This is a genomic window from Peribacillus alkalitolerans (assembly GCF_010882125.1).
In the GTDB taxonomy this organism is placed as follows: Bacteria; Bacillota; Bacilli; order Bacillales; family DSM-1321; genus Bacillus_BN; species Bacillus_BN alkalitolerans.
Genome location: NZ_JAAGVZ010000005.1, coordinates 1 through 57,671, shown reverse-complemented (window position 1 = coordinate 57,671; position 57,671 = coordinate 1). Strand labels below are relative to the sequence as shown.

General features: G+C 36.2%; 61 protein-coding genes (1 of these 61 running past the window's edge). 52 read left to right on the top strand and 9 right to left on the bottom strand.

Annotated features, from left to right (window positions below; genetic code table 11):
- From G3O09_RS07710 to G3O09_RS07670, 9 genes are all read left to right on the top strand, one after another.
- Positions 1–1,702, top strand: the 3' portion of a protein-coding gene (locus tag G3O09_RS07710) for an ABC-F family ATP-binding cassette domain-containing protein (RefSeq protein ID WP_163100923.1). The gene continues 188 nt to the left of window position 1, outside the view; only the last 1,702 of its 1,890 coding nucleotides appear in the window; the start codon falls outside the window, past its left edge; the stop codon is at positions 1,700–1,702.
- A 13-nt stretch (positions 1,703–1,715) separates the two neighbouring features.
- A complete protein-coding gene (locus tag G3O09_RS07705; RefSeq protein ID WP_163100922.1) occupies positions 1,716–2,849 on the top strand; it encodes a conserved virulence factor C family protein in 1,134 nt (377 codons plus the stop codon).
- Positions 2,850–3,176: 327 nt separating this feature from the next.
- On the top strand, positions 3,177–4,892 hold the full coding sequence (ilvD, locus tag G3O09_RS07700; RefSeq protein ID WP_163100921.1) for a dihydroxy-acid dehydratase: 1,716 nt from the start codon (positions 3,177–3,179) through the stop codon (positions 4,890–4,892).
- A gap of 375 nt (positions 4,893–5,267) precedes the next feature.
- The gene (locus G3O09_RS07695) at positions 5,268–5,702 is read left to right on the top strand and encodes a BrxA/BrxB family bacilliredoxin (protein ID WP_163100920.1); all 435 of its coding nucleotides are present in this window, start codon (positions 5,268–5,270) and stop codon (positions 5,700–5,702) included.
- A 72-nt stretch (positions 5,703–5,774) separates the two neighbouring features.
- Positions 5,775–6,560 (top strand): class I SAM-dependent methyltransferase, encoded by a 786-nt coding sequence (locus G3O09_RS07690; RefSeq protein WP_163100919.1) that lies wholly within the window; start codon positions 5,775–5,777, stop codon positions 6,558–6,560.
- A gap of 279 nt (positions 6,561–6,839) precedes the next feature.
- Positions 6,840–7,454: a YpjP family protein gene (locus tag G3O09_RS07685; protein WP_163100918.1), complete on the top strand. Its 615-nt coding sequence runs from the start codon at positions 6,840–6,842 to the stop codon at positions 7,452–7,454.
- A 744-nt stretch (positions 7,455–8,198) separates the two neighbouring features.
- Positions 8,199–8,945: an anthrax toxin lethal factor-related metalloendopeptidase gene (locus G3O09_RS07680; RefSeq protein WP_240338375.1), complete on the top strand. Its 747-nt coding sequence runs from the start codon at positions 8,199–8,201 to the stop codon at positions 8,943–8,945.
- Between the two features lie 57 nt (positions 8,946–9,002).
- The gene (locus G3O09_RS07675; RefSeq protein ID WP_163100917.1) at positions 9,003–9,797 is read left to right on the top strand and encodes a thymidylate synthase; all 795 of its coding nucleotides are present in this window, start codon (positions 9,003–9,005) and stop codon (positions 9,795–9,797) included.
- On the top strand, positions 9,794–10,279 hold the full coding sequence (locus G3O09_RS07670; RefSeq protein WP_163100916.1) for a dihydrofolate reductase: 486 nt from the start codon (positions 9,794–9,796) through the stop codon (positions 10,277–10,279). Before G3O09_RS07675 ends, G3O09_RS07670 begins: the two co-directional genes overlap by 4 nt.
- Before the next feature lie 51 nt (positions 10,280–10,330).
- On the opposite strand, the gene G3O09_RS07665 is transcribed toward G3O09_RS07670, so the two are convergent.
- Positions 10,331–10,564 (bottom strand): hypothetical protein, encoded by a 234-nt coding sequence (locus G3O09_RS07665; protein ID WP_163100915.1) that lies wholly within the window; start codon positions 10,562–10,564, stop codon positions 10,331–10,333.
- A 161-nt stretch (positions 10,565–10,725) separates the two neighbouring features.
- Between G3O09_RS07665 and ilvA the strand changes: the two genes are divergently transcribed.
- The 4 genes from ilvA to G3O09_RS07645 all read left to right on the top strand — a co-directional run bounded on the left by ilvA (position 10,726) and on the right by G3O09_RS07645 (position 13,855).
- Positions 10,726–11,994: a threonine ammonia-lyase IlvA gene (gene ilvA / locus G3O09_RS07660; protein WP_163100914.1), complete on the top strand. Its 1,269-nt coding sequence runs from the start codon at positions 10,726–10,728 to the stop codon at positions 11,992–11,994.
- A gap of 175 nt (positions 11,995–12,169) precedes the next feature.
- On the top strand, positions 12,170–12,364 hold the full coding sequence (locus G3O09_RS07655) for a twin-arginine translocase TatA/TatE family subunit (protein WP_163100913.1): 195 nt from the start codon (positions 12,170–12,172) through the stop codon (positions 12,362–12,364).
- Positions 12,365–12,468: 104 nt separating this feature from the next.
- A complete protein-coding gene (gene tatC, locus G3O09_RS07650) occupies positions 12,469–13,221 on the top strand; it encodes a twin-arginine translocase subunit TatC (RefSeq protein WP_163100912.1) in 753 nt (250 codons plus the stop codon).
- 382 nt (positions 13,222–13,603) lie between these two features.
- Positions 13,604–13,855, top strand: coding sequence for a DUF2535 family protein (locus G3O09_RS07645; protein ID WP_163100911.1), 252 nt, complete (start codon positions 13,604–13,606; stop codon positions 13,853–13,855).
- Between the two features lie 36 nt (positions 13,856–13,891).
- Here the strand turns inward: G3O09_RS07645 and G3O09_RS07640 are convergent, their stop codons facing one another.
- The gene (locus G3O09_RS07640) at positions 13,892–14,413 is read right to left on the bottom strand and encodes a PCYCGC motif-containing (lipo)protein (RefSeq protein WP_163100910.1); all 522 of its coding nucleotides are present in this window, start codon (positions 14,411–14,413) and stop codon (positions 13,892–13,894) included.
- 168 nt (positions 14,414–14,581) lie between these two features.
- Between G3O09_RS07640 and G3O09_RS07635 the strand changes: the two genes are divergently transcribed.
- From G3O09_RS07635 to G3O09_RS07620, 4 genes are all read left to right on the top strand, one after another.
- A complete protein-coding gene (locus G3O09_RS07635; protein WP_163100909.1) occupies positions 14,582–15,541 on the top strand; it encodes a nucleoside hydrolase in 960 nt (319 codons plus the stop codon).
- A 154-nt stretch (positions 15,542–15,695) separates the two neighbouring features.
- Positions 15,696–16,280: an SCO family protein gene (locus G3O09_RS07630; RefSeq protein ID WP_163100908.1), complete on the top strand. Its 585-nt coding sequence runs from the start codon at positions 15,696–15,698 to the stop codon at positions 16,278–16,280.
- Positions 16,281–16,400: 120 nt separating this feature from the next.
- Positions 16,401–17,225 carry an SGNH/GDSL hydrolase family protein gene (locus G3O09_RS07625; protein WP_163100907.1) on the top strand — a complete coding sequence of 275 codons (825 nt, stop codon included), beginning with the start codon at positions 16,401–16,403 and terminating at the stop codon, positions 17,223–17,225.
- Between the two features lie 24 nt (positions 17,226–17,249).
- Complete coding sequence (locus tag G3O09_RS07620; protein ID WP_240338374.1) at positions 17,250–17,834, top strand: YpmS family protein; 585 nt, start codon at positions 17,250–17,252, stop codon at positions 17,832–17,834.
- A 40-nt stretch (positions 17,835–17,874) separates the two neighbouring features.
- Here the strand turns inward: G3O09_RS07620 and G3O09_RS07615 are convergent, their stop codons facing one another.
- Entirely contained in the window at positions 17,875–18,636 is a 762-nt protein-coding gene (locus tag G3O09_RS07615; protein WP_163100906.1) for a DUF4397 domain-containing protein, read from the bottom strand.
- Between the two features lie 185 nt (positions 18,637–18,821).
- Here G3O09_RS07615 and msrA point away from each other — a divergent pair, with 185 nt between their 5' ends.
- The 3 genes from msrA to G3O09_RS07600 are packed head-to-tail and all read left to right on the top strand — an operon-like array spanning position 18,822 to position 20,320.
- Positions 18,822–19,358 carry a peptide-methionine (S)-S-oxide reductase MsrA gene (gene msrA / locus G3O09_RS07610; protein ID WP_163100905.1) on the top strand — a complete coding sequence of 179 codons (537 nt, stop codon included), beginning with the start codon at positions 18,822–18,824 and terminating at the stop codon, positions 19,356–19,358.
- Positions 19,351–19,776, top strand: coding sequence for a peptide-methionine (R)-S-oxide reductase MsrB (gene msrB / locus G3O09_RS07605; protein ID WP_205439633.1), 426 nt, complete (start codon positions 19,351–19,353; stop codon positions 19,774–19,776). The genes msrA and msrB overlap by 8 nt, the downstream gene beginning before the upstream one ends.
- Before the next feature lie 43 nt (positions 19,777–19,819).
- On the top strand, positions 19,820–20,320 hold the full coding sequence (locus G3O09_RS07600) for a PTS sugar transporter subunit IIA (protein ID WP_163100904.1): 501 nt from the start codon (positions 19,820–19,822) through the stop codon (positions 20,318–20,320).
- 33 nt (positions 20,321–20,353) lie between these two features.
- Here the strand turns inward: G3O09_RS07600 and G3O09_RS07595 are convergent, their stop codons facing one another.
- Together G3O09_RS07595 and G3O09_RS07590 are read right to left on the bottom strand one after the other, a co-directional pair.
- Entirely contained in the window at positions 20,354–20,926 is a 573-nt protein-coding gene (locus G3O09_RS07595) for a DUF502 domain-containing protein (RefSeq protein WP_163100903.1), read from the bottom strand.
- Positions 20,927–20,934: 8 nt separating this feature from the next.
- The gene (locus G3O09_RS07590) at positions 20,935–22,032 is read right to left on the bottom strand and encodes an SGNH/GDSL hydrolase family protein (protein WP_163100902.1); all 1,098 of its coding nucleotides are present in this window, start codon (positions 22,030–22,032) and stop codon (positions 20,935–20,937) included.
- A gap of 203 nt (positions 22,033–22,235) precedes the next feature.
- On the opposite strand from G3O09_RS07590, the gene G3O09_RS07585 reads away from it, so the two are divergent.
- The 14 genes from G3O09_RS07585 (at position 22,236) to G3O09_RS07525 (ending at position 37,283) form a co-directional block, all read left to right on the top strand.
- Entirely contained in the window at positions 22,236–22,388 is a 153-nt protein-coding gene (locus G3O09_RS07585; protein ID WP_163100901.1) for a YjcZ family sporulation protein, read from the top strand.
- A gap of 1,106 nt (positions 22,389–23,494) precedes the next feature.
- Positions 23,495–27,712 carry a tetratricopeptide repeat protein gene (locus tag G3O09_RS07580; protein ID WP_163100900.1) on the top strand — a complete coding sequence of 1,406 codons (4,218 nt, stop codon included), beginning with the start codon at positions 23,495–23,497 and terminating at the stop codon, positions 27,710–27,712.
- 145 nt (positions 27,713–27,857) lie between these two features.
- The gene (locus G3O09_RS07575; protein WP_163100899.1) at positions 27,858–29,276 is read left to right on the top strand and encodes an aldehyde dehydrogenase family protein; all 1,419 of its coding nucleotides are present in this window, start codon (positions 27,858–27,860) and stop codon (positions 29,274–29,276) included.
- A gap of 295 nt (positions 29,277–29,571) precedes the next feature.
- Positions 29,572–30,963 (top strand): sigma-54 interaction domain-containing protein, encoded by a 1,392-nt coding sequence (locus G3O09_RS07570; RefSeq protein ID WP_275898305.1) that lies wholly within the window; start codon positions 29,572–29,574, stop codon positions 30,961–30,963.
- 104 nt (positions 30,964–31,067) lie between these two features.
- The gene (kamA, locus tag G3O09_RS07565; RefSeq protein ID WP_163100897.1) at positions 31,068–32,498 is read left to right on the top strand and encodes a lysine 2,3-aminomutase; all 1,431 of its coding nucleotides are present in this window, start codon (positions 31,068–31,070) and stop codon (positions 32,496–32,498) included.
- A complete protein-coding gene (locus G3O09_RS07560) occupies positions 32,491–32,775 on the top strand; it encodes a YokU family protein (protein WP_163100896.1) in 285 nt (94 codons plus the stop codon). The genes kamA and G3O09_RS07560 overlap by 8 nt, the downstream gene beginning before the upstream one ends.
- 95 nt (positions 32,776–32,870) lie before the next feature.
- On the top strand, positions 32,871–33,002 hold the full coding sequence (locus G3O09_RS22740) for a hypothetical protein (protein ID WP_275898304.1): 132 nt from the start codon (positions 32,871–32,873) through the stop codon (positions 33,000–33,002).
- A 178-nt stretch (positions 33,003–33,180) separates the two neighbouring features.
- Positions 33,181–33,372, top strand: a complete 192-nt coding sequence (locus G3O09_RS07555; RefSeq protein ID WP_163100895.1) for a hypothetical protein — start codon at positions 33,181–33,183, stop codon at positions 33,370–33,372.
- Positions 33,373–33,450: 78 nt separating this feature from the next.
- On the top strand, positions 33,451–33,672 hold the full coding sequence (locus G3O09_RS07550; protein WP_163100894.1) for a YozE family protein: 222 nt from the start codon (positions 33,451–33,453) through the stop codon (positions 33,670–33,672).
- Positions 33,673–33,889: 217 nt separating this feature from the next.
- Positions 33,890–34,606 carry a hypothetical protein gene (locus G3O09_RS07545; protein WP_163100893.1) on the top strand — a complete coding sequence of 239 codons (717 nt, stop codon included), beginning with the start codon at positions 33,890–33,892 and terminating at the stop codon, positions 34,604–34,606.
- Between the two features lie 80 nt (positions 34,607–34,686).
- Entirely contained in the window at positions 34,687–34,857 is a 171-nt protein-coding gene (locus G3O09_RS07540) for a YozD family protein (protein WP_163100892.1), read from the top strand.
- Between the two features lie 331 nt (positions 34,858–35,188).
- Positions 35,189–35,986 carry a protein kinase domain-containing protein gene (locus tag G3O09_RS07535; protein ID WP_163100891.1) on the top strand — a complete coding sequence of 266 codons (798 nt, stop codon included), beginning with the start codon at positions 35,189–35,191 and terminating at the stop codon, positions 35,984–35,986.
- Positions 35,973–36,743, top strand: coding sequence for a sporulation protein (locus tag G3O09_RS07530; RefSeq protein WP_163100890.1), 771 nt, complete (start codon positions 35,973–35,975; stop codon positions 36,741–36,743). Before G3O09_RS07535 ends, G3O09_RS07530 begins: the two co-directional genes overlap by 14 nt.
- A gap of 219 nt (positions 36,744–36,962) precedes the next feature.
- Entirely contained in the window at positions 36,963–37,283 is a 321-nt protein-coding gene (locus tag G3O09_RS07525) for a YodL domain-containing protein (RefSeq protein ID WP_240338373.1), read from the top strand.
- Between the two features lie 71 nt (positions 37,284–37,354).
- Here G3O09_RS07525 and G3O09_RS22175 read toward each other — a convergent pair whose 3' ends face one another.
- A complete protein-coding gene (locus G3O09_RS22175) occupies positions 37,355–37,507 on the bottom strand; it encodes a hypothetical protein (protein WP_205439632.1) in 153 nt (50 codons plus the stop codon).
- A gap of 173 nt (positions 37,508–37,680) precedes the next feature.
- On the opposite strand from G3O09_RS22175, the gene deoD reads away from it, so the two are divergent.
- The 4 genes from deoD (at position 37,681) to G3O09_RS07505 (ending at position 43,101) form a co-directional block, all read left to right on the top strand.
- The gene (deoD, locus tag G3O09_RS07520; RefSeq protein ID WP_163100889.1) at positions 37,681–38,385 is read left to right on the top strand and encodes a purine-nucleoside phosphorylase; all 705 of its coding nucleotides are present in this window, start codon (positions 37,681–37,683) and stop codon (positions 38,383–38,385) included.
- 162 nt (positions 38,386–38,547) lie between these two features.
- Positions 38,548–39,396 (top strand): M15 family metallopeptidase, encoded by an 849-nt coding sequence (locus G3O09_RS07515; protein ID WP_163100888.1) that lies wholly within the window; start codon positions 38,548–38,550, stop codon positions 39,394–39,396.
- A 72-nt stretch (positions 39,397–39,468) separates the two neighbouring features.
- On the top strand, positions 39,469–40,926 hold the full coding sequence (locus G3O09_RS07510) for a lmo1851 family serine protease (RefSeq protein ID WP_163100887.1): 1,458 nt from the start codon (positions 39,469–39,471) through the stop codon (positions 40,924–40,926).
- A 1,206-nt stretch (positions 40,927–42,132) separates the two neighbouring features.
- The gene (locus G3O09_RS07505; RefSeq protein WP_163100886.1) at positions 42,133–43,101 is read left to right on the top strand and encodes a nuclease-related domain-containing protein; all 969 of its coding nucleotides are present in this window, start codon (positions 42,133–42,135) and stop codon (positions 43,099–43,101) included.
- A 5-nt stretch (positions 43,102–43,106) separates the two neighbouring features.
- On the opposite strand, the gene G3O09_RS07500 is transcribed toward G3O09_RS07505, so the two are convergent.
- Both G3O09_RS07500 and G3O09_RS07495 read right to left on the bottom strand, forming a co-directional pair.
- Positions 43,107–43,826: an AlbA family DNA-binding domain-containing protein gene (locus G3O09_RS07500; protein WP_163100885.1), complete on the bottom strand. Its 720-nt coding sequence runs from the start codon at positions 43,824–43,826 to the stop codon at positions 43,107–43,109.
- Between the two features lie 101 nt (positions 43,827–43,927).
- Complete coding sequence (locus G3O09_RS07495) at positions 43,928–44,707, bottom strand: STAS domain-containing protein (protein ID WP_163100884.1); 780 nt, start codon at positions 44,705–44,707, stop codon at positions 43,928–43,930.
- A 234-nt stretch (positions 44,708–44,941) separates the two neighbouring features.
- On the opposite strand from G3O09_RS07495, the gene G3O09_RS07490 reads away from it, so the two are divergent.
- The 4 genes from G3O09_RS07490 to G3O09_RS07475 all read left to right on the top strand — a co-directional run bounded on the left by G3O09_RS07490 (position 44,942) and on the right by G3O09_RS07475 (position 49,053).
- Positions 44,942–45,856 carry a CobW family GTP-binding protein gene (locus G3O09_RS07490; RefSeq protein ID WP_163100883.1) on the top strand — a complete coding sequence of 305 codons (915 nt, stop codon included), beginning with the start codon at positions 44,942–44,944 and terminating at the stop codon, positions 45,854–45,856.
- A gap of 127 nt (positions 45,857–45,983) precedes the next feature.
- A complete protein-coding gene (locus G3O09_RS07485) occupies positions 45,984–46,394 on the top strand; it encodes a MarR family winged helix-turn-helix transcriptional regulator (protein WP_240338372.1) in 411 nt (136 codons plus the stop codon).
- Between the two features lie 68 nt (positions 46,395–46,462).
- Positions 46,463–48,073, top strand: coding sequence for an MDR family MFS transporter (locus G3O09_RS07480; RefSeq protein WP_163100882.1), 1,611 nt, complete (start codon positions 46,463–46,465; stop codon positions 48,071–48,073).
- 152 nt (positions 48,074–48,225) lie between these two features.
- Positions 48,226–49,053 (top strand): hypothetical protein, encoded by an 828-nt coding sequence (locus G3O09_RS07475; RefSeq protein WP_163100881.1) that lies wholly within the window; start codon positions 48,226–48,228, stop codon positions 49,051–49,053.
- An 84-nt stretch (positions 49,054–49,137) separates the two neighbouring features.
- Here the strand turns inward: G3O09_RS07475 and G3O09_RS07470 are convergent, their stop codons facing one another.
- Positions 49,138–49,380, bottom strand: a complete 243-nt coding sequence (locus G3O09_RS07470; RefSeq protein WP_163100880.1) for a DNA alkylation repair protein — start codon at positions 49,378–49,380, stop codon at positions 49,138–49,140.
- A gap of 105 nt (positions 49,381–49,485) precedes the next feature.
- Here G3O09_RS07470 and G3O09_RS07465 point away from each other — a divergent pair, with 105 nt between their 5' ends.
- From G3O09_RS07465 to G3O09_RS07420, 10 genes are all read left to right on the top strand, one after another.
- The gene (locus tag G3O09_RS07465; RefSeq protein ID WP_163100879.1) at positions 49,486–49,755 is read left to right on the top strand and encodes a hypothetical protein; all 270 of its coding nucleotides are present in this window, start codon (positions 49,486–49,488) and stop codon (positions 49,753–49,755) included.
- Positions 49,756–49,768: 13 nt separating this feature from the next.
- Positions 49,769–50,068: a rhodanese-like domain-containing protein gene (locus G3O09_RS07460; RefSeq protein WP_163100878.1), complete on the top strand. Its 300-nt coding sequence runs from the start codon at positions 49,769–49,771 to the stop codon at positions 50,066–50,068.
- A gap of 141 nt (positions 50,069–50,209) precedes the next feature.
- Positions 50,210–51,178, top strand: coding sequence for a YncE family protein (locus G3O09_RS07455; RefSeq protein ID WP_163100877.1), 969 nt, complete (start codon positions 50,210–50,212; stop codon positions 51,176–51,178).
- A gap of 3 nt (positions 51,179–51,181) precedes the next feature.
- Positions 51,182–51,865, top strand: a complete 684-nt coding sequence (locus G3O09_RS07450; RefSeq protein ID WP_163100876.1) for a response regulator transcription factor — start codon at positions 51,182–51,184, stop codon at positions 51,863–51,865.
- Positions 51,862–53,268, top strand: a complete 1,407-nt coding sequence (locus G3O09_RS07445) for a sensor histidine kinase (RefSeq protein ID WP_163100875.1) — start codon at positions 51,862–51,864, stop codon at positions 53,266–53,268. The genes G3O09_RS07450 and G3O09_RS07445 overlap by 4 nt, the downstream gene beginning before the upstream one ends.
- 9 nt (positions 53,269–53,277) lie before the next feature.
- Positions 53,278–53,751, top strand: coding sequence for a FixH family protein (locus G3O09_RS07440; protein ID WP_163100874.1), 474 nt, complete (start codon positions 53,278–53,280; stop codon positions 53,749–53,751).
- A 183-nt stretch (positions 53,752–53,934) separates the two neighbouring features.
- Positions 53,935–54,444 (top strand): DUF6385 domain-containing protein, encoded by a 510-nt coding sequence (locus G3O09_RS07435; protein ID WP_163100873.1) that lies wholly within the window; start codon positions 53,935–53,937, stop codon positions 54,442–54,444.
- A gap of 347 nt (positions 54,445–54,791) precedes the next feature.
- Entirely contained in the window at positions 54,792–55,544 is a 753-nt protein-coding gene (locus tag G3O09_RS07430) for a CAP domain-containing protein (RefSeq protein WP_163100872.1), read from the top strand.
- A gap of 565 nt (positions 55,545–56,109) precedes the next feature.
- On the top strand, positions 56,110–56,883 hold the full coding sequence (locus tag G3O09_RS07425; RefSeq protein WP_163100871.1) for a CAP domain-containing protein: 774 nt from the start codon (positions 56,110–56,112) through the stop codon (positions 56,881–56,883).
- A gap of 457 nt (positions 56,884–57,340) precedes the next feature.
- A partial coding sequence (locus tag G3O09_RS07420; protein ID WP_240338371.1) for an IS110 family transposase occupies positions 57,341–57,671 on the top strand: 331 nt, incomplete at its 3' end.

Below are 57,671 nucleotides of genomic sequence, written 5' to 3'. Positions count from 1 at the left end.
ACGTGATTATACAATCTCCTATTTACCACAAGAACCAGAATTTGATGAGAATGAGTCAATTATCGATCATCTGTTTAAAAGTGATACACCATTGTTCAAACTGATTCGTGAATACGAAAGTGTTCTACTGGAATTACAAGTACAACCAGAAAACGAAGCCATTCAGCAAAAATTATTTAAGCTGCAGCATCAAATGGACGAAATGAATGGGTGGGAAAGGAACGCCGAAGCTAAATCTATTCTGACAAAACTGGGTATGAAGGATTTCAATTCAAGGATTGGAAACCTGTCAGGCGGACAGAAAAAAAGGGTCGCTTTAGCAAAAGCACTTATCGAAAATTCTGATTTGCTAATCCTGGATGAACCGACGAACCATTTGGATTTTGAGAGTATCCAATGGCTTGAACAGTATATTGGTAAATATCAAAAATCAGTTTTATTTGTTACCCATGATCGTTATTTTCTTGATAATATTTCTACGAAAATTTGGGAGCTAGCAAATGGGAACTTGTACGAGTATAAAGGGAACTATGCGGATTACCTTGAATCAAAAGCCAGTCGGGAAGAAAATGAACAAATTATGCAATCCAAAAAAGAAAGTCTATTCAAGAAAGAGCTAGCTTGGATAAGACGAGGAGCGAAGGCTCGGACTACAAAACAAAAAGCTCGGATAGACAGATTTAGTCAACTTGAAACTGAAGTGAGCCAAAAGACATCTTCAGATAAGTTAGAAATGGACTTGATGGGTAGCAGACTAGGTAAAAAAGTAATCGAATTAATAAAAGTCAAAAAGAGTTTTGATAGCCAAACCGTTTTAAATGGATTTTCTCTTTTGTTAAAACCTGGTGACAGAATTGGGATTGTAGGGAAGAATGGTGCAGGAAAATCCACCCTATTAAATATTGTTGCTGGAAAGGAAACGATTGATTCGGGTGAAATCGAACAAGGCACAACAGTTAAGATAGGTTACTATACTCAAGAAACTGTAAGCCTTAATGAAGGCATGAGGATGATTGAATACATCCGTGAAGAAGCTGAAGCGATCAAATTAAAAGATGGTTCATTGGTTTCAGCAGCAAACATGTTGGAGAAATTTTTATTTCCGATTCATACCCACGGTACACCCATTTCTAAATTGTCCGGTGGGGAAAAGAGAAGATTGTATTTATTAAGAATATTAATGTCATCACCTAACGTTTTACTTATGGACGAGCCAACGAATGATTTAGATACTGAGACTTTAACTGTATTAGAAGACTTCTTGGATAGTTTTTCAGGGGTCGTCATTACAGTTTCCCATGATCGATACTTTCTTGATAAAGTAACAACAGAACTTCTTGTTTTCTTAGGAAATGGTGAAATTTCACGATATTATGGGACGTACACCGAGTATTTGGAATCTGGAAAAGCTGAAGAGGTTTCTGCAGTGGAAGAAAAAACGCTGCCTCAGGAAGCTCCACAAATAAAAGAAACGAAAAAGAAGAAAAAATTGAGCTATATGGAAATGCGTGAATGGGAAACGATTGAATCAGATATACAAAAGGTTGAAGAAAGATTAGAAGTCATTGCAAAAGAAATTCAGCAAACAGGTTCTGATTTTGAAAAAGCAGCAGCTTTTATGAAAGAGGAAACAGAACTAACGGAAAAACTTGAATCTTTGATTGAAAGATGGTCTTACCTATCAGAAAAAATGGAAGAGTAAAGGAAGTGAAGATGTGAAGATTGTTTCTATTGAACCTACTCCAAGTCCCAATACAATGAAAATTACACTTGATGAAGAACTTGCGGCTGGAAAGAGCAATAATTATAAAGTTGCGAATAAGGATCAAGCACCTAGCAATATCCGTTCCTTATTGGAAATCGAAGGTGTTAAAGGAGTCTATCATGTAGCCGACTTTTTAGCGATTGAACGTAATCCTAAGTTTGATTGGAAGCAAATTTTGGCTTCTGTTCGTCAAGTTTTTGGCGAAGGGGATTCTGATATGGATCAAGCTGCTGGTGGTCCAATGTCCCACTATGGTGAAATATCTGTACATATACAGATGTTTAAAGGCATACCTATGCAAATAAAATTGAATGATGGTGAACAGGAAGCTCGAGTTGGGTTGCCAGAATATTTCATTACAGCCGTTTCAGGTGCAAGGCTCCCAGAAGATAATGTGGTAATACTCCGTCAATGGAAAGACTACGGAGTTCGTTATGGGAATTTGGATGAGGTAGGAAATACTGTGGTTGAGGAAATTTCTGCGGCTTATCCAACTGAAAGATTGCAAGAATTAGTAAAGGTCGCTCTTGATTCTGACCAAAAACAACAAACTATTAAAAAGCGTGAAAAGATAAAACTATCCTCAGAAATATTAAATAATGAAGACTGGAAAATTCGTTATCAAGCTTTAGAGCAAATGGATGATCCAGAGTTAGAAGACCTTCCATTATTGGAAAAAGCTTTAGATGATGAAAAAGCATCAATTCGAAGATTGGCGACTGTATATCTTGGGATGATTAAAGATCCATCAGTACTGCAGGCACTTTATAAAGCCCTGAAGGATTCATCTGTTTCTGTACGTAGGACTGCAGGGGATTGCCTATCGGACCTTGGGTTTAAAGAGGCTATGAACGAAATGAGTCTTGCTTTAAAGGATAGTAGTAAGTTAGTACGTTGGCGAGCTGCGATGTTTCTATATGAAGAAGGCGATGAGTCAGTACTATCCGCTCTTAAAGAAGCTGAAAATGATCCGGAATTTGAAGTAGCGATGCAGGTTAAAATGGCTATCGAAAGAATTCAGACGGGTGAAGAAGCTAAAGGATCGATTTGGAAACAAATGACCGAACTTCGTGAAAATCAATAATGTTGAGGGACTCAAAGGCCTTTTTAGAGCTTTGGGTCTTTTTTTATTTGCGCGTGTCGAAAAATCGGTAAAAATGATATTTCGAAAGTAAAAATAACCCATTCGAATGTATTTTGTGAAAATTGAAAGTAAATCTTATGTTTTCGAAAGTAATTTTATATTTTCGAAAGTAAATGTAGCTGATTATTTATCAAAAATTACCAACACCACGTTTTAATAGCACTGAAATTTGAATTTGTGTAAAATTAATTAAATTTTGTGAAAATTATTGCAATTCCTTTAGAAAAACTCTATATTGGAATATAAAAATATGGAGGCGATCAGTTTATGGCTAAAGATCTAAGGTTACGAAGTAAGGTTATCAGTGAAGGAGAAACGAAGGCGCCTAATCGAGCCATGTTGCGAGCTGTAGGATTTACCGATGAGGATTTCAAAAAGCCTATGATTGGTGTTGCAAGTACGTGGAGCGAAGTGACGCCATGTAATATTCACATTGATGAACTGGCTCGCAAGGCAAAGCAGGGAGCTAAGGATGCTGGTGGCGCACCAATGATCTTTAATACAATCACCGTTTCAGATGGGATTTCTATGGGCACTGAAGGTATGCGCTATTCATTGCCGAGTCGCGATTTGATAGCTGATTCAATTGAAACCGTAGTTGGTGGGGAAAGCCTGGACGGTTTTGTGGCAATTGGGGGCTGTGATAAAAATATGCCAGGCTGCATGATGGCGATTGCAAGAATGAATTTACCTGCAGTTTTTGTCTATGGAGGAACGATTAAGCCTGGTAAATTACATAACCAAAATATTGATATCGTTTCAGCTTTTGAAGGGGTAGGAAAATACAATCAAGGTAGCATTGATAAAGAAGAGCTACATAAAATAGAGTGCCACGCTTGTCCAGGTTCAGGTTCATGCGGAGGAATGTATACTGCCAATACAATGGCAAGCGCAATTGAAGCATTAGGAATGAGTTTACCTGGTAGCTCATCCAATCCTGCTGAAACTGCAGAAAAACATGATGATTGCTATTTAGCAGGAAAAGCAGTCTACAATTTATTAGAAAAAGATATTTACCCACGTGATATTTTAACAAAAAAAGCATTTGAAAATGCCATTACAGTCGTAATGACCCTAGGTGGATCTACCAATGCAATCCTCCATTTAATGGCCATTGCACATTCTGCTGAAGTGGATTTATCTTTGGAGGATTTTGATCGTATCCAGAAAAAAGTACCTCATATCGCAGACTTAAAACCAAGCGGAAAATACGTAATGCAGGATTTGCATGAAGCTGGAGGAGTTTCTGCGGTAATGAAGCTTTTGCTAAAAGAAGGCTTATTAAATGGTGATTGCTTGACTGTTACAGGAAAAACGCTCGCAGAGAACCTTATGAATCAGCCGGATTTAGTTGAAGGGCAAAAAGTTATTTATCCAGTGAATGAGCCATTGAAAAAGCAGGGCCCATTGGTGGTATTAAAAGGAAATCTTGCGCCAGAAGGAGCGGTTGCAAAAGTTTCAGGCTTAAAAGTATCTTCCATGACAGGACCTGCCAAGGTATTTGATGATGAGCCAAGTGCAACAGAAGCAATACTTAATGGTGAAATCGAAGCAGGCGATGTTTTAGTAATCCGATATGAAGGGCCAAAAGGTGGGCCGGGTATGCCCGAAATGCTTTCCATATCAGGAATGCTTGTAGGAAAAGGATTGGGTGAATCGGTGGCATTGTTGACAGACGGACGCTTCTCTGGAGGGACTCATGGGCTTGTAATTGGACACATTGCACCGGAAGCTCAAGTTGGAGGACCCATTGCTTTTATCCAAAATGGTGATTTAATTACTGTCGATAGTGTAAGTCAATCTCTCACGGTCCATGTAACGGAGGAAGTTTTGGAAAAACGCAGGAAAAATTGGAGCGCCCCTCCGCTCTTGGCAAAGGGTACCCTTGCCAAATATGCTAGATTGGTAAGCAGTGCTTCTAAGGGAGCAGTGACCGATTTATTTGAAGAAGTAAATAGTAAAGAACCAATTAAGGCCCATTAATAAGTAAAGAGGTGTCAACAAGTTCCCTTATGATTAGGGTACCGGGCACCTCTTTTTTATTTAACTATGTTAAAACTATTGTTGATTTATCCACTTAGTTGATTGGAGTGGAAGGCGCTTGACTCCTTTCCTTCGTGCGGTGTTTATTCGAAGAAGTAAATTCAATGTCCTGCTGGAGCAGCGGGACAGGTGAGAACCCACAGGCGCATTTTGTCGAGGAGGCTTACCGCCCGCCCAGCGGAAACCGATTGCCTAGAACTGAACGCAACAGCTCCGTTTAACAGAGCCTTTTATTTAAGTATGAATTTATTGAAAGTGTCAAAGGGTATATAGTATGCTTACAATACTGAATAGAACTTGAATGGAGAGATATAAATGTCAATGGCATATGAAGATTATATGAGACAAATGGTTCAACCAATGAGGCAGGAATTAGTTCAAGCAGGATTCAAGGAGCTTTCAACCGCAGAACAAGTAGAAACATTCATGGAAAGTGCGGAAGGTATGACTTTGGTAGTTATAAACTCTGTTTGTGGATGTGCAGCAGGATTGGCAAGACCTGCGGCTACCCAAGCTGTTATTCGAGCTGAAAAGGAACCTGACCACCTTGTAACGGTTTTTGCTGGTCAAGATAAGGAAGCTACTGCAAAAATGCGTGAATATTTTACAGGTTTAGAGGCATCCTCTCCTTCAATGGCCATTTTGAAAGGAAAAAAAGTGGTTCATTTTATCCCTCGTCATGATATTGAAGGACATTCTATGGAAGAAATTATGAATAACCTTTTACAAGCATTTGAAAGCAATAAATAAATATGTCTTTTTTTAGAAACGGTGCTAGGAATGACCGTTTCTTTTTCATATTTTAATAAAACGAGGGATCACATGATCGTAACTACTGCAGGAAGAACGAATGAGGAATGGACGAATATTGCAAAGGTAGTCGCAAAGGATCTACAATGCAGTTTTCAAAAACGGAACAAACAATCAGTAAAAGCAATGATTGAACGTTTTCAAGATGACGTACTTGTGATTGGAAAGCAACGATTCGAATTATACAACAGGGACCATACTGAGCCTTTTTTCTTCCATCCGAATATGGCTGTTGTTCGAATTAAGCGACTAATGCAAGGGGAAGTGGATCCGATGCTTGATGCGATGGGTCTTTCATCGGGAATGTCCTTGTTAGATTGCACGATGGGGTTAGGTTCGGATTCTATCGTAGCAAGTTATATAGTTGGAAATGCTGGCCACGTGTCAGCTGTTGAAGCAAATCCTTTTATGGCCTACTTAGTAAATTGGGGACTAAAAACATGGGATTCAGAAGGTATTCAATTAGCAGATTCTATGAAAAGGATACGTGTAGTCGATGCAAACCATTACGATTTCTTAAAAGAGCAAGAGGATAACAGTTTTGATGTTGTTTATTTTGATCCTATGTTCAACGAAACAATCCAGGAATCTAAGGGAATTCGACCGTTAACCGGATGGGCTGAATTTATCGATCTAACACCGGAATCAATCCATGAAGCTTTAAGGGTTGCAAAGGTTAGGGTCGTACTGAAGGATCATTATCAAAGCCCTCGTTTTAAAAGGCATGGTTTTCAACAAATCATTCGAAAAACCGCCTTGTTCCATTATGGTTTTATTAATGTAAAAGAAAGCCATTGAATAAAAAAAAGAAGGAATTGATTTCCTTCTTAATCCGTGAATGACAGATATACAAAGTAAACTAGTAACAAAAAACCAATAATAACAAATATTGTTCCAAATTCCATGAACTCAGCCTCCAATTTAAATGTATTGGTAAATCAATGATATTCTAGTCTTAATTATTTTATTATTACCCAAGGCCGTTTTTTTGAAACCTTTTGCAGTTTTTCTTCGTAAAGTAATATGAATGCTTGTATAATAGAAAAAAGTGTAAGTTTTAAAAGGGAGTACATGGATATGAAATTCTCTAAGTGGATGAAAAAAAGTCTAATAATATTGATATCTGTTTTAACATTTGGCATGGTGACCCCATCCGAGCTTCACTGGTTGGAGGAAGCCTCTGCAGATAAAAACACCAATAAAAAGTCAGCAGAAGAATCAAAGAGTGTCCATGATGGTAATGATCATTCTTTTACTCGATACCATGGGGTTACGAAGGACCAATTTTTACTGACCATGATTGAAAAAGCTGAGAATACTTCCTACATAAAATTTGGAGAGAAAATCGCTCCAAAGATTCAAGATGAATTTAAAGAGGTGATCCTTCCTAAAATGGAAGAGGCTATCTCTGATGTAACTGCTAGTTATGACGCAGAGGATTTAACTGAATTGGCAATTTCAGAAAAGCCTGCAGGGGGAACAGGAGAAAAAATATTCCATATTTACAATATGAAATCTGGTGAAGACATAATACGTTTCCACGTAAGAAGGGAAAATCCTCCACAGCAAGGCCATTGGTTTAACTTCCATTATCACTTAAGGAAAGATGGCTATGTAAAACACCATGATCTAGGTAAAATCTATTGGGATAAAAATACACCTCCTAAATGGGGGACTGGCACACTTCATTAAAAAAAGCATCCGTTTCGGATGCTTCAGATTGTCGACAAAAGGTATCGAGAGAATGCTCTCTCGATACCTTTTGTCATTTTTGATATGTATTGTAGGAGAATAGGTTGATTGCCGCTCCAGGCGATTGCTTTCCAGGGGGCGTTCGCCCTGAGAGGAAATCAACTTCTCTTGTTCTTAGTTAACTTCTTTCAATGAAAAAGAAAATAACATCCGTTTCGGATGCTTAATTCTTTGATTAGGGAGGTATCTTTTTAGCATTCCTATATGGATTTAAAACCCATAATATTATTTTCTATTTTATAGTTTAAATATTTTATATAAAAAGGTGAATATCAGAAAAAATCCAAATGGGATGAGCAGGAAGTAAACCCATGTATGGTTAGAAATAAAAAGGATCACACCAAGTAAAACTGTAAACAAAAAGAGATCAAGAAAAATAAAAATTTCATTTCCCATTACATTCATTACTTGTTCGACCAGCTCTAAATCTTGTTCTTGGAGAGTTTTATAGATCCCTTTTCTCAAATCAATACACCTACCCATTATTGTGTTATAGATATGATATGTCCATCTTCTATTGTTGTTTAAGAATTCATCTAAAATTTTAATAGCGTGAATTTTAAGCATAAAATTGGAAGCAAGCAACACCATTAAAAATTCTAATCGTATGATATACTTTTTTTAATAGACTACGAGAATATAAATGTGTTAAACAACAAGAATTATACTTGAAGGTGAGATAGAATGGCTGAAACTAAAGTTGCTTCTTCAAGAAAGAAGATAAATAAATTTCAAGTTACGATGCTAATTCTATTTTGCATGGTAGCTTTCCTATTCTACACAACAATTTTTGCATCACATGACGGTAAAACATACCGATCCCTACCATTAAATCATGCGTTGAAAAAAGACGGAATATTCAAAGAGAAGCCTGCATTACAGAAACTATTTCTATTCCCAGAAGAATCATTCGATGCAAGTGAAGTAGAATGGATGGCTACAAGGATTAGTCATCTTCCACCAAATATGTTAAAACGTTTGAATGATCGTGAAATAAAAATAAAAGTATTCAACGGCTCACTGACTGAGCAAAAGGAAGCTACGCATCTTTCGGGAATCAAACCAAGAGGATATAAAAAATCTGGTGTTAAATGGGACCGTGTTCCTGGAATGGGAGGGAATAAAATTGTATTCGTGAAGATAGGAGCGAGTGAAATGGGTAAAGGCCACGGCTCTGTCAACCTGGAGCTTCACGAATTAGCCCATACGATTGATCGGTTAATTTATGATAATATTCGCTACAAAGAGGAATTCCTCCGGATTTGGAAAAAAGAAGCACCTCTCTTTTTCAACGGGCGTGATTATTTTATTAAATACCCTGAAGAGTACTTTGCAGAAGTGTTTTCGATGTATTACTTAAATGAAACTACGAACCAAGAATTAAAGAACGGTGCGCCTCTTACTTACAATTACATTAAAAACCTTAATTGATATTGTCGAGAAGTTAGTTTACGATATTCTAAGATAACGATTAAAGGTGTGAATATTTTGAGACAATATTTGGATTTATGTAAACACGTATTGGAGAATGGTGTACAAAAAAATGATCGTACTGGAACAGGAACCATTAGTACCTTCGGATATCAAATGAGGTTTGATCTTCAAAAGGGATTCCCTTTGCTGACAACTAAAAAATTAGCTTTGAAGGCTATTATTCATGAGCTTCTCTGGTTTTTAAACGGAGACACAAACATCCAATATTTAAAAGAAAATGGAGTGCGCATTTGGAACGAATGGGCAGATGAGAACGGAAATCTAGGCAAGATATATGGACATCAATGGCGGTCATGGGGAAAATCCAATGGAGAGACCATTGACCAAATTACAGATGTGATCCATTCAATCAAATATAATCCTGATTCTAGAAGAATGATCGTTAGCGCATGGAATGTTGGAGAATTAGATGAAATGGCATTGCCGCCATGTCATGCATTCTTCCAATTCTATGTAGCGGACGGCAAGTTATCATGCCAGTTATATCAACGTTCAGCAGATGTGTTCCTAGGCGTGCCTTTTAATATTGCATCCTATGCTCTTCTGACGATGATGATAGCTCAGGTTTGTGGACTAGAAGCTGGTGAATTCATTCATACGTTGGGAGATGTCCATATTTACAATAACCATGTAGATCAAGTAAATCTACAGTTAGAAAGAGAGCCATTTGGCTTGCCCGTGATGAAAATCAATCCTGAGGTAAAAGATATCTTTTCCTTTACCTTTGAAGATTTTAAGTTGGAAAACTATAACGCCCATCCCCATATTAAAGGAGAGGTCAGTGTATGATTTCGTTTATTCTAGCTATGGATGAAAATAGAGTCATTGGTAAGGATAATCAACTTCCTTGGCATTTACCTGCAGATTTGAAATACTTTAAAAAGGTCACTATGGGACATCCAGTTGTGATGGGAAGAAAGACTTATGAATCGATTGGTAGGTTATTACCGGGTCGTGAAAATATCATCCTAACAAGAGATCATGATTATTCCGTTGAGGGTGGGATTGTCTTTCATTCTGTTGAAGAATTCATGGATTATGCTAAAAAGGATCCAAATGAAGAATATTTTGTCATTGGTGGGGCCGAAATCTTTAACTTACTGATGGATAAGGTTGATATTTTATATATCACAGAAATACATGCTACATTTGAAGGGGATACTTTCTTCCCTGAAATAAAAGAGGATATTTGGACTCTGGTTTCATCAGAAAAAGGTGTAACGGACGAAAAAAATCTATATCCGCATACTTTCTTAGTCTATAAAAAATAAAAGTTAGATAATAAAGAACCAGGCCAAATATAGGTCTGGTTCTTTGTTCATTTAAAAATTTCCAGCTTCATATTGAGACAGTTTAATTTGAAGAAATAAATAATCTTCCTTCGTACAAAATTCATCTTCCTTCATATTTTGACGAATCCACGATATTAGTTCGGTAGCAGTATTAAAATATTCACCGCTCGAATCACTTTTGCGAATCATATACCTGCCATTATCTTCATCGATGGTAATTTCAATTGGCAATGCACAGTTTACTGAACACAATGAAATTTCCATTCAGCACCTCCAAACTCCTGATAGTAAATCATATTAATATGCTTAAGAAAAAAATACTTAGCATTTTACCTAAATTTTTTTTAATTTTTAGAAAAATAAATAGAATCACTGTATTAACGTGTTATAATGTACAAATTATAGAGGAAGGTGAGGGAGATTTTATGGGTCAGATGACTAATATAAAAAAAGGGGTACAAGTGGAAGATATTCTGATTGCTTATCAACAACTGAAGGAAATCGTTTCTCATACTCCTCTTCAGAAAAATGATGTATTATCAGAAAAATATCAATGTAATGTTTACATAAAACGTGAAGATTTACAGCATGTCCGTTCATTTAAGCTTAGAGGGGCATTCCATAAAATAAAGAGTTTATCAAATGAAGAATTGTCAAATGGGATTGTATGTGCGAGTGCAGGAAATCATGCACAAGGCGTAGCGTTTGCATGTAGACAGTTAGGAATTCAAGGGAAAATTTATATGCCTGCTACAACCCCAAGGCAGAAGGTGCATCAAGTTCAAATGTTCGGAAGAGGAATGGTGGATATTCATCTTGCTGGGGATACATTTGATGATTCGTTCGCTATGGCACTTGCTTGTTCGGAAGAAGAAAATCGGACATTCATTCATCCTTTTGATGATGAAAAGGTAATATCTGGCCAAGGGACTGTTGCTGTTGAAGTTTTGAATGATAGTGAAGAGCCGATAGATTTCCTGTTTGCAGGAATCGGTGGTGGAGGATTGATGGCAGGCCTCTCCACATATTTTAAAACGATTTCTCCAAATACAAAATGCGTAGGTGTAGAGCCACTCGGTGCTCCGTCCATGAAAACTTCAATGGAAGCTGATGAAGTGATCCCATTATCAGAAATCGAAAAATTCGTTGATGGTGCAGCGGTAAAATGTGTAGGACATCTTACATTTGAAATATGTAATAAATTATTGGACGATGTTATCGTTGTTCCAGAGGGTAAAGTGTGTACAACGATATTGGAGCTTTATAATGAGCATGCAATCGTAGCTGAACCTGCAGGTGCGCTTTCCATTGCTGCATTGGAAGTCTACAAGGAACAGATTAAAGGTAAAACGGTTGTTTGTGTCATTAGTGGTGGGAATAACGATATTGACCGTATGCAAGAAATAAAGGAACGATCATTGCTTTATGAGGGACTGTTGTATTATTTTATTGTTAATTTCCCTCAGCGTGCTGGTGCATTAAGAGAATTCCTGGACGAAGTTCTAGGTCCTACTGATGATATTACAAGGTTTGAATATACTAAAAAGAACAATAAAGAATCAGGACCTGCTTTAGTGGGGATTGAGCTGAAAAGTAAGGAGGATTACCAAGATCTGATCATTCGAATGAATAAGAAAGGCTTTCACTTTAAAGAAGTCAATAAAGATAGTAGTTTGTTTAATTTATTGATTTGACTGGCATTGAATGTGAAATTACGATACAATGTATTGGACTTAGACATTGCCTTTTTTGATAGGAAAATAAAATGTGAAATTTCCATGAACAATATCATAAAATGACGATTATTTTGTGGAAAAGTACTATTATGAAGGTAGTATTGTTTTAATACAACTTGAAGGGGATGTTCTCATGTTTTCAAACATCGGAGTACCTGGTCTGATTTTAATTCTTGTACTAGCATTAATCATATTTGGACCTAAAAAGTTGCCTGAAATCGGCCGTGCTTTTGGAGAGACACTTCGTGAATTCAAAAAATCGACTCGTGGATTAACGAGCGAAGTTATGGACGAACTTGAAGAAGATAAGACAAAAGTTACGAAATAAATAGACTATGGTGTAAGATGAAAGCGTCTTGCACCTTTTTATTGGATTTTATGTAATTCGTGCATCAAGTGATTAGATGCTCTTTACGGAAAGGCCTGAACAAAATGGAAGATAAAGAATTGAACCTAACCGACCATTTAGAGGAATTACGAAGACGACTCATCGTAACTGCTCTAGCATTTATCGCATTTTTTACCGTTGGATTCATATATGTTGAAGATATTTATCACTGGTTTGTAAAAGATCTTGATGTAAAGTTGATTGCTTTAGGACCTAGTGACATCATTTGGGTCTATTTTATGTTAGCATCTGTCATTGCAATAGCCGCAACGATTCCTATTATTGCTCTACAAATCTGGTTATTCGTTAGACCTGCTCTTAGGTCAAATGAAAGAAAAGTCACTCTTTCTTATATTCCAGCTTTATTCATCTTGTTTGTACTAGGACTAAGCTTTGGTTATTTTGTCATTTTCCCTACCGTTATGAATTTCTTAATGGGTTTAAGTGGGGAAATGATGGTAGCTAATTTTACTGCAGAGAAATATTTCCGGTTCATATTGAATATGACATTACCATTTGCGATTTTGTTTGAATTGCCAGTAGTAGTCATGTTTTTAACTTCAATCGGAATCATCAATCCGTATTTCCTGCAGCAAATACGAAAATATGCTTATTTCTTATTGGTAGTCATTTCGGTCATTATTACTCCACCAGATTTTGTATCTGATTTTCTAGTTACTATTCCACTATTATTACTATACGAAATAAGCATTACTCTCTCGAAGTTTGTTTATAGGCGTAGACTGAAAAAGTTAGCAGAAAATCCAGAAGAGTATGATTTGGAAGAATATCAATGAAATTTGAGCCATCCTTTTTTAAGGAGGGCTCTTTTTTATTAATTGGCTTTGATTAAACAATATTTTTTGTTGATATAATTGCAAAAAAGGAATTTTTTTTTAATAAACAGCACTTATTGTTGATTTATCCACAAAGTTGATTGGAGTGAAAGGCGCTCGACTCCTGCGGGAGCAGCGGGACAGGTGAAACCCCACAGGCGCAGTCTGCCGAGACGGCTCACCGTCGCCCTCGGAAAGCGAGTGTCTGGAACGGAAATCAACATTCCCGTTTAACAGAGCCTAATAATTAAAAATTTTTTATAAAAATGAGCACATTTTGACATGTTCCGACTTTACTCTGGTGTATAATATAAACAAACGGTGGAAAAAGAGGATTGATATCTTGCTATTTAAAAGCCTAGAGTTCAAAAACGAAGTTGGACAGAAGGTTAAAGTCATTGATATTCCTGTATTGGAGGAAGATAGTACATTTCGATTTATGATTGCATCAAGATTGGAATTGTTCATTCGATCCGTTTATCTAGACAAAGGTAAAGCAAGAGTACACTCATTTAAAGAATATTTGCGAAGAACCATGAAGTGGCCTCATTATGAAAAGCTATTTCAAGAAACCGAGCTGAAAAATAATGCTTAAAGAAAAACACCCCAAAAGGGGTGTTTTTCTTTGATTTTAGCCTTTTGGCATTGGTGTAGGAGTAGGTTTTGCAAAACCTTCTTTATACTTTTCATCAATATAATTACGGATCGCTTTAACAGATTTTCCATTCTTTAATTGTAAAATTGATTCAACAGCAGTCTCTAAGCAAACACCACATCGTGTTCCATGGTCGTCCCAGACCACTTTTCCATCCTTTTTATTTTCATGAATGAAGCAATCATAATTATCCCTATGACCTGCGGAATCACCACATCCACAATAGCATGGGATCTGTTCTAGTAGGTCCTTATTGTTTGCAGCTGCTAAATAAATGGTTTTCATATCTTCAGGCTTTCCGTTTAGGAATTGCGGTGCAACACCCATTGAAGCTGTGGTTTCCTGTAGATCACCATTTTCTGCGTGGGTAGTATGCTTATGTTCTTCACCCACGTGATTTGGTTTGTCTTTAGTCGCCTCAGGGGTTGATTGGCTACATCCTGCTATTAAAATCAAAATTACTATCGAGCAAAATATTAGGTATATAATCTTTCTCATGGAATCACCTACTAAGTCAAAGTCTTGTCCATTTTATCATAACGCCTGTTAGTTTCCCATTTGAATTGTCCATACAACTAGAATGTTAAAAAATAGACACAAATACTTAAATTTCCATTATTTTCATATTGTTTGTTAAATAACAATATATTTATATGGGGGTGTGATATGGGTAGAAAAGTATTATTCTTTGGTGATTTTGGAATTGATGATATTATCGCACTATTATACGCATTATACTGCCCAAATATAGAAGTCATTGGAATCGTGGCTGACTATGGGAACGTGTCAAAAGATGATGCGATTCGTAATGTTAACTATTTAATTCAAGCGACTAAGATAAAGGATTTAAAAGTGATTGGTGGAGCCGGTAGAGCTCTTACTGGCTATGAGCCCATATTTTATCCTACAATTCATGGGCAAGAGGGATTGGGCCCATATAAACCTGAAGACAATAATTTTGATCATAACTTTGAAAATTTCTATGACATTATTAATATTATAGAAAAATATCCAGATCTCGTCCTTGTAAATGTGGGACGTTTGACATCCTTAGCAACCGCATTTATTCTTTTTCCAGAAGTGATGAAAAAAGTAGCCGATATTTATGTGATGGGAGGCGCCTTTAACTACCCAGGCAATGTTACCCCAGTTGCTGAGGCGAATTTCCATGGAGACCCATTTGCTGCGAATTTGGTGCTTACTCTATCTACTAAACCAATCAAAATTATCCCCTTAAATATCACCCAGAAAGCGGTCATTCCACCACATATTATTGATATGCTAGACAAAGAATTCAAGAATAAAGGCGATAAAGTAGGACAGATGATAAAGCCTATGTATGACTTTTATTATTCTTCTTATAAGGATATGATACCGTCCATTGGAGGAGCTCCTCTTCATGACCTTGTTGTTATGTGGGCAGGAGTCGATACTCAAGAAATTAAGTACAAGCAAGTTCCTGTATCGATTGTTACACAAACTGGCTTAGCCTTTGGACAAAGTATTGGTGATTTCAGGGAAACAAAAGAAAAAATTAATAGTCCTTCACACTATGTTGGTATGGATTTTTCATATTGGAAATTTGTGAATTCTTTTGTTCAAACCTTTTTGACGGGAAAGTGCTGACCTTTACTTTGGGGGGATGGATTCATGTTGGATTTTTTTCAGTAAATTTGTCTAGTTTGTGAAGTCTTATCAGATTTCTTTTAATAAAAAGCTGAGTTTGTTAAGATGAGATAGTAAAACATTTTTATTAGGGAAGTTTGAGGATGATTCGATTATGAAAAAAATGATAGCAATGATATCCATGTTATTAGTTTTGGTTTTAATTGTTGGTTGTACCCCAAAGGGAGTTCCGAATGCGAAAAATTGGCAAATAAATGATTTTACATATACAAACCAAGAAAATGAACAGGTTGGATTAGAAGATCTAAAAGGTAAGGTATGGATTGCAGATTTTGTTTTTACAAACTGTACTTCTGTTTGTCCGCCTATGACTGCGAATATGTCCAAGTTGCAGCAAAAGTTAAAAGATGAAGGGATCAAGGATGTCGAACTCGTTTCTTTTAGCATTGATCCAGCAACTGACACTCCTGAAATACTTAAGGACTATGGAAGTAAATACAATGCTGATTTTTCAAACTGGCATTTCCTGACTGGGTATTCTCAAGCGGAAATAGAAAAATTTGCCCAAAAGGATTTTAAAGCATTTGTGAAAAAACCCGAATCAGATGATCAGGTCATTCATGGAACGGATTTTTATTTAGTCGATCAAGAGGGTAAAATTATTCAATACTATACAGGCCTAGCGGATATCCCTATGGACGAAATTGTAAAACATATAAAGATTTTACAAAACTACTAACAGACGTGATTTCCGTCTGTTTTCTTTTTTTTATGTATAATGTAATGATAAGCTAATGAATAAAGTATGAATTAAATAACCTATCGTTATAGGAAATTAAAGAGATGGTAGGTGTGAATAATGAGGATAATATTAATTTTTATAGGGTCCATTTTTTTGCTTTCAGGTTGCTCCTTAATTCAACCGCCAAGCAAAATAACTACTTTTCACGTCAAGAAAGAAACTAAGCTTACGGTGAAAAATGATATTCCTTCCGATTTTATTCCTTTTGATGTACATATCGTTTCATTAGGAGATTCTCTAACCAAAGGTGTTGGAAATAGTAAAAAAACCGGAGGGTACCAATCCTACTTAATAGATTTATTAAAGAAAGAAAAGCAATTAAGGGATGTTTCAGTTTCAAATTATGGTGTAAGGGGTAATCGTTCTGATCAATTATTAAAAAGACTAAACGATGAAAAAATACAAGATGATGTAAAAAATGCCGATAGCATAATCATTACAATAGGTGGAAATGATGTAATGAAAGTTGTCAGGGAGCATTATTTGAATTTGAAATTAAAATATTTTGATGAACAAAAGGAAGTTTACGAAAAACAACTAATCGAAATACTGAATAAAATTCGCTATTTAAATCCTCAAGCAGATATTTATATTGTAGGTTTATACAATCCTTTTTCAAAATGGATGGTAACATTGAAGGAACTGGATTTTATCATGAAGGATTGGAATGCGTCCACTCAATTAATTGCATCCAATTATAATGATGTTTATTATGTTGAAATACAGGATATATTCAATAACTCAAATGAAAACTTGCTATTTGAGGAGGATTACTTCCATCCGAATGATCGGGGTTATGAATTGATGGCAGAAAGAATTTACTTTAAATTTAGAAAAGAAACCGTAAAAAACTATGCTAAAGAATACAATTCCCTTCAATAGTAATAAAGGAGTGACAACATAAGATTGAAACGTATTACGAACAAGTGGAAAACGGCTTTTTACCTTCTATTAGGAATCAATGCTTTATTGTTGATCTTTCTTCTTACGTATGCATTAATGCCTGTTAAGGACCAAGTTATTGAAGAATACGGAAAAGATAATCCGAACGTAAAATTTGAAGTGAGCACAAATAAAAGAGATTTAACAACTTTAATAAATTCCTATTTAAAAAAAGAAGGTTTGACAGGTCCCATTAATTATCATATTTTTCTCAAGGAAGATGTGGAGTTTTACGGTTCCTTGCCGGCATTCGGAAAAGAAATTCAATTGAAAATGACGTTTGAACCTGAATCGTTGGATAATGGTGATTTAATTCTGAAGCAAAAGACGATGGAGCTAGGTCAAGTAAGTCTTCCAGTTGGCTATATTATGAATTTCATTCAAAAAAAATATAAAACCCCACCTTGGGTTACGATAGATCCGAAAGATGAACAAATTTATGTCGCACTTCAAAAAATAAAATTAAAAAGTGATGCAAAGGTGAAAGTAAAAGAATTTGATCTGAATGAAGATCGTATTACCTTTGATCTTTTAATTCCAACAAAATAGCAAAAGACCCGGAGAAACATTTTATCCGGGTCTTTAATTATTATGGGGACAAAATGATGGCTTCTAGTCCTGGGGTACCATTTGCCAATCCAATGGCATATATCGTATAAGCAGTACCTGGTTGAAAAGAAACTCCGGGTATTGATAATACTACATTGTTAGTTCCGGCAACTCTTGCCTCAAGATCGACTTTCATTGGGGTTATCCCTAGATAGTCCGTAACTTTCCTATAAGTAACATTAGGAAAAACTACATCACCACCTTTTACAGCAATATCTACGCCAGGGGCATCAGGAGATAAATGGGCAAAGCGTACTTTTGACTCGCCTGTTGGAGTAATTGGTGAATCTTCAATCGTTTGCAAAGTCAGATTTTTAGTGGCTACAGATCCAATCGCAGCCAAAGTATAGCTCTTTCCTGCTTCTACTGTAATTCGTCTGCTAATGATTGTATTGACAGAATCTCCAGTTGGGTAAACATCGATATGATAACTACCTTGAGGTAACGGTAAGTAATCAGTCATTTTTTTATAGGGAAAATCCTTTAATATTTTTGTCCCATTTACAAAAACATCTACATTAGGCCCATCGGGTACTGCATGAAGCGCTCGTATTCTTGCTTCCATGCCATTCCTTTGGTTTACACGTCTGTACTGGTAGATTTCAGCTGCCTTTTGAAGGTTTTTTATGTGTTTTTGATAATATTCCATATGAAGCTCAGGATTTGAAGATTTATAATAATCTGCTAGCATTCCATACATTGAGGCCTTTTCAAAGTATTCCTCAGGTTTTCTGCTGGTCATGAAATTGTCACCCTTCCATAAAGTCATTTCGTATTATGAATATGCTTAATGACTTGGGCATGTGTCATGTTCGTGTAATTAAACTGTTCAAGCACTATTGTTTACCGATTGATTGATCAAGGGTAAAATGCTTGCAAAGGGTAAACTAACAAAATCGACCATATGGATAGTTAGGAGGAAACCAAATGACAGAGTTAAAAAAGGCAACATTCGCAGGAGGTTGTTTTTGGTGCATGGTAAAACCCTTTGATACTCAACCAGGGATTCATTCAGTTCTATCAGGATATACAGGCGGAACAAAGGAAAACCCTACATACCAAGAGGTTTGCAAGGAAGACACTGGACATTATGAAGCCGTTCAGATTTCATACGATCCCAAAGTATACCCTTATGAAAAGCTGTTAGAAATATTTTGGAGCCAAATCGACCCTACTGATAGTGGGGGACAATTTTATGATCGTGGCCATTCCTATAAAACAGCCATCTTTTATCATGATCAAGAACAGAAAGAGAAAGCCATAGAGTCAAAGAAAATACTTCAAGAAAGCGGTCGTTTTTCAAAGCCCATTGTGACAGAAATCCTTCCTGCTTCTGTTTTCTATGATGCAGAAGAATATCATCAGCACTATTACAAGAAAAATCCTGCCCATTACCAGTCATACCACCGTGGTTCTGGCAGAGAAGCTTTTATACAAAAACATTGGGGGGATAATAATGAATAATGAGGATTTAAAGAAAAAACTAACTCCAATTCAATATGAGGTGACCCAAAATAATGGGACAGAGCCGCCCTTTAGAAATGAATTTTGGAACCATCAAGAAGATGGAATATATGTAGATATAGTATCTGGAAAACCATTGTTTTCTTCTAAAGATAAATATGATGCAGGGTGTGGATGGCCTAGCTTTACAAAGCCAATTGAAGACATTGAAGTAATTGAAAAGGCCGATTTTTCTCATGGTATGAGAAGAGTCGAAGTCAGAAGCAAGTCTGCAGATTCACATTTAGGTCATGTTTTTACAGATGGACCTGGTCCAAACGGCTTGCGTTATTGCATTAATTCTGCAGCTTTAAGGTTTATCCCAGTTTATAAACTTGAAGAAGAAGGATATGGGGAATATAATAGACTTTTCTCGTAAAATGCAATAAGCAACTGAGTAAGAACTAGAGAGGATGCCTAATATGTTTAAAAAATTATTTGGTAAAAAAACTGAGCAAGCGCCAGATGTTTTGGTTTCACCTGCAACAGGAAGAGTCATTCCACTTGAAGAAGTTCCTGACCCAGTTTTCGCTGAAAAAATGATGGGAGACGGACTTGCGATCGAACCGACTGAAGGAGTGATTGTAGCTCCAATTGACGGTAAAGTCTTGCAAGTGTTCCCTACAAAGCATGCTATAGGATTAAAAACGGATGCAGGAACTGAAATCCTAATCCATATTGGCTTGGAAACTGTTGGTATGAAAGGGGAAGGCTTTGAAGCTCACGTAAAAGAAGGGGATTTAGTGAAAAAAGGAGACACACTAGTAATCTTTGATCTTAACCTTGTCCGTGAAAAGGCAAAGAGTCTTATCACTCCAATCATCATCACTAACACAGCAGAAATGAAGTCCTTTAAAAAAGCTTCGACAACTGAATTGACAAAAGGGGAAACAACTTTCATTACCGTTACTCCAAATAGATAATAACAAAGGTGCTCAAAATGAGCACCTTTTTCGTTATTTTGAAGTCATTCCGCCGGATAACACAAATTTCATTGCGTCTTCTGCTTTCACATCAATTACCGTCACTTGATCTTTTCGAACTAAAAAAGTAAACCCTGCCACTTGAAACGTTTGTGGAATGTACACGGCAACATATTCTTTATACTCATCATAAAAATCTCCAACATTCTCACTTGTTATGAATCCGACACTGGTTAGGTGAGAATTCGGTTGCTTGATCAGCACCACTTTTGAAAAGGATTTCTTTTCTCCAAGAAACGAATGGACTGTATCTTTTATGACAGAATAAATCGTCTTTACAATGGGGATATTGCTTAATAGTCTATCTATTAAACGGAACAAGCTCCCCATAATGAATTGTGTTGAGAGCCAACCAATCAGGGTGATACAAAGGATTGTCAGTATAATGCCTATACCAGGGACATAATCATCCTTCATGTAACTTCTTAAATAGTTGCCAAGAAGCCCATCAAAAAAAACGAACATTTTATATACCACATATACGACTGCTGCTATAGGAACAATCAATAAGATTCCGTTAATAAAATTCTTCAATACGCGTTTCATTATACACCTCATTGTGTTTCATCAATATTTTTTCGAAGGATGATGGAGGACAATCGAATGACTGATTCATTAGAGATATTCCGTTCACTTTTCTCTCCGGTTACCTCGAAACGAACAGTGTGTAAATCATTTGATAAACCGTTAGAAATATACAAATATCGCTCTCTTTCAAAAGGCCACCAAGTGCTCAATGAAGTATAATACTCCCCATCAATAATCACATTAACTACTCCTCCATCTGGACTCCTTAACAATTTGAGCCCTAAAACCGATCCATAAAACGAAAATTCCACATAACTTCCTTTTTTACTGCTTACTAAATAATTGTTCTGTAATTCGAAGCCCTGTTGCTCAGTAAAATCCGCCAATACATCAAAGCTCATATCAGTATTTTGAAATAGGGGTACAGTTAATGAAGCGGGTCTTTTATCATCATCTATATTCTTTTTCAATTTGTTCATGATTTCATCAGCATATAGGGAGTATCCCAAGCCATTTGGGTGGATAAGATCCGTTGTCACTTTGGATATTGGAAGACCGCTTTTTTGGAAAGGAATTCTCATATCAATGTTAGTAGCATTGTAATGATTCGAAATCTCTTCAATTACATCAGCGAATTCTGGATTTGAAAGACAACTTTCAGTAAAAGTAAAAATTTCAGCCCCTGGGAAAATGGAAAGGCTTCGCCTGATTAAAGATTCATATAAAAGACTAAAATCATGAGCCTTCATATATTTCCGGTCATTTTCACCAAAAACAATAAATATAGCATCAACCGTTGAATCAATGGGTTGACTATCCATTTTGTATAAACCTTCAAAACTAGTAGCTCCACTTTGTACAATGAATTTGCCGGATGCATCCGATCCATATTTCTTTTTCCACTGTCTTTCAAGCTGTCGATACCACTTCAAACTTGACTTCTCAGCTCCAGAACCTCTTCCAATGCTATCACCAATTATAACGTAACGGATAGGCATTCCTTTATTTAATTTATCATAAAAAGAAAGAGAATCATTCACATCAGGAAATTGACTACTCTTCAAAAAAGTAAATGTCAACAAGCATGAAATGACCCCAGCAGCAAATTTTCGTATGTTTTTCATGCAAATCCCACCAAATATTATTAAGAATAAGTTATTCTAATCAGCTTAATGAATTAATCGATTTTAATCAATAATTTTGCCAATATAGAAATATATTTTTTTAACTTTTGAAAAAAATGGGCGAATGCACATGCAGACAAACACCCTGTTTACATATGTTATGAGTGTAGTGAACATACAGAAATTATGAGGAGTGAAAAAATATGTATTATGGCGGATATGATCAATGTTGTTACCCAGGTTATGGTTTTGGTGGCGTAGGCGGTTGCGGTTGGGGTGGCGGAAGCTTCGCTTTAATCGTAGTATTATTTATCCTATTGATTATTATTGGTGCTTCATTTGTAAACCATTGCTAAAAAATAATGAAACCGGCCTCGATGGCCGGTTATTTTTTTGGGGGGACCTCTAGAGGTTTTATGAATCACAATCAAACTTTTGGTGTGCTCTGAGTCGTGGACAGTACCAATTTATCCATTACTTTTAAACTGGTTGGTGAACATATGTCCGGAACATCTCAATTTATCCATCACTCCACCCAAAATTTCATTCACTGTGACCCCGTTTTCCTACACTTACACAGGTTTTACCCTTCACTTTTCAAAATATATCCTTCACTTTTTGTAAAAATCTAATTTATTTCCACTTTTCGGACCAGTTATCAATCAAAAAAGGGTCATATTCATCCTTTATTGGGTTTATCCATCAAATGTCTGATTTATCCTTCACTTACAAACTGGTGGGTGAGCTCTAGGTCCTGGACAAAACCATTTTATCCATCACTTCACCCCATATTTAATTCACTGGGACCCCGTTTTCCTACACTTACACAGGTTTTACCCTTCACTTTTCAAAATATATCCTTCACTTTTTGTAAAAATCTAATATATTTCCACTTTTGGGACCAGTTATCAATCAAAAAAGGGACTTATTCATCCTTTATTCGGTTTATCCATCAAATGTCCGATTTACCCTTCACTTACAAACTGGTGTGCCTGGACAAAACCATTTTATCCATCACTTCACTTCATATATCCTTCACTAGACCTCCGTTATACTACACTTTCACAGGTTTTACCCATCACTTTTCAAAAAATATCCTTCACTTTTTGTCAAAATCTAATATATTTCCACTTTTTGAAACCAGTTATCAATCAAAACAGGGGCATATCCATCCATTTTTCGGTTTATCGGTCAAACTTCCGATTTATCCTACACTTTCAAAACAGGTGAGTGAGCTCTAGGTCCTTAACATTTCCCTGCAAACAGTAAAATTGGAACTCATTTCAACGAATGAGTCCTGTTAATCGCAGAGCTCTTTTTTTATCTCTTTCGCTTTTTTTGATATGATAATAAGAACTGCAAAAAATGTTCGTTAAAATGGTTAATCCCTTAATATACCTGTAGTTAATCTAGAATTTTTTTCCTATTATTATTACAAAGCACAAGATAAAAGGAGCTACAAATGAATATTACTCACTTAAAATCCTTCTATGAGAATAAAGAATACAAGGCAGCTCTGGACATCGTCTTAGCTGAAATAAATGACATCATCCAAAAAGGAAAACTTTCATTCTTGAAACAAAAGCTGAATGCTTTGCCAGATGAAGATTCATTTCATGTAGTGATACGTGTGTTGGACCATGGACTGATGTATCACTATAGCAATCTGGTTGCACGGTTTGCCCATAAGAGGTTTGATTCAGTACAGACTTTAGCATGGATTGCTGACGATTTGATGGATCAAGGAAAATATTTGGAGGCAGCAAACGAGCTACAGAAAAAAATAGAAGAATCCGACATGGATGCCCTTTCAACAGATAAACAAGGAAGGGTCTATTTTGCACTAGTACGAGTTTTGATAGAGTTAAAGCAATATGAGGAAGCCCAAGAACAGTTGAGGAAAATTGAATCTATTTCTGACCAAAAAGTCATTGATAAATGGGGGTATTTCTATCTTCATAGTGGTGACCGAAAGAAAGCGGTGGAAGTTTTAAAGCAAGGACTCGATGATAAAAAGTTCGGACATATATGCTATTTATTATTGACTGATGCACTCGCTTCAGATGGTCACCATCAGTTGGCATTAGAGTTTTTGAATGATGGAGAAAGAAAATATCCTGAAGTGCCTAGTTTTCTACTTGAAAAGGTAAGAAGATATCGTGACCTTAGAAAATGGGATTCAATGATGGAAACCATTCAAATTATAGATTCTACTTTACCATTTCACATTTTTAAAAAGTATTTTACTAAGTTAACCGCCGACTATTTCTTTGAGACTGAACAATTTAGTGAATTAAACAATCACCTGGAACAGAACAAGTTTTTAAAAGATATTCCTTATAAACAGATAGATAAGGAAAAAGAAAAAAGGAAAGTTTCTATCATTCCTATCGTACAAAAAAGCAATTATTGCGTACCTGCAAGCCTTGAAATGATACTTGGTAAGCATGGTGCGAAAATGGGTCAGGATGAAATAGCTGAAAAAATCTTCGATGTGACTGGATCTAAGCTTTCTACGACCGTAGATTTTTGGGAATCCATTGGGTTCAAATGTCGTTTTTTCATTGCTTCTCTCGATAAAGTTAAAGAATTAATAAACCTAGATATTCCGATCCTACTTAGCGTGGATTTCGAGCAAATGTCACATGTTCAAGTGATCACTGGATTCGATGATCGGATTCAAAGTTTGTACATCCAGGATCCAAATATGCTTGAAACGATGATTGTAACGTATGAAGATTATGAACGGATTTATTTGAATACTTCTTATATGGCGATAACAGGTGTTTTAACGAATGAAGCTAAAAAACTATCAATTCTTTCAGAATCAGATGATCGCTATTTCAGGGAGCTCCATGACCTTGCTGAAAAAATCGATTTAGATGAGGAAGGATATTACAAAATTTTCTTCTCGTTTTTAGATCAGCATTTCGACATTCTATACACTCCCTTGTATGTAGTTAAACATTTGGCTCACGATGAATCAAAAGAGCTTTTTGATAAAAGCCGAGTTTTCCTAATGGGAAAATATCCTGAAGATGACAGCATCCGTTTGCATATTGCCCAAGGATTAAGCCGTTATGGAAAACTTGATGAAGCCATTGAGCTTCTTGAAAGTGTCAAAACAAAAACCAATAGTCCTATGTATCATTATTTAAAAGGGCGGATTGCTCTTGACCAAGATGATTATTATGAGGCAAAGAGTGAATTTGAAGCTTCATTAAAATTGGATAGTGACCAACATATAACTTGGAGCTATTTTGCTCTCGCTAATCTTTATAGTAAAGACCTTAAAAGTGCACTACTTGCCTCTGAAATGTCACTTAAACTCCATAGTGAGGAAATTTTCGGATTAATTAACCATGCTGTGATATTAATGGAAGCTGAGCAGTTTGAAGAAGCGAAGTCTATATTGATGGATTTGCTCGGTAAAGAAGGTGGAGATGAAGCATATCTTTGGTTCCAAATCGGTAAAACAGAAGAAGGTCTTCAAAGGTTGGAAGCTGCTGAAAAGGCTTATCTGAAATCGAAGGAATTAGATTCGAAACTGCCGTTTTCTTATTTAAACTTGGCTGATTTGTATGAGTTTGCCTGGAATGACCTAAAAAGAACCGAATCGATTTTAATTGAAGGTGTTCAAGCCTCACTAGAAGCGGATGAAATATACAACCGCCTTGGTCATTTTTATCGTGTTCATGAACAGTTAGAAAAGGCTTATGAAAGTTACCGAAGAGCAATAGAACTTTACCCGGAAGAAGTCTTTTTGTACTTGGGATTCGGGGATGCATTAAAGCAAGGTGGGAAGATAGACAAGGCAAAAGAAGTGCTACTAAATGCGGCGGGCAGGTTTGAAGGAAATAGTGAATTTTTTGTAAATGCAGGTAAGCTCCTATGGGAAATAGGTGAAGAGCAAACTGCAAATGAGAAAGAGAAAAATCTTGCCTTGCAAACGATGGAAAAAGGACTTCTCCTGATGCGGAGCAATTTTGAAGAAGCTCTGGAGATATACATTGATATAGTCATAAGACATGGCTATCTCGATAGGGGTATTCAAATCATTGAGGAACTCGTAGAAAAAAAACCCGCTTTTAAATATATTTTCTTAACCTATAAAGGGATTATCAAGGATGAAATGAATGATTTATCTTCAATAGAGCTATACAAAGAATCATTATCTCTACTAGAAGACCCGTTCACTTATTATCGATTAGGGGAAGTATATTACCGTATGGAAGAAATGGAACAAGCTAGAGAAGCATACCTTTCAAGTCTTGAACTGAACCCTTCTGAAGCAAGGGCACTACTACGACTAGCAGAGCTTCATGCAATGGAAGAAGATCATGAACAGGAATTGGAATATTTAAAACGTCTATTCAGTGTTGAACCTTCCATGTTAAATGTTGAGTATTTCCTATCTCTGTGTGAAAGAGAAGACATTGAAGCATTTATTTCTCAACTAGAAAAGATGAAAGGCAACTCGCCTGAGACTTGGAGGCTAGATAGCCTTGCTTATGCTTATGGATTTATTGGAGATGATGAAAAAGAGCTTAAATGGATTGAAAAGGGTTTATTAGTAGACTCACAAAATGAGGGCTTACTATGGCATAAAGTAAAATGGTTGACTGTACATGAATCGAATAAAGAAGCACGAGCGATTCTTTTACAATTGGCTTCTATGGATCCATCGAATGAAGAGTATTTTGAAAAGTTGACACAAATGGACTACTCCATGGGCAAATGGTTACTCCTGGGGGAAACACTGAAAAAACTGAACTTTGATAAAGAAATAGCTAGTGTTGCTTTCCTTTCTGTCGCTAAAAGTCTTCAACAATTGGTATTAGCGGATTTGGAAGATGAACAAGAACAGGGCCTTTTCAAAAGATTGTTCCAAAAGGTCACGAAAGGTACGAAACAAGTAGCTAAGCTTGGTGTAGTGATCGATTTATATGAAAAAGCCATTGGGTTTGATGCAAAGAATGTGGCTGCATATATGGAATTCGCAAACTTCTACGAGGAAACAAACCTTAACGAAGAAAGCATTAATCTTTTGGAAAAAGCGTTACAGCATTCTGATGATTATGAGGTAAGATACCGACTCGCTTATCAGCATTTCATATTCGCAGAAGAATCAAGCGATCCTGAGCAACACATGAATCGGGCAATAGAATTAATGAAAATGCTCTCTCAAGATTTCCCTCATGATGTTCGTGCTTTGTTATTTTATTCTGACCTTTTACTTAGAGGGAACCGAATCGAAGCAGCAGATAAATCGACCACAGCCCTGATCAGCCAGTTTGCTAATCATGGGGACGGATATGCGATGAGGGCAAGATATTTTTCAGCTAACGGGAAAGTTGATGAAAGTTTTAAAACCATAGAAGAGGGTCTTAAGGTAGATCCTGATAACACAGATCTTTACTTTGAATTAAGTAATCACTACTTTAGAAAAGGCGATGCAAAAAAAGCTCTTGAAATCAGTAGGCATATTCTAAGTTTGGATGAGGATTATTTAGCCGCTGAATATAATGTGGGCTGTGGGCTATGTCTCTTAGGACATTTTGATGAAGCGGTGAAAATCTTACAAGAAGTGTTTGAAAAAGATGAATCAGAATATTTCTGGAATATGGCTTTGGAAGATGACGATCTAAATCCTATTAAAAAAGAGCTATTCGATCAGTAATGATTAAGAAATAAAGGTTGTTTCCCAATCGTAAAACAATTGGGATTCAGCCTTTTTCAAATGTTTCAATGCAAATAAATATACAATTAACACTTGTAGCGTTTTAATAATAACAAGCAATATTAATTACTAAAGGAGGGTTTGGATGAAACAAAAATTATGGATTAATGGTGAAGGAATGGAGACGGATTCTTACTATCCATTACATTCGCCATATGATAATACTTTATTGGCAGAAGTGGCTATTGCAGATATGGGTAAGGTGGATGCTGCCATTTCATCTGCATGTGCTGCATCCAATGTATTAAGGGAAATGCCTGCTCACCAAAGGGCAAGCATTCTTGAAAAAGTGGTTGAATTATTGACGGAACAAAGGTTAGAGTGTGCCCAACTTATTTCTGCTGAAGCCTCTAAACCAATTAAGGCATCGTTAGGGGAAGTTGATCGAACCATAATGACATATAAGTTCGCAGCCAATGAAGCACGTACCATACACGGTGAAACCGTCCCCCTGGATGGTGCACCGGGGGGAGAAGGAAGAATGGCCTTCACTATTCGTGAACCACTCGGAGTGATTGGGGCGATTACACCTTTTAATTTCCCGATGAATTTGGTTGCTCATAAAGTAGGTCCTGCAATAGCTGCTGGTAATGCTGTTGTTTTAAAGCCGGCTAGTCAAACGCCACTGTCAGCTTATAAAATTGCGGATTTGTTCCATCAAGCTGGGTTGCCAGCTGGAGCTCTTAATGTCATTACAGGCAGTGGAAAAACGATTGGGGAGGGTCTAGTCAAAGACGATCGAATCAAAATGATTACTTTCACAGGCAGTCCTTCCGTGGGGAAGCAAATACGGGAAAAGGCTGGATTAAAAAAAGTGACTTTGGAACTTGGATCTAACTCGGCTGTAATTATCGATAAAAACACCGATCTTATAGAAATAGTCCCTAGGATCGTGACAGGATCATTCCTATACCAAGGGCAAGTTTGTATATCCGTTCAAAGAATTTATGTCCATGAAGAAATATTCCAGGATTTTTCAACCCTGTTTGTTAATGAAACAAAAAAATTAAAGGTTGGTCACCCATCGGAAGAAGGTACGGATATTTCTTCAATGATATCGAAGGACGATGTGTTACGTGCAAAATCCTGGATTGATGAAGCAGTTGAAAATGGAGCCACAATCCTTATTGGAGGAGAAATTGAAAGAAATGTGCTTTCCCCAACTGTTTTGGTTCAAGTTAAGGATTCTGACAAAGTCTCATGTGAAGAAATTTTCGCTCCTGTAGTATCGATTAATTCCATTTCTTCTATTGAAGAAGGAATCGAACGAGTAAATTCCTCTAAATATGGATTACAGGCTGGAATCTATACAAAGGACATACAAACTGCATTTAATGCTGCAAGAAAACTGGAAGTGGGTGGTGTCATGATAAATGATTTTCCCACATTCAGAGTAGACCAGATGCCCTATGGTGGAGTAAAGGAAAGCGGGACAGGTAGGGAAGGGATTCGTTACGCAGTAGGAGAAATGACCGAATTGAAGCTAATAAGCTTTAAAATATAAAGTAGTAGTTAAAAACTTATCTGAGTTTCAAAGGGGCTGACTCAAAAAATGAGGTCAGCCCTTACTTTTGTTCTCATCAACAGCCCTGCCGGAAAATCGGCATGATTAAAGATCAAATGCAATAAAGCATACCGAAGGGATTAAGGTTTCTATAACATTTCCTCAATATCAGTCCATGTTGCCAAAAAATAAGCACAAATATGACAAGATTTCGGCACTCCTTCATATACATTTAAAAATACTTCCAAGAAGGGGTGCATGTAGACTGGATAACTTATTTATTACTAAAGAAATCATGGAAGCCATTTTAAAAATCATTGATGAAGGAATCCATGTAGTTGATACAAGTGGAAAAACCATTTTCTATAATACGATTGCAGCAAACCATGATGGAATGAAGGTAAAGGAAGTCTTAGGAAAACACTTATTAGATGCATTTCCTTCTTTAACAAACGAGACGAGCACATTGTTAGATGTACTCACAAAAGGGAAGCCCATCATACAAAAAGGACAAACCTATGTTAATGTCCATGGGAAAACCATAGACACAATTAATAGTACATTACCTATTTATGTTGACGGAAAGCTTGTTGGTGCAGTAGAAGTAGCGAAAGATTATTCGAAATTAAGACAATTATCGGAGCGTCTCCTTGATTTAGAAAGGAAAATGATAAAAGAGTCTCCTATTAAAGCAGAACCATCAAATGGCGCAAAGCATACGTTTGAAAATCTCATCACGGAAGATATTAAATTTTTATCTCAGATTGAAAAGGCAAACAAGCTATCTAAATCCTCCTCTACCGTACTGGTCTATGGAGAAAGTGGAAGCGGGAAAGAACTTTTCGTACAAGGACTCCATAATGCTTCAATCAGGAGAACAATGCCCTTTATTGCACAAAACTGTGCTGCACTTCCTGATACCTTGCTCGAAAGTATTTTGTTTGGCACTGCAAAAGGTAGTTATACTGGAGCCATTGACCGACCAGGCCTCTTCGAATTAGCCAATGGAGGAACACTATTTTTAGACGAAGTCCAATCCTTGCCGATCGAGTTACAGGCAAAACTTCTCCGTGTATTAGAAGATGGGCTCATCAGAAGGGTTGGTGGAACAAAAAGCATATCTGTAAATGTGAGAATCATGGCTGCGATGAATGTACATCCAGAAGAAGCCATGAGAAAAAATCTGATACGAGAAGATTTATATTACAGATTGAACGTATTACCTTTTCATTTACCTCCTTTACGAAAAAGGAAATCCGATATTCCCCTTTTGACCAAGTTTTTCATAGAAAAATATAATCAGGTTTTACAAACTTCAATAAATGGTGTTTCGAAAGAAGTTGAAGCATTTTTCTATTCCTATCATTGGCCAGGGAATGTAAGGGAACTTAAACATACCATTGAATTCATGATGAATTGCTCAGAAGAGAAGGTTCTAATGATGAGGGATTTACCAGATTCATTAAAAGCCTCATTTGGCAGTAAAACAAACAATCCTCCTGTACAGCCTTTACGTGAAGCTTTAAAAGAAACAGAACAAACATTGATCTACAATGCGATGCTCACCACGAATGGTAATATCCTTCAAGCAGCTAGTCTATTGGGAATTCCGCGTCAAACGCTACAATATAAATTATCGAAGCTAGATGGCGTGTATAAGAATTCACTCAAGAATATTCCTAAATAAATTTTATCCAAAGTATGCAATTTTTCATAATGTAAAATAGTCGATTTTTTAAAAATTGGCACGCTAATTGCATGTTAAAGATAAAAAGAAATTGGGAGGTTTTTATGAGACACGATTTATATAAACCTAGTCGCCATTGGAAAGATATTGAACTTTGGAAGGATGTAACTGAAGAACAATGGAATGATTGGTTATGGCAGCTGACCAACACTGTTCGTACTTTAGACGATTTAAAAAAGGTCATAAATTTAACACCGGAAGAAGAAGAGGGAGTAAAGATATCCACTAAGACCATTCCTCTTAATATCACTCCATATTATGCGTCTTTGATGAACCCAGACGACCCTAGATGTCCGATTAGAATGCAGTCTGTCCCGATTGGAAAAGAAATTTATAAAACGAAATATGATCTCGAAGACCCGCTTCACGAAGATGAAGATTCGCCGGTGCCAGGTCTTACCCACCGTTATCCCGATCGTGTTTTGTTCCTGGTGACAAACCAATGCTCCATGTATTGTCGCTATTGTACAAGAAGAAGATTCTCTGGCCAAATTGGCATGGGAGTCCCTAAAAAGCAGTTGGACGCAGCAATTGGCTACATTAGAAATACTCCTGAAGTAAGAGATGTTTTGATTTCAGGAGGAGATGGCTTACTAATCAATGACACTATAGTAGAATATATTCTTAAAAGTTTACGTGAAATTCCACATGTTGAAATCATCCGGATCGGAACGAGAGCACCTGTTGTGTTCCCACAAAGAATCACAGATAAACTATGCGATATCCTGAAAAAGTATCATCCGGTATGGTTGAATACACACTTTAATACATCCATGGAAATCACTGAAGAATCTAAACGTGCTTGTGAAATGCTTGCGAATGCTGGGGTTCCGGTTGGCAATCAGTCTGTAATCCTTGCTGGAATTAACGATAGTGTCGCAATCATGAAAAAATTGATGCATGATTTAGTTAAAATTCGTGTTCGTCCATATTACATTTACCAATGTGACCTTTCTGAAGGAATTAGCCATTTCAGAGCTCCAATTTCGAAGGGAATCGAAATTATAGAAGGATTACGCGGCCACACTTCAGGGTATGCTGTCCCGACGTTTGTCGTAGATGCACCTGGTGGTGGAGGGAAAATTTCTTTACAGCCAAATTATATCCTCTCCCAATCACCTACAAAGACCGTATTAAGGAATTTTGAAGGCGTCATCACTACCTATCCTGAACCAGAAAGTTATTCTCCTGGCCAAGCGGAAGATTATTTCAAAACCATTTACCCTGAATATGAATCTAAAAAGTCAATGGCTGGTGTATCTGGAATCATGAACGATGCTACGTTTAATTTAATTCCTGAAGGGTTAAAACGTCTTTCCAAACGACAGGAATATAATAAGAATCCAGAGCATGCCTCACTGAAAGATAAACGTGAAAAAAGAGATGAATTAAAAGAGAAGAAATTCTTTACTGAACAACAAAAGATGGCACAAAAAGAACTTGCCCCATCTAAAGAGGAGGCCACTAATGACTGAACGATGTGAATGGTGTGATGAAGAAGAAATTCAAGTAACCACGTCCAGCGTATATTGGGAGTTACCGGATGGTTCCAGGGCAATTGAAATCAAAGATACCCCTACCATAAAATGCTCTAATTGTGATGCGGAGTACCAACAAGAGTCCATTGTTAAAGGAATCGAAAACCAACTATATTTAGTCGATCGGAAAAAAATAAATTCCCCGATAAATTATAAAGACTTAATGGAAATGGAACGATTACTGAAAAAGAATTATTTCGATTTTTCTTCATGATCTTTTGTTAAGGGTTAAAATTTTCCCATTCCCATAAATAAAAAAACGTCGAATGCACAAAATAAATTCGTATCGTAATTAAGGGAGGGATAAGGATGACGAACCGTAACAACAATCGTGAACGTGAAAACAAATACCCTAACAACCAGAACAATGATACAGAATTTTCTAAAGACGTGAACATCCGCAGTGAAATAACAAAAAACGATTTAAAAAAGAAACGATAATACGGTTTTGGAATCACTACTAGAGAGCTTGCAAATATTTGCAGGCTCTCTTTTGATTGTTCCGAGGGCGCTTTCCGCTTTTCATCTTTCACAAATTGTTCATCCTTACTTTGATATTCTATATACCCCTTCATGTATGATGATAGTATAAAAATGACAGTGTGAAGGGGAGTACACCATGTATTTGGCATTTACAATAATGTTGATAGCGGCGATGTTTGTCCTATTTTTATGCGGATATTATGTAGGGGTGATAAAGGAGAAATTCGGAAAAAATTGGCTGCATGCAGTACCAATTACTATCGCGATCCTTATGTTCAATATTATTTGGGCCCTTCTTGAAATGGGGAAGTCAGGTAGATGGGGCTAATCTTTCAAATCAGTAGACTCCATATTCTAAATTCGTTATAGTAGATTTCAAACGAATTAGTCAGTAAGGAGTTTTAGCATGAAAACATTTTACCAGTTTTTAATGACATATAGGCAGCCAAAAGCAAAAGATGACATAACAAAATTTGCGAATGAAGCATACGAAGATCATGGATTTCCAAAGCAATCAAAAGATTATGACGAAATCAGTAGGTATTTAGAAATGTACGGAGAATATCTGCCTTCTATGGCGATTTTTGATGAAGCTTGGGACAAATATAAACAAATTACAATTGTATAAACCAATTGAAACGACCGAAACTACCCAGATTCGGTTTTTCTTGTTGTGAAAATAAGGAGCCCTTTTTTAGAACTCTGTTTTGTTCAATAATTGATAAATCGCTATTCTTATCAATCATAGGTCGTCACACTTCCGCTTTTCTTTAATAACGTCCGGTTTGTTTTTTGCATATAATATCGTACCTAACTACTAGAGTTGAGTCGAGAGGATGTCTTCTATGGCGAAGAAGAAAAAACCTAAATTCAATAAGGGTGATACTGTAGTCATCATTATGTATGGTACTGTTGGCAATATTACAGATGTACAATTCATTGACGGGGCATATGTATATGAAGTCAATCATAGTGAAGGCCTATACATGGAGTCGACCTTGCAGCATATTAGCGAATTTGAAGGAGAAATCCTTCATGAATCAGAGAAAATAGATATCGAATATAAGTTTTTCTTTGGTGATTTAGTTTCAGTAGATGGGTATGGGCAAGATTATTTTAAGGTTGTCGGATTTAGAACCGAAATTTGGAGATACAAGGAAAACGCTTGGGAGGATGTAATATATGAACTCTCAAGAATTTCTGATGGAGAATGGTTGGAAGCCCACGAAGAGGAACTAACACTTGTTGCAGATGCAGAAAGCGCAGATACATTCATTCAAAAATTAGGTTTACTATTCCCAATAAACAAAAACACGGGAAAAAAAGAGATAAATCCTACTTCTACCTTTAATACTAGGAAAGCTGAAAAAGAACAATTGCAGGAAAGATACGAAAAAAAGCAAATGATTGATGGTTTGCTTGATTTATATAATGATTACCTATTTTTATATGAAACATTTGGTGATGAAGAATACAAAAAAGTAAAGGGACTAGTATTAAACAAAATAAAAAAACTTTCCTCCGAACTATATAAAACTCCGAAAAACTCTTCATCCAAATGAAGTAATCCCATCACAATTTCTAATAACGGAATAAAGGGTTTCCTATGCTCATACAACTTAAGTAAAGGGGGCGATCAAGTTTGCGTGAAATCGAAGTTTTTATCGACACGGAAGAAATTGCTGAGTTCTTTTTTCAAGAACTAACAAGGCGTGGATACGTTCCAACAGAGGAAGAATTAGAAGAAATTGCAGACATCACCTTTGAATATTTGATCGAGAAATGCATCATAGATGAAGAAATTGAGGAGTAATGAACTCGAGTATGCCCTACCATCTTGAAAATAGCGACGGTTTAGCCGTCGTTTTTCATGTGGAACTGTAAAGAATTTTATTACATAATGAAACCTTTTCGTTCATGAGGCGTATTAAATGTATGGAAAGTAATTGAGATGAAAAGGAGAGGTTTCCTTTGTTAAAACAATTGATCAAAACACTTTTGGGAATGAAGCATCACGGTAAATATTCGAGTAGCAATTTTAAACATGGGTATTCTAATAAGCATTCTCAATATGGATACAAACATTATAAGAAAAAACATAAAAAGAGTATTTTTAAGAGTTCCCATAGCTTTTTCAGTAGCTAATGAGATTCATTTTTAGTGAGAATAGTGCAGACCAGTTATTCGCCAATTATTTTTCTAACCATGAAAAATGGGAATATCAAACTGAGCTCGCTTTAGGTGGTTATGGAAAAACTTATTTATTATTAAATAAATGTGATAAAAAGTCTTATGTTCTGAAACGACTTCGAAAAAAAAGAGCAAAATCAAAGGAAGCAAAGGCTTTTTTTGAAGTTGAGAAATCGATTCTTCAAGAGTTGAGCCATCCTTCTATACCAAAAATCGTTGAATCAGGTCACATCAATCAATTTCCTTTTTACATTATGGAAAAAGTAGAAGGAAAAACGTTCGATGATTTGATTTTTCAAGAAGGAAAATCATATACCTTTTTAGAATCGCTTCATATTGTGAGGGAATTGTTAGAAATCGTTCAGTATCTTCATAATAAAAATATCATCCATAGAGACTTAAGAATCCCTAACATCTTGACGGACGGTAATCAATTATTCGTCATTGATTTTGGATTGGCAACAAAACCAGTGATTACCACAAGCATAATTACTGAAAATCCGAAGAAAGAAGCATCATATGTAAGTGATTTATGGGGCATAGGGCATTTTTTTCTGTTCCTTTTATATTCATCGTATGAACCTTCTCTTCAAAAGGAAAAAAGCTGGCATGAAGAATTGCCAATCTCGGACGATGCAATAACCTTCATTAAAAAGCTATTAATGGTAGAACCTGCTTTTGAATCGACAGAAACAGCAATATCTTATGTAGATACAAAATTATTAGGAGGAAATATTCATGTCAATGTTTAACAAATTTTTAGCCACTATGGGTATTGGAAATGCAAAGGTCGATACTAGATTAGAAAAGGACACATTCCTTCCAGGAGAAAAGGTCCAAGGACATGTTGAGATTGTCGGAGGTAATGTTGATCAATCAATTGATGAAATCTACCTCACATTGAATACTACATACATTAAAGAGCATGATGATAAAAAATATACACAAACTGCTACCATTGAACGAGTGCGAATTAATGAACCATTTACGATCGGAGCAAATGAGAAAAAGGTTTTTCCTTTTAGCTTTAATCTTCCTATGGATACTCCATTAACATACGGTTCGACAAAGGTATGGGTAGCAACAGGATTAGACATCAAAAATGCTGTAGACCCTAAAGATGCTGATTATATTAAAGTTCAACCAAATGAGCTCATTCACTCATTATTCCTAGCATTGACTGACCTTGGCTTCAAACTCCGTAACAGTGATTGTGAGGCTGCACCAGCAAAGTTTCGTGGAAGGCAGCCGTATATTCAAGAATTCGAATTCGTTCCATACAGCGGGGCATACCGTGGGAAACTAGATGAATTAGAACTTGTATACTTCCAAAACAACCTTGACTCGGCAGATGTTTATTTTGAAATCGATCGACGTGCAAGAGGTTTAGCTGGATTATTTGCTGAAGCTTTGGAAATGGATGAAACGCGTGTCGCTACAACCATTACAAAAAATGACATTCCTAACTTAGCATCCAAAATCAATACATTAATTTCGAAATATGCATAAGAACATCTATAAAATGAAACCTGCTGAGTAAATCGGCAGGTTTTTTGTAGGTGTGAAATTTTTAAAAATTGAATAATCCCGTAGAAGGGTAGGAGTAAAAGATCATTTTGTGTTTTTTTTATGACTCGACAAAAATAGTGTTGTTCCGATAAAGGATTCGACAAGCGCTTTCCCTAATTTTATCTATAGTTATTCTGGATAGAAGGCGGGGAACCCAAAGTGCTTAAAGGACTTGTAAAACGAAAGACATTGGAAACGGACTGTTTCTTCGACATAACGATCTTTCAGACGAATGCATATGGGCAAAAACGAGGCTATCAACAGGTGTACCGTTTAAATGTGGAAGCTGATTCTCATACAGAGGCAATTGAAGCAGTGTTTGGGAAATTCAATGTTGCTGACCGAATACCAAAGGATTATCAAGCACGATACATAACCACTGGGGACATTGTATTAATTGATGAAGGCATAAAAGGAAAAACTTATTATAAGTTATGCATTGGCGGATGGAAAATCATACATAGATTACATGTGTGTTAATCTGACTAACAAAACAAAAATAATAACCCCGAACCGCTTTAATACGGTTCGGGGTCTTCTTTTATGCTATGTTATCGAACTTCTTGATTATGTCCAGGTCCGTTTTTACGACCTTTTGCAGAGTATTCTTTACCATGAGCCTCTTGTTCAGCAATGATGGCCTCAGCAGGTATATGATTGTTCTTTTTTGGTGAGTTAACCCGATTGCGGTGTTTTTTTCCCATAGTTATACCTCCTTAGATTTGGTTCTTCTTTAGTATGGATTCGTTTTATAGGAATATTACATTGCCTTTCGAAAAACAATAATTGGAGTGGAGAATAATTATCTGTTTTTCCGTGAATTGAATGTGGTATAGTATTGTATTGTAGCTCTCATGATAAAAAGGAGGAAATAAAAATGAGTGTACATATTGGAGCAAAACCTGGTGATATCGCTGAAACAGTTCTTTTACCTGGAGATCCTCTCCGAGCTAAATATATTGCAGAAACATTTTTAGAAGAACCTAAATTATATAATGAAGTACGCAACATGTTTGGTTACACCGGTACGTATAAAGGAAAGAAAGTCTCAGTACAAGGGACTGGAATGGGAGTACCAAGCATTTCAATCTATATTAATGAATTAATTAGCAGCTACGATGTGAAAAAATTGATTCGTGTTGGTACATGTGGAGCAATCCAAAAGGATGTAAATGTAAGGGATGTAATACTTGCAATGACATCTTCCACTGATAGCCAAATCAACAGATTAACTTTTGGTGGTGTTGATTATGCGCCAACTGCTGATTTTGATTTGCTGAAAAAAGCATATGATGCTGGAGTGGCAAAAGGTCTTAACCTGAAGGTAGGTAGTGTTTTCACTGCAGATTCCTTCTATAATGACAATGCAGATTTCGAAAAATGGGCGAAATATAAAATTTTGGCAGTAGAAATGGAAACTAGTGCACTTTATACGATTGCAGCTAAATTCGATGTGCAAGCTCTTTCCGTGTTGACTGTTAGCGATCACATTCTTACAGGTGAAGAAACTTCAGCTGAAGAAAGACAAATGACTTTCAACGAAATGATTGAAGTCGCACTTGAAGCTGCGATTCAAGACTAGTAATATAAAAAATCCGTTATTTTCTGCGCTTGTAACGCTGGAATAACGGATTTTTTTGGATGGATATGAGTATAGTACCATTCAGTAAATATTATGTTACTATTTAAGCGATAAGTGATAAAATGGGGAAGTGTATTTTTCATAACGAAGGGTGATGCCAACATGAAATTAGTAAGGTTACTCATCGTTCTTCTTGTAGTAACAAGCTTGAGCGGATGCCAATTGTATAATTATTATGTAAATAAAGATTCGGAAAAAAAAATGATAGTTAAAAATGATGGACAAGTTCAAGTACCGCAAGAGCAAGATGACAAAACAAGTGAAACAGAAGACGATGAAACAACAGTTCAACCAGAAGAAGAAGTCTTAACATTACCCGAAGAATATTTCAATGATACGACAGTCGTAGATGGCAAAATGGTGATCAATAATCCTGAAAACATTGTGGCTCTTGTTAACAAAGAGTATTCATTGACAGAAAACTACATTCCAACTGATTTAGTGAAACCTAATGTCCCATTTTCTTTCGGAGAAGAAAAATTGGAGAAATCATTAATGAGAGAGGAAGCAGCACAGGCTTTAGAAGCACTCTTTCTAGGGGCAAAAGTCAATGGTATAGAGTTGTTCGCGGTATCTGGATACCGTTCATACGAGAGACAAGCTATCATATTAGATAATGAAATCTCAAAAGTAGGCGAAGCAAAAGCAATTGAAGCTGTAGCTTTCCCAGGTCAAAGTGAACATCAGACTGGACTGGCCATGGACATTTCCAGTAAGTCGGTAAACCTAGAATTGACACAGGACTTTAAAAATGTCGCTGAAGGCAATTGGCTTGCCAATAACGCACATTTATATGGATTTATTCTACGTTATCCGGAAGGGAAAGAAACGGTGACTCGATATAAGTTTGAACCATGGCACTTCCGATATGTAGGACAAGATGTGGCAAAGGTCATTTATGAAAAGAAACTCACATTAGAAGAGTACTTCAAATTGGTCAAGCAGGTATAAAATACTTTCCTATATTCGAAATTTGTTTAATAATGATATAAAGAGCATGGCACTTATGAAAGTGGTGGAATTATGGAAGAAAATCAAACCGTGGAAGAACAGAAACAAAGTAACAAGTATATGAGAATTAAGAAGTTCCATTTTGTTATGGGGATTTTTCTTATTATCTTCCTAACAGCGGGAATCACAACCTTTGCCCTCATGTTTGGCGAAGATGGGGAAAAACCAATCCAGCAAGTGATTAACCAGCGAAATGAATTTAGTAAGCTATATTCGGCTTACGACACAATTAAAAAAGATTACTACACAGACATAGATGATGCGAAATTAATCAGCGGAGCCATTACAGGAATGCTTCAATCTCTGGAAGACCCATATTCAGTTTATATGGATGTAGAGGAAGCTCAAGGGTTCCATGAAAAAATCTCTTCATCTTTTGAAGGGATTGGTGCTGAAATCCAAACCCAAGATTCAAAAATAATGATAGTTGCGCCAATCAAAGGTTCTCCTGCTGAGAAGGCTGGATTGAAACCTTATGATTACATTTTAAGCGTAAACGGTAAAAGCCTAGAAGGCATGTCCACAACTGAAGCTGTGACTCTAATTAGAGGGAAAAAAGGGACTAAGGTACAGTTAATGGTTCAACGTGGGGAAAATTCAGAACCGATGCAAGTTGAAATTGTACGTGATACGATCCCGCTTGAGACTGTCTATTCAAAGATGGATGAAAACAAAATTGCAACCATCCAAATCACAAGTTTTTCTGAACATACTTACGAAGAACTACTAAAGGCAGTAAACGATTTGGAAAGTAAAGGCATGAAAGGTCTAGTCCTTGATTTAAGACAAAATCCAGGAGGCATTTTAAACCAAGCATTAGAAATCTCTGACTTGTTCGTTCCAGAAGGAAAACAAATCCTTTCAGTTGAGTACCGTAATGGTGAAAAAGAAGTATACAAAGCTAAAGGCGGAAAGAAAATAAAAGTTCCAGTCGCAGTGTTAATCGACAATGGAAGTGCAAGTGCCTCAGAAATAGTTGCCGGTGCATTGAAAGAAGCTGCTGGAATTCCATTAGTTGGCGAAAAGACATTCGGTAAAGGAACAGTCCAAACCGCAATCGATTTAGATGATGGTTCAAACATAAAATATACAACTGCAAAATGGCTGACTCCAAACGAAAACTGGATTCACAAAAAGGGTATTGAGCCGGATGTGAAAGTTGCACTTCCATCTTACGCCAACCTACCATATATCTCGCCTGAAAAAGAACTTACAGTCACTTCCACAGGTACAGAAGTAAAAGCTATTGAAGAAATGCTGACTGCAGTTGGCTATAAACCAGGAAAAGTTGACGGCTACTTTGACGAAGCTACACAAAAGGCTGTTACAGATTTCCAAAAAGCCAACAAAATAGAAGCAACAGGCAAAGTAAGTGGAGACACAACGATGATCCTCATGAGCAAAATCCGAGAAAAAATCATCTCCAACGATACACAATTACAAAAAGCAATTGAGACAGTGAAAAAATAAAAAAACGGCCATATGGCCGTTTTTTTATTGGGTTTGGGTGTTTTGTGGCGGAAAGTGAATGATAAACCGGATAAGTGAAGGGTAAATGGAAAAATGAATGGGTAAGTCACGTTTTAAAAGGATATCCGGTTCAAAAAGTGGGGAAAAATTAGATTTTGTCCAAAAGCGAAGGGTAAATTTTGAAAAGTGAAGGGTTAAAGGACAGAAAGTGAAGGGGATCGGGGCTGAAGTGCATGATAAAAGGCAGAGAGTGAAGGATAAGGAGGAGATCAAATAATAAGGGAATCATAGGGTCATTCATCAGTTTGAAAGTGAATGATAAATCGGATAAGTGAAGGATATATGGAAAAAAGTATGGGTATGTCACTTTATTAAAGGATATCCGGTTCAATAAGTGGGAAAAAATTAGATTTTGCCCAAAAGCGAAGGGTAAATTTTGAAAAGTGAAGGGTTAAAGGACAGAAAGTGAAGGGTATCGGGGCTGAAGTGCATGATAAAAGGCAGAGAGTGAAGGATAAATTGGAGGGGATCAAATAATAAGGGAATCGAAGAGTCATTCATCTGTTTGAAAGTGAATGATAAATCGGATTAGTGAAGGATATATGGAAAAAAGTATGGGTATGTCACTTTATTAAAGGATATCCGGTTCAAAAAGTGGGAAAAAATTAGATTTTGCCCAAAAGCGAAGGGTAAATTTTGAAAAGTGAAGGGTTAAAGGACAGAAAGTGAAGGGTATCGGGGCTGAAGTGCATGATAAAAGGCAGAGAGTGAAGGGAAAATTTGAGGAGATCAAATAATAAGGGAATCAAAGAGTCATTCATCTGTTTGAAAGTGAATGATAAATCGGATTAGTGAAGGATATATGGAAAAAAGTATGGGTATGTCACTTAATTAAAGGATATCCGGTTCAAAAAGTGGGAAAAAATAGATTTTGCCCAAAAGCGAAGGGTAAAAGGACAGAAAGTGAAGGGTATTGGGGGTAAAGTGATCGATAAAAGGGGTAGAGCGAGTGATTTATTGGTTATTATTTTTAAGGTGACATTGAACTTACTACCAGAAATTAAAAGGACTATCTATAGATAGCTCAATCTATGGAACACGTCGAAACCCGCTACTAATTATTAAAATCCCCCTCAAAATAAATAATCCAGCAGGAAATCAAAATCTCGAAATAGAAATTATTATTCAAGAAAGGAGAAATGCCATTTGATAAAAAAAGAACGGACATTACCTATTCCTATTCAAAAGTTGGAATCATTACTAAGGAGGTTGCCTAAAGACCACGTAAAACGCAGGGTAATCGAAGCTGAACTAGCGAAACGACTATCAGGTTACAGAGGTGAACAATCAATCGATTACTATCTTTATCGACTTATTGACAGTAAAGACTTTCATATTATTAACGACCTTCGTCTCAAATCCAATTCAACCTACTTCCAAATCGATGTCCTCATACTCTCCAAAACTCATTTCCTCAATTTAGAATTGAAAAACATTTCCGGTGAATTAATATTCGATTCAAAGTTCAAACAAGTCATACGCAAATATTATGGCAAGGAAGAGGTATTGCCTGATCCAATCATTCAAATTAATAGGCAGGAAATTTTTTTGAGAGAACAACTTAAGAATATCAATTTGCCTTATATCCCAATTGAGACCTTGGTTGTAATGACCAATCCTTCAGCAATTCTTAAAAGTATTTATGACACTGATGGATACTTTAATAAGGTGATTCGAAGTGCTACTTTGCCTGAGAGGATCAAGGCTTTCGAGGATACATATAAAAGGGAAGTATTAACCACCAAAGATCTTATCCGATTAACAGATCATTTAGTTTCAAACCATATTCCTGGAAATGTGGATGTTTTATCTCAATTTCAATTGCAAACTGTAGATCTAATCAATGGGGTTCTCTGTCCTGAATGTAAAGATAGTCCCATGAAGAGTATTTATATGAAATGGTATTGCCCAAAATGCTTACATATCTCTAAAGATGCCCATGTACAGGCTCTCCATGATTATAAACTACTATTTAATTCCCAAATCTCAAGTGGACAACTGAAAACATATTTTTTGCTCGAATCTGACTCAGTCTGTTACCGATGGTTAAAGAAACTTAATTTCCCTTTTACAGGGAAATTCAAGGATAGGCGTTATCAGCTTGAAAAAAGTTGACCAAGCTATAACTCCATCCCATCCTCCAAACTCAATTCCTTCTTAATCACTCTCTTTTTCTCCTCGATCATTTCTTTAAGAAAAGATCGGTATTCCGCTTCACTGTGTATATTTAATTCGTCATATAATATTTTTAATTGCTTTAGGTGGTCTTGTAGTAAAACCTCATTTGTATTCGATCCGCCGGATTGGACTTTTCTCAGTATGATTTCAACCAGTTTATCATTGGAGGCTTCGATGGATTTAGTTCCTTGTCTAACATAGATGGCCCCATATCGTAGTTCACCTTGTTGGACAATGGAGGTGTAAGGTACATATTTTGGGTCATAGTCAATAAATAGGACTTGGAACCTTTTTTCTTGAAGTAATGCGTGTGTCCGTTTGGAAAATTGATAGTCTTCGGTTCGGTATTTGAGGTATTTAGGGAGTAGGTTCTGAAGCTTATTGTCTATATCCGCTTTGTCTAAGAAATCTTGGTTTGATAAACCATCCAGTTGGACCGTACCCTTTGATGATTGACTGACACCGACTATAATACAACCCCCACCAGAGTTTGCGATGGCCAGTATATGTTTTGCTAGCTTTGTTAGCTCAATCCATTTTGTTTTGAAATCCAGAAAGTCCGTTTCTCCTGTATTATGTAATAATACTTCTCGGAGATTTTCCTTTGAGGGATCCAGTAAAAACTTTTTTAACACGACAGGATAAATATTGGAAAAGAGCATGCTCCTCCTTCCTTCCTAATAATCTTTTTTATTATTATAGTCAACTAATACTGAATGAGAGACAACGAAATGAGAAAAAGCCAAGTTTTGTTAAACCTGGCCTAAGTATTTTGTTCTTCTATAATTTTATCACTGAAGGGTAGTACTTCTATAAGTGCATTTTGAACGTGAGAGAAGGTTTTCCATTGGTAATGATGGTTTGAGATGGATTGAGCTAATTGAGGGGAAACTCCAACAATGTAGCATTTTGTTCCAATAAGCCGTAATGTTTGACAGATTTTATTTATATAATGCCCTGTATTTGTATCAATTTCATTCAATGAAGAGACATCTAGGAGAAAAAATTCAGCACGTTCCTTTACACAGTTTTGCAGGACTGTATGAGTCAGTCTCTCTGCTCTATCATCGTTTAATATGCCGACAATAGGAGCGGCCAATACATAATCCCAGAGCTTCATGATAGGTGTCGATAGGAGGTCTATCATTTTTTCTCTTTCTTTTTCCTCTTGTGCCTTTTCGGTGACATCTACAAGCATCATTAAGTAACCTTGTTTTATTTTTTGAGGATCAAAAATAGGTGTGATGACCGTTTCTGCATAATATTGATCCTTTATGGAAATACGAGTACGGTGGCTATGGGAAAGCGATTCCATGATTCGATGTTGATGGTGGGGGTTTTTATGGAAAAAATCCATGTGCTTACCGAGTATGTTTTCACCGTCTTTTATTCCAAACAGCTTCATGAGGGGGCCAAGAGTCTGGATAGCAGTACTGTTCATCCAAACGAGACGAAATTCAAGGTCAGCCACAAGAATGGATTCATCTATTACTTCCAAAACGTTTTCTAATAAAAGATTGTTTGGTAAATTTCCAATAGACATTTTCTCAGGGCTCCTTTTCCGTTAAATATACCTTATTATATCAGATTACATAATCCATTTACTTTTTAAAAATAGTAGGATGGGAAAATGAGTTTATATGACTACAATCTGGGAAAGGTGAAAATATTTTAATAGTGGGTAAACCCAAGATGCCATTGAAATGCTGTTAGATGAATATACAAATTCCATTGGAATGTGATACGATTCCCCTATATATGTATCAAGGAGATTATCATGAAATTAACAGAAATTTATATTTTAGGTGGTTTTTTGGGCAGCGGAAAAACGACGTTGTTACAAAAAATTGTGAGTGATGAGAAAAAAAGTGGACGTCAAATTGCCATTTTACTTAATGAGTTAGGGAAGGTATCTGTCGATTCCCAAGCCTTTGACAACCAGGTTCCATTAAAGGAGATGTTTGATGGATGTATATGCTGTACTATTCAAGATAAGCTTGAAGCTCAAATACAGGATATACTTACACATGATTTAGACGCCATATACATAGAAACAACAGGTGCTGCACATCCCGTTGAAGTATTAGATGCGATACTATCCCCTCTTTTTGCTACTCGTTTACAGTACAAAGGTATTATTACTGTTGTAGATATGCTGAGATGGAAAGATCGTGCCAGTTTTTCACCACAAATCCGACATTTAATGCTTGAACAAATCCAGCATGCCGATTTATTAATTTTGAATAAAAAAGATTTAGTTTCTGAAATGGAAGCTGGCCAGATTAGTTTTGAGATTCAACACATTAATTCTAGTGCGAAACTTATCATGACAGAACATTCAATGGTAGGATTGAATGCTATCCACGGTGTTACTTTAGGCGAGAAGAACTATTCAGGAAACTCTGGAAAAAAAGATTTGCAATTACAAACCATTGTTCATACTTTCAAAGGTGTAATTTCACATGAGAAATTTGAAAATTGGCTAAGGAGCCTACCTGATACAGTCTATCGTATGAAAGGATATATTCCATTCAGCCATTCGCAGTACCCTCATCTTTTTCAATATTCATATGGTATGCCCATGTCCATACCAGAAGTAATGAAGATGCCATTGAATCTTGTAATTATTGGGGAATCATTGGATAGGGTAATGATAATTAAACAACTTGAAGATTTACAAACTGCTCTATAAGATTTTCAAAGGTATGGCTTTATCATAGCCATACCTTTTTATTGGCATTTGACATATGTGGCAATTCCAACTAATATTATTTTATTAACCAAGTTAACTATTTATAAAGTAAAGGAAGAAATTAAAATTGAACGAAAATCAAATTTATCAACTTGAAAAGTTATTTCGAAAAGTATTTAGGCAAATGCGTTTTGACTTAAATGAACTATATGGAACACAACTGAATGCAAATGAATTCTCAGTATTAAGGTTTCTTCTATTAAACGGAAATAGTCCAGCTTCTTCTATATCTAAATATCTAAATGTATCTGCAAGCCATATTACAAGTGTAACGGATTCTCTTGTTAAAAAAGGATTTATCATAAGACTTCGTAGTGATCAAGATCGAAGGTTAGTATTGATTTCTCTTACTGAAGAGGGAAAGATGAAAGCTGGAGAGCTGGAAAAAAAGAAGTCAGAATTCCTACGTTCAAAATTTGATAAGTTTACTGAGGAAGAACTTGAGCAATTCATTCAATTGTTTAGGCGTTTGGAGTAGATATTTTGATGACTAATACTTCACTTAGTTAATTTTTTAAATATCGTAATATAAAAGGGGAGAAAATCGTGGAACATCTTGAACATAAGAAAAAACTTGCCATTATGTTGGCCATTATGTCTGCTATGTTATTTGCAGCTCTTAATCAGACCATTGTTGGAACGGCATTGCCCAAAATAATAGCCACATTAGGTGGAATGGAATATTATAGCTGGGTTTTCACTATGTATATGCTTACATCTAGTGTAACTGCGATACTTGTAGGAAAGCTTTCCGATATCTATGGAAGAAAACCGTTCATTCTAGTCGGAATAGGTATCTTTACTGTGGGTTCATTTTTATCAGGCCTTTCAAATGATATTATTCAGCTAATTATTTTTCGAGGAATCCAAGGTTTAGGTGCAGGACTTATAATGTCCACTTCCTTTACTGCAATTGGTGATTTATTTTCACCACGTGAACGGGGGCGTTGGCAAGGATTGATGACATCAGTTTTCGGTTTAGCTAGTGTTTTTGGACCGACATTAGGCGGTTGGATTGTCGATAATTCAGATTGGCATTGGGTCTTCTGGGTATTCTTACCGGTAGGATTGATAGCATTTTTTATGATCATGGTCCTTTTTCCAAAAGTTGAAGCAAAACAAAAGGAACCAATTGATTTCTTGGGTTCAATAATGATCACCTTAACCATTGTTCCTTTGCTACTTGCCTTTACTTGGGGTGGAAAAGATTATGATTGGATTTCAATGCCCATCCTCAGTCTTTTAATAGGGACTTTAATTGCACTTTCTTTATTTATTTTTGTAGAGAAGAGAGCGAAAAGCCCAGTTTTGCCACTTGGACTTTTTAAAAATGAAATATTCACCCTATCCAACATCATCGGATTTATCCTAGGGTTTGGTATGTTCGGTGCAATTATGTATATGCCCTTTTTCATTCAAGGAGTAATTGGGACATCTGCAACGAAATCAGGATTTATCATGATGCCAATGACGATTAGCATGGTAGTAGCTAGTACTATATCAGGCCAAATGATTACTAAAACCGGTAAGTATAAAAGAAATGCACTATTAGGGCTTCTGATTATGTCCTCTGGGATGTATCTGCAGTCGTTGATGGGGCACGAAACCACCCTTACAATTGCAACTTTGTACAATATTATTGTCGGTTTTGGTCTCGGGTTAAGTATGCCTGTATTTACATTGACCGTACAAAACGCAATCGATCAAAAATTGTTAGGGGTCGCAACATCCTCCGTTCAATTATTCAGACAGATAGGTGGAACAGTTGGTGTTGGTTTAATGGGAACATTAATGAACAATAAAATGACTGACAAAATTACAGAATCTGCCCAAGCATCTCAGGGTGAGGTTGGGTCGAATGGAATGTCAGAACTGTTGACAAAAATTCAGAATCCACAACTGCTTATCAGTCATGAAAAATTAGCTGAAATCAGAAGTAATGTTCCATCTGAGATGCTTTCAGTATTCGATGGTATGATTGAAATGGTAAGAAAAGCTATGACTGACGCCATCACGGATGTTTTCTTAGTTGGATCGCTTGTCGTATTTAGTGGATTCCTGCTCACTTTCCTGCTGAAGGAAATTCCTTTAAGGCAGTCACAATCAAAAGATAAAAACCGAGAAATTGAAGAAAAGAAAGAAGTTGTAAATAGTTAATTTATATTTAATAAATCATCTGGATAGAGAGCCCATGGAGAATTTCATGGGCTCTTTTTTTTTCCATTTTTGGTCATCATTACGAATTTTCAAATGGAATAATCGGTGTTAAATCATGAAAAATAATAAGGATGAAAAAGGGGTGTCTGAATATGAAAAAAATCCTTTTATTATTTTTCCTTGCTCTAAGTCAATCTTCTCAGACTCATGCAGAAGTTGAGAAGGATCCTGATTCGCCGATTTCATTTCAAGTGGAGATGTTGCCTTGGAACGAAGTGAATCTTATTCTGCCAAAGTATGCTTCTTTTACTGTTATTGATGTAGAAACAAAAAAATCATTCAAAGTTCAACGGCGGGCCGGAATGTATCATGCGGATGTGCAACCGTTAACAACCGAAGATACGAAAATAATGAAAAGTATCTTTAACGGAAAGTGGAGCTGGAAGAGGAGGGCAATATTGATATTGGATGAAGATCGATTGCTAGCAGCTTCCATGCATGGTATGCCTCATGGCGCCGGTGCATTGCCAAATAACTTTCCTGGTCATTTTTGTATTCATTTTTTCGGAAGTATTACGCATAGCTCAAATAAAATGGATCTTTCTCATCTATTAATGACCTTAAAAGCTGCAGGGAAGTTGGATGAATATTTGACTGGCCTTACTCCATCCGAAACAGTAAAAGCCTACATTGCTTCTTTGGAACAACAGGATTTAAAACTGTTTAATTACATGAGTCTTCAAAAAATTACTGAAATGAATGATAAACAATTTTATGATATAAAGGCCATTAGATTACAGGAACTGCATATCGATTCTGACAAAAATCCTCTTCGGGGAGGAGTTAATATTCCTGTTACTTTAAGTGTGTTGACTGATAACGGAGAAAAAAGGGTTTCCATGAATATTTTCCTGGTGAGAACTTCACCTCTAGAAAGCTGGAAAGTGGACTCGAAGAAATTTTTCAAAAAAATAAAATAACCAATAAAAAAATCTATCTTATTTTTACATGAATAAGATAGATTTTTTCGTGATTAAAGCTTAAAACAGAGACTTTTAGCCTTGCTAATTCAACCCACCATAAGCTGCAAATGTTTTTTCGTCTTCAACCAAGCCACATGCAGCGCATTGAACTCGATATTCTGGACCTCGATACGGCATATGGAAAGGTTCTAAAGCATTGTTTTCATACTGTTCTACGATTGTTCCTGTTTGAGGATCCATTTTAACTGGTGTCACAACCTGTTCAATTAAATTAAATCTACTTTTATTTGTTTTACAATTTGGACAACGATATGGAGATGTCATGGTGTACATCCTTTCTGAAATAATTTTGTCGATGTTATTTTTTGTATTTAGGACAAAAACTATGTAACATGAATAGGGAAACCATAGAGAAAGTGGGAATTTTGTATGGATACGGAAATTTCTCATAATGAGCTATTGAAATGTTATCAACAAATATGGAATAATCGCAATATTACGGATGGTGAAGATCCATCAGGTGTATTGCATGAACTGATTAAAAGAGAATTGCTAGATGAGAATTCGCATCCAAGAATTCGTAAGTCAAAGTATGAAAAATTTTATATGAGCATAGCGAGACTAATCGAATCAACTTTGCATGAAAATGAAAAATCAGCTTTGCTACAACAATACTTAAACATTATGAAGAACCTTTAGGAGGAATAAAGATATGAAAAAGATGACTACTACAGAAGTAATGGAGAAATTGGACAATAATGAGGATTTGACTTTATTGGATGTGCGTGAAATAGGTGAAGTGGAAAGTGACGGGAAAATTCCTGGTGCAATCAATGTTCCTTTAAGTGTATTAGAGTCCAAATTACAAGAGCTAGACAAAGATAAAGAATATCATATCATTTGCCATGCAGGTGGAAGGAGTGCTAGAGCTCAAGAATTTTTGGAGTCTCAAGGCTTTAAGACGATCGATATCCTAGGAGGCATGTCTGCTTGGGAAGGTAAAAGAGAATAGAATACATACCAATAATAATTGAAATCCCGGCCTAAACCGGGATTTTATTCATGATTTGGTCAAATAATTGTACTGTTCTTTCACACATTTTTCACATAGAACATTTACACTTATAGGAGAGTAGTAAAAGAGGAGATTGAGATGAATAGGACTACATTAATTATCATTGGCATTTGTGTTTTTTCCATTATTCTTTCAGGGTGTCAAAAGGATAATTATAAGAGAATTAATGAATCAGTATCTTTTTATGCTTCGGTCAACTTAAAAGATGGCAGTTTATCCTTTCAAGATGCTATGTCTGGGGAAAATCTGGCTACATGGAATTTAAAACGTCCCATTACTGGAGCACTTCTATTAGATGATAAAGATACTTTGTTGGTTTATGGTAAGCAAATGAAGACAGTTGATGTATTTTCATTAAGTAAAGGGGCACTTATAGATTCCTGGAACGTTGGAGAGGGAATTGTTCAAATTGTACAATTGAAAACATCCAACGAATTAGCTTTAGTTGATCAAGTAAAAGATCAGATTCGATTTTTTACTAACAAAGGTAAAGAACAACGAAAAGTAAAAACAGGCAAATCACCGATATCATTAGTGGAGTCCGAGAAACGAGAGCAGCTTTTTGTCTTGAATTTCCATGATACGAAGGTTTCGATTATTAATTCAAAAACGTATAGAGCGGAAGATGGTATAACTGTTAATTCTTCTTCCTCAGGTATCCTTCTTAATGAAAATGATAGTGAGCTTTGGGTTGGTGGTCATGGATTGGGATCAAATGTCGAGGATAACGTCCATGTTTATTCAATAGATACTGGAAAATTAATTAAAAGTATTAATGCGCCTACCATGCCAATTTTTCTAAAGGATACAAAGAATGGTACATTCATTGTGAGCCATGGTTCCAGTTCAATCTATCGCTGGTCTCAAAATAAATTAGAAAGCATTCAAGTTGGTGTCAATCCCTTTTATTTGCTTGAATTTAAAGGAAACTTGCTCGTCGCTGGCTACGATAGCAATGATATTTCAATTTTAGATCCTAATACTATGAGAATTTTAAAAACGGTTAAAGTAGGAAATGGACCTTTTCATTTGTTTGCAAGGGAGTAACGGATGATGAACTATAGAGTATTAATCGTAGATGACGAAGAGGATATGAGGCATCTATTAGAAATGTATCTAATGAATTCTGGATATCAATGTCTACATGCCCAGGATGGACAGGAAGCACTAAAAGTCATGGAAGATCAAGATGTCGATATCGTCTTGTTGGATGTGATGATGCCTAGAATGAACGGCTTTGAGTTATGTGAGAGGATAAGAAATTCAAAAGACACACCAATTATCTTTATTAGTGCAAAAGGGGAAGAGTGGGATAAGGTGAAAGCGTTAAAACTTGGTGGTGACGATTATGTTGTCAAACCTTTCAGTCCTGGCGAACTTATGGCACGAATAGAAGCACTGTTACGACGGGCCGGAAAAATACAAAGTACTGATGATATGGATCAAATACATGTAGGAAGTTTAACAATAAATCAAAAATCAAGAAAGGTAGCAGTAAGTCAGAAAGTGATCAATTTAACATTAAAAGAATATGAACTTCTCCTGTTTTTATATGAACATAAAAATCAAGTCCTAAGTAGGGAACAATTATTGAATCATATTTGGGGCACGGACTATGAAGGCTCTTTAAGAACTGTTGATACTCATATAAAGACATTAAGAATGAAACTTAAAGGAGCAGATTATATTCAAACTGTTTGGGGCATTGGCTATAAATTCGAGGAAAATACATGAATAAGCTAAAATTGAACCTTGCAAAAAAACTCTGGATTACAGTTGCTACTACTGTAATAGTTTCACTATTGTTTGCTTATTTGTTATCTCAGTTCTTTTATGAAAAGGTATATGTCACTCATGTAGAGGAAAATTTGTTAACACAAGCGGAATTGTTGGCCAGTGATTATATGGGTGGACCTCTATCTGAAGAATTTAAGGAAAAAACCGAGTGGTATAATGCGAAAAACAATGCTGAAATTTTTGTTGTGAATAATCCAAGGGAACTTAGTGCATGCCTTCCTTTTGATATCGATTATAATACTCTTATCTCAGAGGAAGAGCGTCAAAACCTATTGAAAGGAAAACCAGTTGAAAAGCAAGGCTATGAAGAAAGGTTTGACAGAACAATATTGGCAGTCATTTATCCTTTATTGGATGAAGACAGGTTAGAGGGAATCATCTATTTGTATCTCCCCTTGGCGTCCATTACAGAATTAATGAATGAATTTACAACTTTTTGGCTTATTTCAGCATTTTTGTTTATCATAGTCTTTTTGTTTATTGGCACACATTGGATCAATCGTCTCATTAAACCTTTAAAAGAAATGGAAAACGCAGCCTATCGTGTATCAAAAGGAGATTTCGCAACGAGAGTTGAAGTCGAAGGAACCGATGAAATAGGAAGTCTTGCTGTAGCATTCAATCAAATGTCTGAAGCGATTCAGCTAGAGGATGAACGCAAGAGAGAATTTCTTGCCGATGTTTCGCACGAATTAAGAACGCCATTAAGTTATATAAAAGGCTATACACAAGCCTTGATTGATGGGATCATACATAAACCTGAAGATGAAAGAAAATATTTGAACTTAGTTGCAAAAGAGACAGTACACCTTCAGGAATTGGTCCAAGATTTGTTAGATCTTTCAAAATTAGAATCACATCAATTTGAGATGGATACTCAACCAATCGCCCTAGCTCAATTTATAGAAGATTTTCTTGAAAAGTATAGGGTTAAATTATCAGATAAAAGAATTCAATTAATAATCAACCTTGATCCGGAGCCTATTATTTATGGGGATGATTTGAGGCTTGGACAAATTTTGCAAAATGTATTAGAGAATGCCATCCGATATACTCCAGTTAACGGGGAAATCTCTATTACCCTGAAAGGGAAGGGCGACCAGTGTAAGGTGACGATAGCAGATAATGGCCCCGGTATTGCAGTCGAACACTTATCTAAACTAACGGAACGATTTTATCGAGTCAATAAAGCTAGGAGCAGGAATGACGGTGGAACTGGTTTAGGATTATCCATTGTGAAAAAACTTATGGACATGCACAGAGGAAGCATTGAAATAGAAAGTAAAGTAAATGAAGGAACTAATGTACATTTGCTATTTCCGACTATAAATGAAGAGTAAAGTAGGTAGATGAAATTGAAGAAAATGATTTTAGCGTCATTGTTATTTCTATTATTATTAGCAGGATGTTCGAAAGAAACAGATCCTCAAAATGAGGAAATCGAATTCCTAGAAGTAAATCTTGTGGTTGATCCTGAACAAGCTATTGTAAATGAAACCATTCGTTTTACGGCTGACGTATCTTTTGGAAAAGATAAAGTGACAGACGCTGACGAAGTGAAATTTGAAATTTGGCGCTCTCAGAGCGAGGAACATGAAGAAATAGTAGTTCAACACTCAAAAGACGGTAGATATGAATTAGAGAAACAATTTAGTGAAGAGGGAACATATTATGTTTATGCCCATGTAACAGCAAGGGGCATGCATAATATGCCGAAAAAAGAATTCGTTGTCGGAGCACCAAGTGAACCAGAAACCAAATCTAAAAGCAATATGAACCAATCAGAATCGAAAAAAGCTGAGAATAGTTCGCAGCATCATTAATTTCATTTGTACCTATAAGGGCCATTCATCAAGTTTGATGAATGGCCCATTTTAATGTGGCTAAGTTAAACAGATGAGTTTTACAGAGCCTATAGTTTAATAATAGAAGTAAAGGGTATAAGTTCTGTAACCTACATAATGCGAATAGTTATTTACTATATGCGTATAGACGAGGTGAATAACATGATCGAAGATAGGCTGACTGAAGTAACTTCACCTATTGATCCATCCAGCTTCGTGATAAAGGAAGAGTCTATATTTGGTGAAGACATTCCTAATCAGTGGTCCTTTAAAGTAAGGAAGATTGAATCTGTTGTTTTTAATCCACCAAATCTTGAGAAACCTGTACAACAAGACTCACGTGAATGGGTCAAAGATAATGAAGAACATTTTATTAATATTAAAAAATCCTTAATCATAAAGAATGATGGAAAGGCATTTATTACTTTCGATGTAAGTCATTTCAAAAGATATTCAATTTATGTAATCAATCAAAAAACATACGGATCTATTCAATTCCTTGTAGAACTTAGCCCAGATAATGTACATTTTATAAAAAAGTTTGCAATAAACGATTTACAAATGGGCGATACAGATTACATTACAATCTGTGATTTGTCTAGATTTGTACGTGTTAGGATTCATGGAAGAGCAGGGAAAGAAGTATTCGTTTATTTACAAGCTGAAAAGTAACGGATGATAAATGGATGTTTTTATGGAAACCTGATTGTAACATTAGTAATAAAATGAAAGCGCTCAAAAAAGCGTCAATAGCAATAATTTATTATGTATCTGGCAATGTTGTAAGAAAAATGGTTTTTTAGCAAAATAAGTAATGTGATTACATATTTAACCAAACACAACTCCTTCTTAGTTTTAAGGAGGTTTTTTTTTGTTTTTAAAGAATTTGGTTGCTTGAAAATATATTAATATATTAATTTGGAAATCTATGGATCTATTTTTACAAAAATCGTGTGTTATGATTTAGGAGCAGCAAGAACAGAACAAAAACTACTGAACAAACAGGAGGCATAACTTTTATGAAAAAGAAAGCACTTGTTACTATAGCAACAGCAGCAACAATCATGTTTACGGGAGCAGCAGCAGGTAAGGCAGATGCAGCGGCACCAACTACAACTGTAAATACACAAGTTTACCAATTTAATAATTTACAAGATTTAAACTCACAATTAAATCAAATTTTAAAACAATATGGATTAACAAATGTTATCCCTCAATTACAAGGACAAGCTGGTTATAAACCATGCCCAGTAGCACCAACTCAAAAGCCAGCAGCACCAGCACAAAAGCCAGCAGCACCTGCTCAAAAGCCAGCAGCACCTGTACAAAAACCAGCAGCACCAGTACAAAAGCCAGCTACTACTCCATCTAAACCAGCAGCATCAACTGGAGCAGTAAGTGCTTACGAGCAAAAAGTCGTGGAATTAACGAACGTTGAGCGTACAAAAGCTGGACTTCCAGCGCTTAAGCTTGATACTGCATTAAGCAACGTAGCACGTAAGAAGTCTGAAGATATGAAGAACAAAGGGTATTTCTCACATACAAGCCCAACTTACGGATCTCCATTTGATATGATGAAACAATTCGGCATTTCTTATACTTCAGCTGGAGAAAACATTGCACAAGGCCAACGTTCTCCACAAGAGGTTGTACAAGCTTGGATGAATAGTGAAGGACACCGTGCAAACATCATGAACAGAAGCTTCACACACATCGGTGTAGGACATGTTGCAAGCGGCAACTACTGGACTCAAATGTTCATCGGAAAATAATAATGAATAACCCAAAAAAGGACCTCTCCGTTTAGGAGCAGGTCCTTTTAAGTTCAATTTAAATCCTATTGTATTCGTATAGATATAAAAAGTGCTTTTATAGCTTGAGCTCAAATTCAAAATAGAACAACTTTAAAAGGATTCGATACTAAACTACTCTTGCATCCTCTTTTCAGGGGATGCATTTTTTTATGAAAGGATTATTACAAGTGAACGACAATATGAATTCAAATATGAATTCAAGGAAATCACTATGAAACATTAGTAACAATACAAATGAAAATAAAAACATGTCAATACTGATATTTTATTATGTATTTGGTAGGGTTGGTATAAATTAAACTTGATTGGAACTATTTTGATTTATTTCCATTTATGAACAAGCATTGAGCTTCCTTTGTTTAAAGGGAGCTTTTTTTATTTCTATTAAACTTTAACGATTAAATTATATTAGAATATCAATCTGGGAATTTATGGACCTATTATTACGAAAAACACGTGTTATGATTTATGAGCAGCAACAACAGCAACAAAAACTACTGAACAAACAGGAGGCATACTTTTTATGAAAAAGAAAGCACTTGTTACTATAGCAACAGCAGCAACGATCATGTTTACAGGAGCAGCAGCAGGAAAGGCAGATGCAGCGGCACCAACTACAACAGTTAAAACTTCGGTTTATAAATATAATAATTACAAAGATTTAAATGCACAATTAAATCAAATTTTAAAACAATATGGATTTTCAAATCTAACACCTCAATTACAAGGACAAGCAGGATATAATCCATGCCCTGCAGCACCTGCTCAAAAGCCTGCGGCAGCACCAGTACAAAAACCAGCAACAACAACACAAAAGCCAGCAACAACAACACAAAAGCCAGCAGCAGCACCGACTCAAAAAACTACAGCTCAAAAACCAGTTACTACTCCATCTAAACCAGCAGCATCAACAGGAGCAGTAAGTGCTTATGAGCAAAAAGTAGTGGAATTAACGAATGCTGAACGTGCAAAGGCTGGACTATCAGCTCTTAAGCTTGATACTGCATTAAGCAACGTAGCACGCAAGAAATCTGAAGATATGAAGAGCAAAGGGTATTTCTCTCATACAAGCCCAACTTACGGATCTCCATTTGATATGATGAAACAATTCGGTATTTCTTATACTTCAGCTGGAGAAAACATTGCACAAGGACAACAATCTCCAGAAGAAGTTGTACAAGCTTGGATGAATAGTGAAGGACACCGTGCAAACATCATGAACTCAAGCTTCACACACATCGGTGTAGGTCATGTTGCAGGCGGTAATTACTGGACACAAATGTTCATAGGGAAATAATTTGATTTAAAAAAATTGGACCGCTCCATTAGGAGCAGGTCCTTTTTTATTTAGATTTATAAAAATAACCGAGCAATTTTGGTGAAATAAAATGATTAAAATTGGCATTGTGGAAAATGGGTTTATCAACTGTTAAGAAAAGGGTCTTTAAAATCACTTCTTTTGACACATCCTACTCATACTGAAATATGTACTGTAAGTAAAGTTAATCGATTTTATTTTTAATGGCTGTGTTAGAGTCCATAGTTGATTTTTAGCTCTTTGTTGATTGGAGTGGAGGGCGCTTGACTCCTGGGGGATAAGCGTTACAGGCGAGACCCCGCAGGAGCGGTAGCGACGAGTTATCATGAACGAAACTAGCTCCTTACTCGTAACATCGTAGGTTAATTTGGTTAGAATGTTTACTGTTAGAAAACATACCCAAATCAGAGCTACATTACGGAAGGAGCTAGTCATTATGAAGGATACCATAAAATACGTAGGTTTAGACGTATCAAAAGAAAAAATTGCAGTTGCTATTGCGGAAGAAGGACGAGAAGAACCAAGATATTGGGGTTTGATTCCCCATACCCCAGAAGCAGTGAAAAAATTAATGAAGAAGTTAGGAAGTCCAGAATCGCTGCGTGTTTGTTATGAGGCTGGTCCAACAGGATATCCGTTGTATCGACTTTTCATTTCGTTGAATATTCACTGTTCGGTGATTGCCCCATCACTTATTCCAAAAAGACCGGGAGAACGCATTAAAACAGATCGTAGAGACTCTGTTCGTTTAGCTCAATTATATCGGG

Coding starts and splice junctions, on each gene's coding strand:
- ilvD (WP_163100921.1), top strand. CDS start 3,177: ATGGCTAAAGATCTAAGGTTACGAAGTAAGGTTATCAGTGAAGGAGAA.
- G3O09_RS07695 (WP_163100920.1), top strand. CDS start 5,268: ATGTCAATGGCATATGAAGATTATATGAGACAAATGGTTCAACCAATG.
- G3O09_RS07690 (WP_163100919.1), top strand. CDS start 5,775: ATGATCGTAACTACTGCAGGAAGAACGAATGAGGAATGGACGAATATT.
- G3O09_RS07685 (WP_163100918.1), top strand. CDS start 6,840: ATGAAATTCTCTAAGTGGATGAAAAAAAGTCTAATAATATTGATATCT.
- G3O09_RS07680 (WP_240338375.1), top strand. CDS start 8,199: ATGGCTGAAACTAAAGTTGCTTCTTCAAGAAAGAAGATAAATAAATTT.
- G3O09_RS07670 (WP_163100916.1), top strand. CDS start 9,794: ATGATTTCGTTTATTCTAGCTATGGATGAAAATAGAGTCATTGGTAAG.
- G3O09_RS07665 (WP_163100915.1), bottom strand. CDS start 10,564: ATGGAAATTTCATTGTGTTCAGTAAACTGTGCATTGCCAATTGAAATT.
- ilvA (WP_163100914.1), top strand. CDS start 10,726: ATGGGTCAGATGACTAATATAAAAAAAGGGGTACAAGTGGAAGATATT.
- G3O09_RS07655 (WP_163100913.1), top strand. CDS start 12,170: ATGTTTTCAAACATCGGAGTACCTGGTCTGATTTTAATTCTTGTACTA.
- tatC (WP_163100912.1), top strand. CDS start 12,469: ATGGAAGATAAAGAATTGAACCTAACCGACCATTTAGAGGAATTACGA.
- G3O09_RS07640 (WP_163100910.1), bottom strand. CDS start 14,413: ATGAGAAAGATTATATACCTAATATTTTGCTCGATAGTAATTTTGATT.
- G3O09_RS07635 (WP_163100909.1), top strand. CDS start 14,582: ATGGGTAGAAAAGTATTATTCTTTGGTGATTTTGGAATTGATGATATT.
- G3O09_RS07630 (WP_163100908.1), top strand. CDS start 15,696: ATGAAAAAAATGATAGCAATGATATCCATGTTATTAGTTTTGGTTTTA.
- G3O09_RS07625 (WP_163100907.1), top strand. CDS start 16,401: ATGAGGATAATATTAATTTTTATAGGGTCCATTTTTTTGCTTTCAGGT.
- G3O09_RS07615 (WP_163100906.1), bottom strand. CDS start 18,636: ATGACCAGCAGAAAACCTGAGGAATACTTTGAAAAGGCCTCAATGTAT.
- msrA (WP_163100905.1), top strand. CDS start 18,822: ATGACAGAGTTAAAAAAGGCAACATTCGCAGGAGGTTGTTTTTGGTGC.
- msrB (WP_205439633.1), top strand. CDS start 19,351: ATGAATAATGAGGATTTAAAGAAAAAACTAACTCCAATTCAATATGAG.
- G3O09_RS07600 (WP_163100904.1), top strand. CDS start 19,820: ATGTTTAAAAAATTATTTGGTAAAAAAACTGAGCAAGCGCCAGATGTT.
- G3O09_RS07595 (WP_163100903.1), bottom strand. CDS start 20,926: ATGAAACGCGTATTGAAGAATTTTATTAACGGAATCTTATTGATTGTT.
- G3O09_RS07590 (WP_163100902.1), bottom strand. CDS start 22,032: ATGAAAAACATACGAAAATTTGCTGCTGGGGTCATTTCATGCTTGTTG.
- G3O09_RS07585 (WP_163100901.1), top strand. CDS start 22,236: ATGTATTATGGCGGATATGATCAATGTTGTTACCCAGGTTATGGTTTT.
- G3O09_RS07580 (WP_163100900.1), top strand. CDS start 23,495: ATGAATATTACTCACTTAAAATCCTTCTATGAGAATAAAGAATACAAG.
- G3O09_RS07575 (WP_163100899.1), top strand. CDS start 27,858: ATGAAACAAAAATTATGGATTAATGGTGAAGGAATGGAGACGGATTCT.
- G3O09_RS07570 (WP_275898305.1), top strand. CDS start 29,572: ATGGAAGCCATTTTAAAAATCATTGATGAAGGAATCCATGTAGTTGAT.
- kamA (WP_163100897.1), top strand. CDS start 31,068: ATGAGACACGATTTATATAAACCTAGTCGCCATTGGAAAGATATTGAA.
- G3O09_RS07560 (WP_163100896.1), top strand. CDS start 32,491: ATGACTGAACGATGTGAATGGTGTGATGAAGAAGAAATTCAAGTAACC.
- G3O09_RS22740 (WP_275898304.1), top strand. CDS start 32,871: ATGACGAACCGTAACAACAATCGTGAACGTGAAAACAAATACCCTAAC.
- G3O09_RS07555 (WP_163100895.1), top strand. CDS start 33,181: ATGTATTTGGCATTTACAATAATGTTGATAGCGGCGATGTTTGTCCTA.
- G3O09_RS07550 (WP_163100894.1), top strand. CDS start 33,451: ATGAAAACATTTTACCAGTTTTTAATGACATATAGGCAGCCAAAAGCA.
- G3O09_RS07545 (WP_163100893.1), top strand. CDS start 33,890: ATGGCGAAGAAGAAAAAACCTAAATTCAATAAGGGTGATACTGTAGTC.
- G3O09_RS07535 (WP_163100891.1), top strand. CDS start 35,189: ATGAGATTCATTTTTAGTGAGAATAGTGCAGACCAGTTATTCGCCAAT.
- G3O09_RS07530 (WP_163100890.1), top strand. CDS start 35,973: ATGTCAATGTTTAACAAATTTTTAGCCACTATGGGTATTGGAAATGCA.
- G3O09_RS22175 (WP_205439632.1), bottom strand. CDS start 37,507: ATGGGAAAAAAACACCGCAATCGGGTTAACTCACCAAAAAAGAACAAT.
- deoD (WP_163100889.1), top strand. CDS start 37,681: ATGAGTGTACATATTGGAGCAAAACCTGGTGATATCGCTGAAACAGTT.
- G3O09_RS07515 (WP_163100888.1), top strand. CDS start 38,548: ATGAAATTAGTAAGGTTACTCATCGTTCTTCTTGTAGTAACAAGCTTG.
- G3O09_RS07510 (WP_163100887.1), top strand. CDS start 39,469: ATGGAAGAAAATCAAACCGTGGAAGAACAGAAACAAAGTAACAAGTAT.
- G3O09_RS07500 (WP_163100885.1), bottom strand. CDS start 43,826: ATGCTCTTTTCCAATATTTATCCTGTCGTGTTAAAAAAGTTTTTACTG.
- G3O09_RS07495 (WP_163100884.1), bottom strand. CDS start 44,707: ATGTCTATTGGAAATTTACCAAACAATCTTTTATTAGAAAACGTTTTG.
- G3O09_RS07490 (WP_163100883.1), top strand. CDS start 44,942: ATGAAATTAACAGAAATTTATATTTTAGGTGGTTTTTTGGGCAGCGGA.
- G3O09_RS07475 (WP_163100881.1), top strand. CDS start 48,226: ATGAAAAAAATCCTTTTATTATTTTTCCTTGCTCTAAGTCAATCTTCT.
- G3O09_RS07470 (WP_163100880.1), bottom strand. CDS start 49,380: ATGACATCTCCATATCGTTGTCCAAATTGTAAAACAAATAAAAGTAGA.
- G3O09_RS07465 (WP_163100879.1), top strand. CDS start 49,486: ATGGATACGGAAATTTCTCATAATGAGCTATTGAAATGTTATCAACAA.
- G3O09_RS07460 (WP_163100878.1), top strand. CDS start 49,769: ATGAAAAAGATGACTACTACAGAAGTAATGGAGAAATTGGACAATAAT.
- G3O09_RS07455 (WP_163100877.1), top strand. CDS start 50,210: ATGAATAGGACTACATTAATTATCATTGGCATTTGTGTTTTTTCCATT.
- G3O09_RS07450 (WP_163100876.1), top strand. CDS start 51,182: ATGATGAACTATAGAGTATTAATCGTAGATGACGAAGAGGATATGAGG.
- G3O09_RS07445 (WP_163100875.1), top strand. CDS start 51,862: ATGAATAAGCTAAAATTGAACCTTGCAAAAAAACTCTGGATTACAGTT.
- G3O09_RS07440 (WP_163100874.1), top strand. CDS start 53,278: ATGAAATTGAAGAAAATGATTTTAGCGTCATTGTTATTTCTATTATTA.
- G3O09_RS07435 (WP_163100873.1), top strand. CDS start 53,935: ATGATCGAAGATAGGCTGACTGAAGTAACTTCACCTATTGATCCATCC.
- G3O09_RS07430 (WP_163100872.1), top strand. CDS start 54,792: ATGAAAAAGAAAGCACTTGTTACTATAGCAACAGCAGCAACAATCATG.
- G3O09_RS07425 (WP_163100871.1), top strand. CDS start 56,110: ATGAAAAAGAAAGCACTTGTTACTATAGCAACAGCAGCAACGATCATG.